Raw genomic sequence first — 55,886 nt, forward strand, 5'->3', positions numbered from 1 at the left:
TCGCAGACCTCTGCGCCCGCTTCCCTCTCTATCCAAACCTGTAACCCCAGGCACGCTGTCCCAGCATGGGACAGCAACCCAAACACCAAAAATCAACAGCTTACAGAGACAGATTCACAAAACGTTAACTTTCAGCCAACCTGTTCGCAGCCCGTCCACCCCCCGACACCACGGAGTTTGAGGAGCGAAAATGGTTGTACGCATTGAAACAGACGGATCCGTCTGGACCGTGATCCACGCACGTCCCGAGGCGCGCAACGCCATGGACCCGGACAGCGCCAAGGCGCTTTATGACGCCTTTCGGGCCTTTGATGCGGACCCTTCCGCACGGGTGGCGGTGTTCTGGGGCAGTGGCGGGGCCTTTTGCGCCGGTTGGGATTTGAAACATGCAGCCTCGCTCGCCGGGGCGGAGGCGCTTGATCCCTTTGACTTTCCCAAGGATGACGCGCCGAGCATGGCGGCGATGGGCCCCAGCCGTCTGGAGATGTCCAAACCGGTGATTGCCGCCATTTCCGGGCCAGCGGTTGCAGGCGGTATGGAACTGGCGCTGTGGTGCGATATCCGGGTGATGGAAGCGACCGCCTATATGGGCGTCTATTGCCGTCGCTGGGGCATCCCGTTGATCGACGGGGGCACAGTGCGGTTGCCGCGCTTGGTCGGAGAGGGCCGGGCGATGGACCTGATCCTGACCGGTCGCCCGGTCCACGCCGAAGAGGCGTTGCGCATTGGCTTGTGTGAATATGTGGTGCCCGAAGGGTCCGCGCGCGCACGCGCAGAGGCGCTTGCGCAGGATATCGCGCGCTTTCCGCAAAGCTGCATGTTGTCGGATCGCCGGTCAGCCCAGATGCAGCACGGCCTGCCCATGCGCGACGCGCTGCGGCAGGAATGGCAGGGCAGCAAGGCCGAGGTTACCAAGGGGATTGAAGGTGCCGCGCGGTTTGCAGGCGGCAAGGGACGCGGCGGCGATTTCAGCGACCTGTGATCCGCCGCCACCGGCCTGTCAGACCAGTCCCGCCAGCTTGGCAAAGGGGTCGGCATCGGCGTCGGTGTTCCAGTTGTATTCGCAGCCATAGGCCGTCTTGGCCGCCTTGTCGTGGCCATAGAGGCTGGCAAGCGCCGCCAGTGCCATGTCGATGCCCGCCGACACGCCTGACGAGGTAAAGAATTTGCCATCCTCGACCCAGCGGGCCTGCCGGACCCAGTTGACCTTTGGTGCCAGCGGCACGGTTTCTAGAAAGTCCAGCTTGTTGGTGGTTGCCCTGCGCCCGTCCAGCAGCCCCGTCATGCCCAGCAGGATCGTGCCCGTACAGACCGCCATAACCCGATCCGCATGGGCCGACACATCCCTGACCCACTGCAAAAGCTCCGGGTCCTTGGCCGCCGTCAGAGCCGTGTCGCCACCCGGGATCAGCAACAGGTCATAATCGGTCGTGTCGGCCAGCGTGGCGTCCACCGCGATGCGCTGGCCGTGGCGGCTTGGCACGAGGTCGCGGTTCTGCGCGACGGTCACGATCTCGATCCCGTAGGCAGGATCGCCCAGCATTTCCATCGGGCCAAAGAAGTCGAGGGTCTGGAACCCCGGAAAAACCAGTGCGGCAAGCGTTGTCATATCCTGTCCTTTGCGTTTGCGGCCCCTGCGCCGTTTGACCCTATCCTACGAGTGCCGTGTTTGGCATAAATGCCAATATGCCCCCTCATTCTGCCAAACCGCCCTTGGGCGATGCGCCCCGCGCCGTTTTGTTTGTTGTCTATCCGGACATCGTTTTGCTGGATTTGTCCGGGCCGTTGCAGGTGTTCACCCACGCGCGCGCGCCCGGCGTGCGTTCCGCGCCCTACCGGACACATGTGGCATCGCGGGCGGGTGGGGCGGTGCCCACCAACACGATCCTGCATGTCGACAGCGATCCGCTGGCGGCGTGGCTGACGCCGGAGCGGGCCGCGTCGGTGCATACGCTTGTGATCGTCGGCGGCGACGGTGTTTTTGACGCGATGGCCGATCCGGTCATGGTCGAACAGGTGGCGCGGCTTGTCCGGCAGGCTGCGCGCGTCTGTTCAGTCTGTTCCGGTGCGCTTTTGCTGGCGGCCACGGGGGTGTTGGACGGCAGGCGGGCCGTCACCCATTGGGAAGATTGCGATGCCCTTGCCACCCGCTTTCCAAAGGTGGCGGTCGAAATGGACCCGATCTTTGTCAAGGATGGTCATGTCTGGACATCGGCGGGCATCACTGCGGGCATCGACATGGCCCTTGCCATTGTCCGCGAGGACCTTGGCCCGCAGGCCGCAATCGACATGGCGCGTTCGCTTGTCACGCCGGTGATCCGGTCGGGCGGGCAATCGCAGTTCAGTGCCGATCTGACCAAACAGCTGAGCGATATCGGTGGCCAGTTCGCCCCGTTGCACGCATGGCTGACCGACAATATGGCGCAGCGGATCACGGTCGATATGATGGCCGAGGTCTGCGCGATGAGCGCCCGCACTTTTGCGCGGAAATACGCGATGACGATGGGCGTGCCCCCGGCGCGGGCGCTGGAGTTGATGCGGGTCGATGCGGCACGCGACCTGTTGGGCACAACCGGGCTGAGCATGAAGGCCATTGCGCTGCGCACCGGGTTTGGGGATCAGGAAAGGATGCGGCGCGCCTTTCACCGCCATTTGAAGACGGCGCCCTCGACCTATCGGGAGCAGTTTCAGGTGTAATGCGCGCCGTGCCGTGCCTGATTGGACGGCACGGCGCGCGCAGCTATTTGACAGCCCATGTCTGAATTGCCCCGCCTTGCCCTGTCTGTACGCCAGCCGTCGGCATGGGCCATCATCGCGGGCCACAAGCCGATCGAGAACCGGACGATGGGGTCGATCCGTGCGGGGCGCATGGGGCTGGGGCGCATTTGCATCCATGCCGCTGCGGGTCTGAAGGCCGAGGAGTTCCGTTATCTTTATTGGCGGTTTGGGCAGCATGGGGTGCAGTGCCCCGCCCCGGCGGACCTGCCACGCGGGGCAATCATTGGCACGGTGGAGGTGACGGGCATCATCACTCAAAGCGACAGTGCGTGGTTCGCGGGACCTGCGGGGTTGACCCTTGCCAACCCGGAACCGGTTGATCCGATCCCTGCGCCGGGCGCGTTGGGATATTTTGAGTGGCACCCCGGTGGCGCGCTTGCGCCGCCCGCAAAATGGATGCGGTCGTGGGGGACGGTCATGCCGGATGCCAGTGGTGGAGACCTCTTTCCTGACGCGCCTATCGCCTTTGCCCGCCCCCCGAAAAAGCCGTGGTCATAAGGTGCGACCGCACCGCTTTCATTTCCGCGCAAAACACTGTATGCGCGCGACATCTGAAGCATGGCGCCCGGACCTCAGCGCCCGCCAAAGAAGATACCGAGGTCAGGGGGAATACGCCCCCTACGCAAATGGCCCCATGAGAGACATGGGCCAACTTAGGAATTAGCATGTTCAACGAGACGAAAAAATCGATGCAGTGGGGCGAGGAAACGCTCACACTGGAAACCGGCAAGGTTGCCCGTCAGGCTGACGGTTCGGTCATTGCCACGCTGGGTGAAACCAGCGTTATGGCGAACGTGACGTTCGCAAAACAGCCCAAGCCCGGTCAGGACTTCTTTCCGCTGACCGTCCACTATCAGGAAAAATACTATGCCGCGGGCAAGATCCCGGGCGGTTTCTTTAAGCGTGAGGCACGGCCCACCGAGAAGGAAACCCTGACCGCGCGTCTGATCGACCGTCCGATCCGGCCCCTGTTTGTCCCCGGCTTCAAGAACGAAGTGCTGGTGATGTGTACGGTTTTGTCCCACGACCTGGTCAATGACCCCGACATCGTCGCGATGATCGCGGCGTCGGCTGCGCTGACCATCTCGGGCGCGCCGTTCATGGGTCCGATTGCCGGTGCGCGCGTGGGCTTTGAGGATGGCGAGTACATCCTGAACCCGACCGTGGACGATATGCAGGACCTGCGCCTGAACCCAGAACAACGTCTGGATCTGGTTGTTGCGGGCACCAAAGACGCCGTGATGATGGTCGAATCCGAAGCCTATGAGCTGACCGAAGCGGAAATGCTGGGCGCTGTGAACTTTGCGCACACGCAAATCCAGCCCGTGATCGACCTGATCATCGCGCTGGCTGAAGATGCCGCGAAAGAGCCGTTTGACTATCAGGCGCCCGACTATTCTGACCTTTATGCCGCCGTGAAAGCCGCAGGCGAAGAGCAGATGCGCGCCGCCTTTGCCATTGGTGACAAGCAAGAGCGCACCGCCGCTGTTGCCGCCGCCCGCGAGGCGATCCTCGCCGCCCTGACCGAAGAGCAGACAGAGGACGCCAACCTTGGCTCCGCCCTGAAAAAGCTCGAAGCGTCCATCCTGCGCGGTGACGTGGTCAAGACCGGCAAGCGGATCGACGGTCGCAAGACGGACGAAATCCGTGACATCGTGTGCCAGACGGGCTTCTTGCCCCGGACGCACGGCTCCGCGCTTTTCACCCGTGGTGAGACGCAGGGCCTTGTGGTCACGACACTGGGCACCGGCGACGATGAGCAGTTCATTGACGCGCTGCACGGCAACTTCAAATCGAACTTCCTGCTGCACTACAACTTCCCGCCCTATTCGGTCGGCGAAGCGGGCCGCGTGGGCCCTCCCGGACGGCGTGAGATCGGTCACGGCAAACTGGCATGGCGCGCACTGCAAGCCGTGCTGCCTGCGCCGACCGATTTCCCCTACACCGTTCGCGTTGTGTCGGAGATCACGGAATCCAACGGTTCCAGTTCCATGGCATCTGTCTGTGGTGGGTCGCTGTCGATGATGGACGCAGGCGTGCCGCTCAAAAACGCGGTGGCCGGTGTCGCTATGGGCCTGATCCTTGAGGACGACGGCGAATACGCCATCCTGTCCGACATCTTGGGTGACGAAGACCACCTTGGCGACATGGACTTCAAAGTGGCGGGCACCGAAAACGGCATCACCTCGTTGCAGATGGACATCAAGATCGCAGGCATCACGCCCGAGATCATGGAGAAAGCACTGGAACAGGCGAAAGCTGGCCGGATGCATATTCTGGGCGAGATGGGCAAATCCATCACCGGCGCTCAGGAATTCTCGGTCCATGCGCCGCGCATCGAGACAATGAACGTGCCCACCGACAAAATCCGCGAAGTGATCGGGTCGGGCGGCAAGGTCATCCGCGAGATCGTCGAAGTGTCGGGCGCCAAGGTCGACATCAACGACGATGGTGTGGTCAAGATCGCATCGCCCAACGGCGACTCGATCAAGAAAGCCTACGACATGATCTATTCGATCGTGGCAGAGCCGGAAGAAGGCGCGATTTACACCGGTACGGTCGTCAAGATCGTGGACTTTGGTGCTTTTGTGAACTTCTTTGGCAAGCGCGACGGTCTGGTGCACGTGTCCCAGATCGAAAACCGCCGCCTGAACCATCCTTCGGACGTTCTGAAGGAAGGTCAGGAAGTGAAGGTCAAACTGCTTGGCTTTGACGACCGCGGCAAGGTCCGCCTGTCGATGAAAGTCGTCGATCAGGAGACCGGCGAAGAGATCAAGAAAGAAGAATCCGCCGAGGGCTAAGGCCCGAACGCGCAAAGGGTCGGGGCGGCGCTGTCGCCCCGACCGGACCCCCGAGGGCGCGATGACACCGATCCAGCATTACATCCTGACGATCGAACCGCCCGACAGCCCGCGATACCAGATGTGCGCACAGACCTTTGCCGATGCAGGTCTGGAGCCGACTTTTATCCAAGGCATCAACGGCCTGACGCCCGAGGCCGAGGCGCTGCATTCGCCGCTGCGCGCGCGGCTGTTCCACAAATATCCGCTCACCGCCGGTGAGGTGGCCTGTACCTTTGGGCATTGGCGCATGTTGCGCCGGTTTCTGGACACGGATGACGCCGTTTGCGCGATCTACGAAGATGACGTGGTTCTGCCTGACCCGGCCCGGTTGATTGACCTGCACAGCAAGGCGTGGGCCGATCCGACCCCGCCATGGGACATTTTGCGGCTGCATGACGTTTACCCGTCCAAGGTGGCCGGGACCGAAGACTGGCAGGGCGAGGTGCTGACCCGATACCATGTGCCCCCGGCAGGATCGGCGGCCTATCTGGTCACGCGCACGGGCGCGCGCCGCATCCTGTCGCGTAAGCATATTTTCCGGCCCTATGACACCGACATTTCGCATTGCTGGGAATTGGGGTTGCGGGTCCGCTGCGTGGTGCCCAACCCGGTGCAGACGCGGCCCGAAGATGAACTGGCATCAAGCCTTGAGACCGCGCGCGACCGGATGCGCAAGCAAAAGTCGCTGTTGCGGTCGATCAAGGGTGAATTGCACGGGCTTTATGCCAAGGCGGCGGGGCGGTTGTTGTCGCGATGACCGATCTGGCTGTGCTTCTGATCAATCTGGATGACAGCCCCGGTCGGTTGGCGGCGGCCCAAACGGCCTTGGGTGTGCAGGGTGTCACCTTTACACGTGTGCCGGGGGTTGATGGTCGCCAGACGCCGCCGCGCGCGGTTGAGGCCTATGATGCGGAGGGTGCGCAGAACTATTTCGGGCGGGACCTAAACGGTGGCGAAGTGGGCGCCTTTCAGAGCCATTTGCGGGCGCTGGCGGCCTTTCTCGACAGTGGCGCGGCGTATGGTCTGATCCTTGAGGATGACATGGACCCGGACGCCAAGGCGATGGGCTTCGTGCAGGGTATTCTGACGTGGCAGAGGGGCCGGTGGCGGGAGGATTGGTATGTCGCCAACCTTGGGGCCAAGCGGCAAAAGATCACCACGCATCTGGCCACGCTGGAACTGGATGGGGCGACGCTGGATGTGCTGCGGGGCCATTACTTTCCGATGCTGGCCACGGCGCTTTTGTGGACCCGTGCGGGGGCACAGGCATTTCTGGATCAGTTCGGCGGTATTGATTGCCCATGGGACCATGCGACCCGGCGCTGGCTGACGGAAACGGACATGGGTTTGACGGTGTCGCCGCCACTGTTTCTGACCACGGGGGCGGACAGCCAGATTGACCCGGCGCGCGGCGCGCGGGGCACCGACGGGCGCAGCCGGTTTTATCGCTGGCGCCGGATAAAGCGGAACTGGGGTGACAGGCTGCGCGCGATGCGGCACAAGGCGCGGCATCGTCCTGACACCTGAAGGTTACGCCCTTGGCTTCCCGTCCCACTGTCCACAGCTTTTACCGCTACAATATCGAGCAACGCCTGTTGGACGCGCAGCGCCGCGTGTTTGACCATTTTGACGTGCCGCTGAACCAGTGGCGCGATGACAAGGCGAACCATGCGGGCTGGATTGACGCGCTGCTCGCGGATGACAGCCTTGACGATATTGTGGTGATTGCGGATATCGACGCCTTTCCGCTGTCGCATGAGGCCTATGCCGGGATGGTGGCCGCCGCTGAACGTGGGGCCATTGCGGGCCTTGCGCAGACAACCAACGACAAACGGCCCGACCGCATTTTTGCCGCGCCGATGTTCATGGCGTTTCGCCGTGATGTGTGGCGGGATTTTGGGGCGCCGTCGCTGGCCCCCTACGAGACCGGCGACGTTGCACAGATTCTGACGGACATCGCCGAGGCGCGCGGTGTCGAGGTGGCGCTGACCTATCCGTCCTTTGCGCTGCGCCCGATCTGGCCGCTGGCGGATCGGGGCGTTTACGGCACCGGGACGTTTTACGGGGATATGGACTTTTTCCACCTCTATCAGGCGCGGCACGTCAACACGGTGGACCTGTTCTGTGCGGTGGCCGACGGGGCGATTGCAGGCCGCCATGATTGGGCGGCCTACCTCGGGATGATCGAGGCTGCGCCCCCCGAAGCCAAGGGGGGGCGCTCTTTGCGGCAGATTATCCGCAAGCTGCGCGGTTAGGTGGGCGCCTTGGTTTTGCGCAGGTAGGGCAGAACCGTCTCGAATTCACCGAACTTGGCTTTGGCGTCCTCATTGGACACGGTGGGCGGGATGATCACGTCTTCGCCCGGGACCCAGTTGGCGGGTGTTGCCACGCCCTTGGCCGACATTTGCAGTCCGTCCAGCGCACGCACCACCTCGGCAAAGTTGCGGCCCACGGTCATCGGGTAGGTCATCGACAGTTTCAACTGCTTGTCCGGGCCAATGATAAAGACCGAGCGCACCGTGGCGCTGTCGGCGGGGGTGCGGCCATCAGGCAAGTACGCCTCGGCGGGGAGCATGTCGAAGGCTTTGGACACCTCCAGCCCGTCATCGGCAATGATCGGGAATCCGGCGGGCGCGCCGCCAACCTTTTCGATGTCGCCTTTCCACTTCTTGTGGTCCTCGACCCCGTCGACGGACACGCCGATCACCTTGGTGCCGCGCTTTTCCCATTCGGGCGCCAGCTGTGCCACGGCACCGAATTCGGTGGTGCACACAGGCGTAAAGTCCTTGGGGTGCGAAAAGAGAATGGCCCAGCTGTCGCCGATCCACTCGTGCAGCGAAAAGGTGCCGTGGTCGGTTGTGACCGTCAGATCGGGTATCGTGTCGTTGATGCGCAAACCCATGGTGTCCTCCGTCAGGAATATTGTCGCTGTGGTATACTTAGGCGACGCAGGCCGTACTTGCATCCCCGTTCTGCCACGGCCAGTGTCACCGGGACATTTGCACATGAGGAGAGCCGCAATGCTTGAGAAACGCGCATTCTACATCAACGGACAGTGGGTTGATCCAATTGCGGGCACAGATCACCACGTGATCGATCCGTCGACCGAAGAACCGTGCGCCGTGATTTCGCTGGGCGGAGCGGCGGATGCAGAGGCGGCCATCGCCGCGGCCAAGGCAGCGTTTCCGGCGTGGATGCAGACCGATCCCGCCGAGCGGATCGCCCTCGTCGAAAAGCTGATCGCCGTCTACGAGGCGCGGGCCGAGGATCTGGCGCAGGCCATGTCGTCCGAGATGGGCGCGCCCATCGACATGTCGCGCAGCCAGCAGGTCGGTGCGGGCACCTGGCACCTCAAGAATTTTGTGCGGGACGCCAAAGGGTTCGATTTCGTGCGCCCCTTGGGGGACCATGCGCCGTCCGACCGGATCATCTACGAACCCGTGGGTGTCGCGGCCCTGATCACGCCGTGGAACTGGCCGATGAATCAGGTGACGCTCAAGGTGGGCGCCGCCGCCATTGCGGGCTGTACCATGGTGCTGAAACCGTCCGAGGAATCGCCGCTCAACGCGATGATCTTTGCCGAGATGATGGACGAAGCGGGCTTTCCTGCCGGCGTGTTCAACCTTGTCAACGGCGACGGGCCGGGCGTGGGCACGGTGCTGTCGGGGCATCCGGATGTGGACATGGTCAGCTTTACCGGGTCGTCCCGTGCGGGCCGCCTGATTTCCAAGAACGCCGCCGACACGCTTAAGCGCGTGCATCTGGAACTGGGCGGCAAGGGCGCCAATGTGATCTTTGACGATGCGGACGAAAAGGCGGTGAAACGCGGCGTTCTGCACATGATGAACAACACCGGCCAAAGCTGTAATGCCCCCTCGCGGATGCTGGTTCAGCGCAGCCGCTATGACGCGGCGGTCGAAGAGGCCGCAGCGGTCGCCGCCAAAGTGTCAGTGGGCCCCGCGACCGAGGATGGCCGCCATATCGGCCCGGTGGTGAACGAGGTACAATGGACCAAGATTCAGGACCTGATCCAGAAGGGCATAGACGAAGGCGCGCGGCTGGTGGCCGGTGGTCCGGGTCGCCCCGAGGGGTTCAACAAAGGCTTTTACGTGCGCCCCACGGTCTTTGCTGACGTCAACAACGACATGACCATCGCCCGCGAGGAAATCTTTGGCCCCGTGTTGTCGATCCTGCCCTTCGACACCGAGGAAGAGGCGGTCGAGATCGCCAATGACACGGTTTATGGCCTAACCAATTACGTGCAGACGCAGGACGGTGCGCGGCTGAACCGGATGGCGCAGGCGCTGCGGTCGGGTATGGTCGAGATGAACGGCACCAGCCGCGCGGCAGGCTCGCCCTTTGGCGGGATGAAGCAGTCGGGCAACGGGCGCGAGGGCGGCATCTGGGGCATCGAGGATTTCCTCGAAGTCAAAGCTGTATCGGGTTGGGCGGCTGAATAGCCGTCAGCGTGCCGGGGGCAGGCTTACCCGCTTGTAAAGGTGCCATGTGGCGTGCCCCAGCACCGGCATGACAAGGAACAATCCCAGAAAGCCGGGGATCATGGCCGCAATGGTGATCGCTGCGATGAAGGCGCCCCAGCTCAGGTAGATCACCGGCGCGTCGGCCACGGCACCGATGGAGCGTGTCAGCGCGGTCATAAAGTCGACATCCCGGTCCAGCAGCATGGGCATCCCCAGCACGCTCATCGCAAAGGTGAGCGTGGCAAAAGCTGCACCCACGGCGGTGCCGAAAGCCAGCATGGTCAGCCCGTCTGCCGTCAGAAAGATGTCGAGCGATGTCGACACATTTGTCATCGGTGACAGGCCCAGAAACAGGGCAAAGATCATGTGACCGAGGAAAAACCAGAACAGAAACAGCACCACGACCATGACGGCCAGCCAAGGCAGCTGCCCGTTCTTTTCGGCCCAGACAACCGACACAACCTCGGAAAAGGGCAGGGCGTGTCCCGCCTGCCGCCTGCGGCTGACCTCGTAGAGGCCCAGTGCCGCAAACGCCCCGATCAGCGGGAAGCCCAGCACCGCGAGGATCAGCCAAAAGGTCGTGCCCGTGGTATAGGTGATCGCGGCCATGATCACGCCCACGACCACGTAGAACCCGGCAAAGAACAGGCCCAGATGCGGTGCAGCGGCAAAGTCGCCCAAGCCCGCGCACAGGCTTGCGGTCAGGTCGGCGAATGTCGGTGCCCTGAGATTGGGCGCGCCATGTGGTCGGTCAGTCATGTGTCAAAGGGTAAAGGGGCGCGCGCGGCCCTGTCAAACGTCCATCAGAACGGGGCAGGGGCGCGGAAGCGCATCATCTTGCCGCTGTCGGGGTGTTTGATCCGCAGTTCTTCGGAATGCAGCATCAGGCGGGGGTGATCCCGCGCCGCGCCTGTCGCATAGAGCGGATCGCCAAGGATCACGTGCCCCAGCGCCAGCATGTGTACGCGCAGTTGATGGCTGCGCCCGGTTTGCGGCATGAGCCGCACGCGGGTCTCTTTGGCGCTGTCGCGCAGCACGCGCCAGTCGGTGATCGCGGCTTTGCCATTCTCGTGGTCGACCCGTTGCCGCGGGCGGTTGGGCCAGTCCACGGTAAGCGGCAGGTCCACGCGCCCCATTTTCGGCGTGAGCCGTCCGTGCACCCGCGCCACGTAGGTCTTGCGCGTTGCGCGCAGTTCGAACTGTTTCGACAGGAACCGCTGTGCGTGGGGCGTCAGGCCAAAGACGATCACACCGGAGGTGTCCCGGTCCAGACGATGCACCAGCAGCGCCTGCGGCCACACCGCCTGCACCCGCGCAATGAGGCAATCGGCGAGGTGTTCGCCCTTGCCCGGCACGCTCAGCAGGCCCGCGGGTTTGTCCACCGCGAGGATTTCGGCGTCGTCGTGCAAGATCACCAGCGGGTCCTGCGGTGGGGTGTAGTCGGTGCTCATGCGCACCGCCTCTCAAATGCGCGCGGCCAGCGCAAGGGCGATCACGTTCCCGCGTGCAGCCGCAGGCTGGCTTTTCAACATGGGCGAAATGTGCAGACCTGCACGGATGAGATACATCCTTGCCCTGCTGTTGGCCCTGCCGACCCTCGCCGCTGCGCAATGCGGTCCTGACGCTGCCTGTGAGATTGATGGCGGGACCTATCACATGATTGATCCCGGTGTTGAAAGCGCACCCGCGCTTGTCTTTTTCCACGGTCACAACGCGACCGGGCAGATGATCTTTCGCGGTGGCATAAGGTCCGAGTTTGCAGAGGCCGGTTACGTCGTGATTGCGCCCAACGGTACACCCATTGAGGGGCGCGACAGCCGCCGCTGGGCGGGGCGCGAAGGCGGGTTGCGCGACGATGTGGCCTTTGTCCGTGATGTGGTGGCCGATGCGCAGACCAAAGCGTCGATCGATCCCGGTCGCATCTATGTGGCGGGCTTTTCTGCGGGCGGGTCCATGGCGTGGTTGATGGCGTGCAAAGCGGCAGAGGAGTTTGCCGCTTTTGTCTCTATCGCGGGGGCGCTACGGGAGCCCAATGACACCACGGATTGCCCGAGCGCGCCGGTGCGCTTCCTGCAAATCCACGGTTTTGCCGACAATCAGGTCCCGTTTGAAGGGCGCGCGATCCGCGACTGGCATCAGGGCAGCCTGTGGGACAGTCTGGCGCTGGCGCGCGCGGCCAACCAGTGCCGCACCCATCCCGACCGGATCGACATGGGCGATCCGTTCCGCTGCCGGGTGTGGGACAACAGCTGCGATGCGGGCACCATCACGTTCTGCGAACATGACGGTGGCCACGGGATGCCGCGGGGCTGGACCACGCTGGCACGCGACTTTTTCGAGGCGGGTTAGACCTTTACCCGGTCCGATTTCGGGTCATAAAGCGGCTTCATCGACGCGTCGGCCCGCACCCGCGTGCCCGCCACGTCAATCTCGTAGGTGGAGGCCAGCACGTCCGCCACCGCCTCGCCCTTGCAGGGCACATAGCCCATACCGACCGCAGCCCCCAGATGGTGCCCATAGCTGCCCGAGGACAGGTAGCCCACGATCTCGCCATCCCGCACAATCGGCTCGTTGTGATAGAGCAGCGGCTCGGGATCGGTCAGCTTGAACTGGATCAGACGGGTTTCCAGCCCCGTTTCCTTTTTCCGCAGCACCGCGTCGCGCCCGATGAAGTCGGGCTTGTCCGTCTTGACCGCAAAGCCCAAGCCCGCCTCAAGCACGTGATCCTCGCAGGTGATGTCGTGGCCAAAATGGCGGAAGCCTTTTTCGGTGCGGCAGGTGTCCATCATGTGCATCCCGCACAGCTTTAGCCCCATGTCCTGTCCGGCCTCGTGCAGCGCTTCGAACACGTGGCCCGCCATGTCGGAGGAGACGTACACCTCCCACCCCAGCTCGCCCACATAGGTCACACGGTGTACACGGGCTTGCCCCATGCCGATCTCGATCTGCTGGGCGGTGCCAAAGGGGTTCACATCGTTGGTGAAATCCGCAGGGCTGACCATTTGCAACAGCTTGCGGGCGTTGGGGCCCATGACGGCCAGCACGCCTTCGCCCGCGGTCACATCGGTGATCACCACGTTGAATTCGCCCTTGTGCCGCTCCATCCACGTCTGGTCCGCCAGCCGTGTGGCGGCGGGGGTCACCACGAGGTAGCAGGTCTCGGTGATGCGGGTGACAGTCACATCCGCCTCGATCCCGCCGCGGTCATTCAGGAACTGGGTGTAGACGATCTTGCCCACGGGCACGTCATATTGCCCGCCGCCTACGTGGTTCATAAAGGCGGTGGCATCCGGCCCCTCGACACGGATTTTGCCAAAGGATGACATGTCGTACATGCCGACGTTTTCGCGGATCGCCTTGTGCTCTTCGGCGACGTTGTCAAAGAACACCTGCCGCTTCCACGTGTATTCGTATTCCGCGTTTTGACCGGGCCGCGCAAACCAGTTGGCGCGTTCCCATCCAGCCAGTTCGCCCATCACCGCACCGTGTTGCAGCAGGTGCTGGTGGAACGGCGTGCGGCGCACGCCCCGCGCAGTGGCCTTTTGCCGGTAGGGGAAGTGATCCGCATAAAGCAGGCCCAGCGTCTCGGTCGAGCGCGCGGCGAGGTAAGTCTTGTTGCCCTGAAACGGCTGCATCCGGGCAATGTCCACGTCGCCAAGGTCAAACGGTTTGGCCCCGTCCTCCATCCACTGCGCCAGCGCCATGCCCGCGCCGCCCGCAGACTGAATGCCGATCGAGTTAAAGCCGCAGGCAACCCAGACGTTGTCCATCTCGGGCGCGAGGCCAAGGTGGTAGGCGTCGTCGGGGGTGAAACTCTCGGGCCCGTTGAAGAACGTGTGAATTCCGGCCTCGGCCAGCATCGGCATCCGGTTTACGGCCGCCTCTAGGATCGGCTCGAAATGGTCGAAATCCTCGGGCAACTGGTCGAACTCGAAATCCTTTGGGATGCCGTTCACGGCCCAAGGCTTGGCGTTTGGTTCGAACGCCCCCAGCAGGATTTTCCCTGCGTCCTCCTTGTAGTAGGCGCATTCGTCGGGCACCCGCAGCACGGGCAGTTGTTGCAATCCGGTGATGGCCTCGGTCACGATGTAGAAATGTTCGCAGGCTTGCAGTGGCACGTTCACGCCCGCCATTTTGCCCACCGCGTGGCCCCACATGCCCGCGCAGTTTACAACGTGGTCGCAGGCGATGTGGCCGCTGGTGCCGTCCTCGCCTTGCCAATCCACGCCGGTGATGCGGCGACCATCCTTGGTCAGGTCGGTGACTGCGGTGCGTTCCTGCACCCGCGCGCCCCGCTGCCGCGCGCCCTTGGCCAGCGCGTGGGCGATGTTGGCGGGGTCGCCTTGGCCGTCCAGCGGCAGGTAGACGCCGCCGGTCACGTCGTCGATGTTCAGGTGTTCGTAGCGCGCCTTGACCTCGGTGGGCGAGATTTCCGCGACCTCGACACCAAAGGCACGGGCCATGGCGGCCTGACGGTGCAGTTCTTCGAGACGCTCATCCGTCAGGGCGGCGGTGATCGAGCCCACGCGTTTGAAACCCGTTGCAACGCCGGTTTCGCCCTCCAGATCGCCATAAAGCTCCTGCGAGTATTTCGCGAGCTTTGTCATGTTCGCCGTCGCGCGCAGCTGTGCGATCAGGCCTGCCGCGTGCCAAGTGGTGCCCGATGTCAGCGCCTTGCGTTCCAACAGCACCACATCCGTCCACCCCAGCTTGGTCAGGTGGTAGGCAACCGAACACCCGATGACGCCGCCACCGATGATGACAACGCGGGCAGATGTGGGCAGGTCGGGCATGACAGGCTCCTTAGACGATGGTGTGGCCCGCGTCGCGCAGACGGCGGGCGATTTCGGCGATATGGGCGGGGCTGACCTCGCAACAGCCACCGACAATGGTGGCCCCTGCATCGACCCATGACATGACGTGATCGGCGTAAAGTTCCGGCGTGAAGTCACGGCGGAGGGTCAGGGCGTCGACGGTTGGTTTGTCGTCCATGAACCCTTCGGTGATCTGCTCGAACCCGTTGGCATAGGCCCCGATGGGCAGCGTGGTGCCCGCGAGACCGGCCAAGGCGGGCGGGATTGCCTCTGGGGTGGAGCAGTTGATCAGGAGTGCGCTTGCGCCGCCCGCCTCGGCCACGGGAACGGCGTCGGACACCGGCTCGCCTGACCGCAGGCGGGTGCCGTCGGTGTCGTCCACGGTCAAGGCCAGCCAAACCGGCAGGCCCAGCGGGACGCTGGCGGCCAGAATGTCACGCGCATGGGCGACCGAGGCGACCGTTTCGCAGATCAGCACATCGCAGGCGGGGGCCAAAAGGCTGGCCACTTCGGCAAACAGCGGCACGGCCTCGGAGGCGTCGGGATGCAGATCGGGCCGGTAGCTGGCCCTGAGCGGGCCAATGGCCCCGGCAATGCGGCCAGACCCGTGTTCGCGCCGCGCCGTGCGCGCCTCGTAAAGCGCGCTTTGATGCAGGGCGGAAAACGCGCCTTCGACCGGCGTGTCCGCCAGCCTGTCGTGGTGGATCGCGTAGCTGTTTGTCGTGGCGATGGTCGCCCCGGCGGCAAAGAAATCCCGGTGGACTTGTGTGACCATGCCGGGATGGTCCAGCATGATCTGCGTGGACCAGAGCGGCGTGGGTTTGTCCCCGGCGCGGTGCACCAGTTCCTGCCCCATTCCCCCGTCGAGAAGCGTGATGTCAGCCATTTCAGTTCCTTCGGACATGGTGGAAACCGATGGTCGGATTCCGTGCCGTTTCCCGTGTCGGAAAAGCGTTACGCCCGCAACCTTTCGTTCTGAGGGTCCCACAAAGGCTGATCGGGCTGCACGGTTGCGGCATAGCGCTTGCCGTACATCTCGATCTCAAGCGATGTGCCCGGCGTGGACAGGTCCGTGCGCACCACGCCAAGGGCGACGGACGCATTGATCCGGTGCCCCCACGCGCCCGACGTGGTCTCGCCCACCACGGTGTCCCCGCTCCAGATCGTGGACATGTAGGGCGCGTCCTGCGCGCCCGCGTCCACCAGCATCGTGACAAACCGTTTCTTCGATCCCTGCTGTTTCTCGTTAAGCAGCGCGGCCTTGCCGGGAAAGTCCTGTGGCTTGTCCAGCTTGACGAACCGGTCCAGCCCGCCTTCGAAAAGGGTGTAGTCGGTGGACAGATCGCCCTTCCACGCGCGGTAGCCCTTTTCGATCCGCATGGAGTTCAGTGCGTACATGCCAAAGGGTTTGGCGCCGCCGCCCACAACCGCGTCGTAGATCGCCGGGATATCATCCACAGCGGCGTGGACTTCCCAACCCAGTTCACCGGCAAAGCTGACCCGCACCAGCATCGCGTCGCAACCGGCAACCTTGGCCGGCTGATGGGTCAGCCAGCCAAGGCTCAGGTCGCCATCGCTGATGCCGGACAGCAGATCGCGGGACTTGGGACCGCTCACGATCAGCGTCGATTGCTCGGTTGTTGTGTCGATCAGTGTCAGCCCGTCGGGCAGGTTGTGGCGCAAAAGCTCTCCGTCATGCCACTGCGCACCTGCCGCCGTGATCAGCGTGAACGTATCCTCAGCGAAACGCAGCACCGACATCTCGGTCAGGATGCGCCCACGGCTGTCCGAGAAATAGGCGAGGTTCAGGCGACCGATCTTGGGCAGCGCACCAGCGATCATGCCGCGCAGCCATTCTGCCGCCCCCGGCCCCTTGAGGTCGAACCGGGAAAAACCGGGCAGGTCCAGCACGCCCACGCTGTCGCGCACGGCCTCGACCTCTTCGCGGATGCGCGGCAGCCATGGCCCTTCGCGGTCCCATGTGTGCGTTGCCTCCTCTGACGTGTCGTCGCCATCCTTGGCGAACCAGTTGGCGCGTTCCCAGCCATTATACGCGCCCATCTGGCCACCTGCCGCGCGGATGCGGTCATCGACCGGCGACAGTTTCTTGTCCCGGCCTGCGGGCCATTCGTGATGCGGGAAGTGCATCGCGTATTCGTGGCCATAGGTCTCAAGCGCCTTGGCCAGCGCATAGTCGTGATCGGCATAATCGGTGTAGCGGCGCGGGTCGGTGGCCCACATGTCCCACTCGGTCTCGCCGTGCATGATCCATTCCGACAGGACCTTGCCCGCGCCGCCACCTTGGGCGATGCCGAAGGTAAAGCAGTGGCCCTCAAATGCGTTTTTCACACCCGGCATCGGCCCGATCAGGGGCAGACCGTCGGGGGCGTAGGGAATGGGTCCGTTGATGTTGCGACCCACCCCGGCGGTGCCAAGCGCGGGCACGCGGGCCATCGCGTCCTCGATATAGAATTCAAGCCGTTCGAGGTCATCGGGGTACAGCTGGAACGAGAAATCCTCGGGCATCGGGTCGTCGGGCGTGATCCAGTGCGCCTTGCAGTTGCGCTCGTAAGGCCCAAGGTTCAGGCCGTTCTTGTCCTGCCGCAGGTAATAGCTGATGTCGACGTCGCGGATGATGGGCAGCTTGTGGCCTTTTTCCTTGGTCCACGCGGCGACTTCGGGGATTTCGTCGGTCAGGAAATACTGGTGCGACATGACCACCATGGGCACGGTGCGCCCGCCAAATGGCTTGAACATCTCGCCCACGCGCTGGGCGTAGTAACCCGCACAGTTGGCGACGTATTCGCAGCGGATGTCGCCCTTGTCCGTCTTTACGATCCATTCGTCGCCGTCGCGTTCGATCCCTGTGGCGGGGCAGAACCGTTCGATCCGCGCGCCCAGATCGCGCGCGCCCTTGGCCATGGCTTGGGTCAGCTGGGCGGGGTCGATGTCACCATCCAGCGGGTCCCACATGCCGCCCGCCAGTTCGTGGGTTTCCATGAACGGGTGGTAGTCCTGCATGTCCTGCGGTGTGAGGATCGGCATTTCGAGCCCCTGATACCGGCCCATGCCCGACACGCGCTCAAACTCCTGCATCCGCTCTTTGGAATGCGCCAGACGCAGCGACCCGGTCACGTGGTAGTTCATCGGATAATCGACATCGTCGGCCAGCGTCCGGTACATTTCCAGCCCGTAGCGCTGCATATTCAAGATCGCCCACGAGTTCGAAAAGTTCGGGCAGTTGCCTGCGGCGTGCCATGTGGACCCGGCGGTCAGTTCGTTCTTTTCCAGCAGCACGCAATCGGTCCAGCCCGCCTTGGCCAGATGGTAGAGGGTCGAGGTTCCAACGGCACCGCCGCCGATGATGACCACGCGTGCCGTTGTCGGAAAGTCGCTCATGTTCAGTTCTCCCGTTGCGGCACGTCGTCCGCGATGTCGTAGTAATCGCCCTTGAAGGCGGTAAAGATGTGCTTGGCTGTTTTCAGGCCGGTGTCGCCGTCGATGGTGCCGCTCATCACTGACACGGCGCCGCCATCATCCTCGTGACGCCAGAACAGGGACGCGCCGCAGCGGTTGCAAAATCCGCGCTCGGCCTTGGGCGATGACGGATACCACGTCAGCGTGTCTGTTCCTGTCAGGGTCAACTGACCCGGTTGCACCTGCGTCGCGGACACGTAGTGGCCGCTGGTCTTGCGGCATTGCAGGCAGTGGCAGGCCACTGAATCGCGCAATGCGCCGCTTAGTGTGAAGGTCACACCGCCGCACAGGCAGCTTCCCGTTTTCATGCCGTCCTCCCCGGTGTTGTGACGGTTCCGAGCAGGACGCCGTAGATGATGAAACACCCGGCCAGCGCGCGTTGTAGCCACATGTTGAACACAGCCCCCAACGCGGCGCGTCCCAGACCGGCGCCCAATGCGGTGAACCCGGCATAGCTGAGCGCGGTCAGCGTCAGCGCGGTTGGCATGATCACCCACATCTGGTCCCAGACCGGCACATCGGGCTGCACGAATTGCGAAAACGCGGCGAGGTAGCCCGCGATGCTCTTGGGGTTGATCGTGGCAATGGCGAGGGCGCGCAGGTAGACGGATCGGCCATTTTGTGCGCCCGCTTCGGGTATCGTCCCGGCCCGCATCCACGCGCGGATGCCCAACCAGATCAGGACCGCCGCGCCCACCACCTTGGCCACCGCAAAGGCTGTTGCCGACGCGGCGATCAGCGCCGTGACACCAAAGGCCGACAGGATCAGGAAGGCGGATGCCTGCATCAGGATCGCAAGAATGCCGGGCAAAGAGCGGCGAAACCCGAGGGTCATGCCGTTGGTGATGCAATTGACGGCGTTGGGGCCCGGCGTCGTGACGAACACGACCCAGAACAGCGCAAAGATGATCCACGCCTCGATGCTCATCAGTAGACGGGCGGTGCGATGACCCAGATCGCCACAGCGGGGCGCGGGTGCGGATTCATCCAGCGAAACGGCTCGCCCCGGATGCGGAAACTGTCGCCCGGTCCAACCGAATAGAGCCGCCCGCTGATTTCGAGGTCCAGCGCGCCGGAAATGACGTAGCCCACTTCCTGCGTGGGGCGGGTCACGGTGTCGGTGATTTCGCTGAATGGCTCGAATGTGGAATGCACCACCTCAAAGTCGTCGGTGAGGTCGGGTGACAGCAGTTCTTCGACCAGACCAGCGGCGCGGGACCCGATGGGGCGGCGGGCGTGCTGGCGTACGATGAACCCTTCTTCTTCTGCCGGGGCGGCGCCGTAGCGGAACAGGGTGGAGACGGCGATATCGAGCGTTGCCGCCATGTGCCGCAGATCGGTGATGGACGGATCGGACATGTCACGCTCGACCTGACTGACCCAGCCCACGGATCGGCCAAGCGCGTCGGCCATGTCCTGCAATGTCAGCCCACGCGCCTTGCGCAGGGCGCGCAGATCAGCGCCAAGCGAATGTGCGGTGGGTGGATGCGATTGCAACATGAGTCGTGAAAAATCCCTATGTCTTTTCATGTCGCCGCAGCGCACATGAAAAAGCAAGAGATTTTTTCACGGATGGTGTATCACCGGGAAAACACATCCGCGAGGATGCGGGCCAGATTGTCGGCGTCATCGGTTGTGAATGCATCGGGTTGGTCGCTGTCGATGTCAAAGACGGCGATCAGGTCACCCGCCGTGTTCCAGACCGGCAGCACCAGTTCGGATCGGGTGGAACTGGCGCAGGCGATGTGGCCGGGAAAGGCGTCGACATCGGCGACCCGTTGCACCTTGCCCGTGCGGGCCGCAGCCCCGCAGACGCCGCGCGAAAAGGGGATATGCAGGCAGCCGTGCCCACCCTGATATGGGCCGATCTTGAGCATTTCGGGGCCGGTGACGCGGTAAAACCCGGTCCAGTCGAAACGCGCATCGCTGTGATGCACCTCGCAGGTGACAGTGGCCATCAGGGCCACCACGTCATCCTCGCCTTCGGTCAGGCTTTGGAGTGTTGTGGCGAGTTCAGCATAGTCGGGCATGTCGTCACTCGCCGTAGGGAACCCAGATGGTTTTGACTTCGGTTGCGGCATCAAGGAACCCGCGGCCTTCGCCCGCCGTTCCCATCCAGTCGCGTGCAGCACCGTTGTTGACCCATGTCCGTTTGAGGTTCATGGCCGCGCCCCGTTCGATCTCGGCTGACAGGTCGGTGCCGGAGAAGGACCAGACCGCGTCCACGTTCATGTGCTTGGCCATATGCGGCGCAAGCTCGCCGTGGTTGCCGGTCAGGACGTTGACGACGCCACCCGGCACGTCCGAGGTTTCCAGCACTTGGTAGAAATCCGTGGCCGCCAGCGGGAACGGGTCCGAGGCCACCAGCACCGCGCGGTTGCCCATGGCGATGGCCGGGGCCATGAGGGACACAAGCCCCAGCAGGGGCGCATCGTCCGGGCAGAACGCGCCGATGATGCCAACCGGTTCGTGCATGGCCAGCGCCACGCCGCGCAACGGCACCCCCTTGGCTGCGCCATCGTATTTGTCGGCCCATGCCGCATAGGTGAAGAGGCGCCGGATCGAAGCCTCAACCTCTTTGGCGCCGCCCTTGCCGCCTTGTAACGCGTCCAGACGGGCCGCGAATTCTGTCGCCCGCGCGGACAGGTTTTCCGCGATGTAGTAGAGGATTTGCGCCCGCAGGTGGCCGGTGGTCTTGCTCCAGCTTGCCGCGCCTTGCGCGGCCTCGACCGCGTTGCGGATGTCCTTGCGGTTGGCAAGGCTCGTTTGCCCCAAGAGCGCGCCGTTCTTGGCGTAGACATTGCGGCTGTAGCCGCCGTCGGGCCGCGCCTGTTTGCCCCCGATATAGAGTTTGGCGGTGCGGTCCAGCAGGTCGGTTGGGCCCGCGTCACCGGCAAAGGCGGCGATGGCTTTGACGGCCTTGGCCTTGCCCGCAGGTTTTGTGTAGGCGCGCAGCCCTTCCCATCCGCCTTCGCGGCCAAAGCCGCTTTCGCGGACACCGCCGAACCCTGCTGCGGCGTCAAAGAGGTTGGTGGCATTCACCCAGACAACGCCAGCCGCCAGTTTGGGCGCGATATCCAGCGCAAGGTTCACATTCTCGGTCCAGACAGTTGCGGCCAGACCGTAGCGCGTGTTGTTGGCCAATTGGACCGCTTCGGCAGGCGTGCGGAAGGTGGTGGAGACAAGGACCGGGCCAAAGATCTCCTCTTGCATCAGCGTGTCGGCGGTGTTGAGCCCGGTGATCAGGGTGGGCGGGTAGTAACATCCCGTCGCAGGCAGCGCGGTCTGCGCCTGATAGGTGTCGCCCGCGCTGTTCTCGCTGACCATGCGGGTGATTGTGTCGAGTTGCACAGGGTCCACGACCGCGCCCACGTCGATGCTTTTGTCCAGCGGGTCGCCAATACGCAGCTTGTCCATGCGCGCGCGCAGCTTGGCATAGAACTGATCCGCAACCGGTTCGTGGACCAACAGGCGGGAACCTGCACAGCAAACCTGCCCCTGATTGAACCAGATGGCGTCCACCAGCCCTTCGACCGCGGAATCAAGGTCGGCGTCGTCAAAGACGATGTAGGGGGACTTGCCGCCCAGTTCGAGCGTCAGTGCCTTGCCCGTGCCTGCCGTCGCCTCGCGGATGCGGCGACCCACGGAGGTGGAGCCGGTAAAGGCGATCTTGTCCACGTCGGCATTCACGATCATCTCGCCCACGGCACCGTCGCCGGTGACGATGTTGACCACGCCCTTGGGCACGCCCGCCTGCTGGCAGATTTCCGCAAAGAGCAGCGCGGTGAGCGACGTGTATTCGGCGGGTTTCAGCACCACCGTGTTGCCCATCGCCAGCGCGGGCGCGATTTTCCAGGCCAGCATGAGCAGGGGGAAATTCCACGGAATGATCTGGCCGCATACGCCGAGGGGTTCGCGGTCGGGCAGTTCGGCCTCCATCAACTGGGCCATGCCTGCGTGATAGTAGAAATGACGCTGGGCAAGGGGGATGTCGATGTCGCGGCTTTCGCGGATGGGTTTGCCGTTGTCGAGCGTCTCAAGCACCGCAAAAAGGCGGCTGTGTTTCTGCAAGAGACGCGCAATGGCATACAGCACGCGGGCGCGCGTGTGGCCGCCCGCCTTGGCCCATTTGGGCTGTGCGGTGCGGGCCGCTTTGACGGCGGCGTCGACGTCGTCTTGCGTGGCTTGGCTGAGCGTGGCGAGCACTTCGCCCGTGGCGGGGTTTTTGCTGTCAAAGCCGTCGGCAGGGTCTGTAAAACTGCCGTCGATGAAATGACCAAACCGCGCGCCCTGATCCACAATCCATGCGAGCGCGTCGCCTGCCGCTTCGGGGGCGGGGCCGTACTCCATGGTTTCGAAGATATCTTTAACGGTCATGTTGTGACTCCTTCGTCTCGCCCCGCGATGTCCCAAGCGTCCGCCTAGCCGATGGCATGGTGGTATCCGGCGGAGTACGCTCCGGTCAGGTGGTGTTCGAGTTGGCGTTCGATATCGCCCAGCAGTGACGACGCCCCAAAGCGGAACAGGTCCGGTTGCAACCAGCGGTCGCCCAGTTCGTCTTTGATCAGCGACAGATAAATCAGCGCGTCCTTGGCCTTGGAAATGCCACCGGCAGGTTTGTAGCCGACGCGGTAGCCGGTCCGCTCATAGTAATCCCGGATGGCGCGGATCATCACAAGGCTGACGGGCAGGGTGGCATTCACGCTTTCCTTGCCGGTGGACGTCTTGATGAAATCGGCCCCGGCCATCATGCAGACCAGCGACGCCCGCGCCACATTGCGCAATGTGCCCAGTTCGCCCGTGGCGAGGATCGCCTTGACGTGGGCATCACCGCAGGCGGCGCGCATGGCCTTCATCTCGTCATACAGCGCTTGCCAGTCGCCGGTCAGCACGTGGCGACGGGAGATGACGATGTCGATCTCCTTGGCACCGGCGGCGACGCTCTCGCGGATTTCCTGTAGCCGAAGCGGGAGGGGCGACAGGCCTGCGGGAAACCCGGTCGATACAGCCGCCACCGGGATACCAGTGCCCTTGAGCGCGGCGACCGCCGCCGGGATCATCTCGTGATATACGCAGACGGCACCTGTGGTCAGGTCCGGAACGCCAAGGGCATCCAGCATCCGTGCATCGACGGGTTGGCGCGCCTTGGCGCACAGCCGTTGCACCCGGCGTTCGGTGTCATCGCCGGACAGGGTTGTCAGGTCGATACAGGCCACAGCGCGCAAAAGCCACGCCGCCTGATGGTCCTTCTTGATCGAGCGGCGGCCGGGCAGGGTCGCGCAGCGCCGTTCGATCGCAGAGGTGTTGGCCTGCACGCGCGCCACCCAGTCAAGGTCGAGCGGGATGCCGGGATTGCGCGGCTCTGTCACTTGCGGCAGCTGCGCGGTTTGGGTTGTCGTCGCTGCGTCCAGCGCGGTTGTGTCTGTCATGGGGCACCCTTTGCGGCAGTGCGGGCAGGCCATGGTGGTGGCATGACGACGGCCCTTTGGCAAGGGTCACGCCACGTGCGCGCTGCACAACCTCTGCACAAATCACACCCGTTTGGCTGCACAAGCCGTTGCGAGGAAAGGCGTCAGATCAAGGCACGGACTGAAGGGGGCAGGAGCATGGACGGATTTTCGAAACGCGGGGTGCCGCTGGCGATGCAGCGGGATGGCTGGTGGCTGAGCGCAGAGACAGAACAGGTGGCGCGCCGCTGGCGGGTGTCCGGTGGCGATGGTGTGCGGCTGGGGCTGCTGGCGGCGCTGATTGCGCTGGCGGACGTCTTGGTGTGGCAAGTGATGCCGGGGCTGAGCCTTGCGCTGTTTGCCTTTGCGGTATTTGTGTCGGGACTGGCCATTGCGTGGCCGCGTCTGGCCACGCGCACGCGCATCGGCGCGGCAAGTGGCCTTGTGCTGTGCCTGCTGCCCCTGGTCGAGTTGGTGCAGCCGCTGTCCATGCTTGTCGCCTTATGTGGGCTTTCGGTCATCACAGCGGTGCTGGCGGGGGTCCGGTCGCATGATCTGGTGCGCGCCGCATTGCGCCTGTGGTGGGTGGCACCGGGCCAGTCGCTGGGCGACGGCGCGCGCGCGATCCGGGGCATCGGCAGTCTCAAGGGGGCACGCTGGGACCTGCGGTCGCTTGTCATGGCATGGGCGCTGCCCGCTGTGGCGACGCTGGTCTTTGCGGCGCTGCTGGCGGGTGCGAACCCGGTGCTGGACCACGTACTGACCGATTTTGCACGCTGGCAACCGTCGACACCGGATATGTGGCGTTTAGGGTTCTGGGGGATCGTTGCGGCAGCTGTCTGGCCCGTGCTGGTGACGTACCGGATGCGCGAGCGGTTGCAATTCCGCCGCCCGCAGCGCGCCACCGTACGCCGTGAGGGGGTCGTAAACGCAGGTTCGGTCGCGCGCTCACTGGTGGCGTTCAATGCGCTCTTTGCTGTGCAGACCGGGATGGACGCGCTGTATCTTTATGGCGACGCGACGCTGCCCGAGGGGATCAGCCCGGCCTCCTACGCGCATCGCGGGGCCTATCCGCTGCTCGCGACGGCCCTGCTGGCGGGTGTGTTCGCCGTGGTGGCGCGCCCGCATCTGGGCCACAGACCCATTGTGCGGATGCTGATGATGCTGTGGCTGGCACAGACGCTGGCGCTGGTCTTTGCCAGCATCTGGCGTCTGGACCTGTACGTCGAGGCGTTTGGCCTGACCCGGCTGCGCCTCGCGGCCTATGTCTGGATGGGTGTCGTTGCGGTGGGCCTGGGCATCACCGCCCAGCAGATTTGGCAGGACCGGCCCGCCGCGTGGATGTTGCTGCGCAGTGGCGCGCTGGGTGCCGTTGTGCTGTATGCCTGTACCTTTGTGAACTTCGACGGGGTCGTGGCGCGCTACAACCTGACACATGACGTGCCCGAAGACCGCGAGATGCTGTGCAAACTGGGCGAAGGGGCAATGCCCGCCATTGTCACCTATTCGGGTCAGACCCCCTTTTGGTACTGCCACAAGCAATTTGCAGAACCCCTGCTGTTTCACCCCACGGACTGGCGCGAATGGGGCTTTCGCAACTGGCGGGTGCGCCGTAGCCTTGCCGCGATGACCCCGACCGAGACACCGCAGCCATGACCAAACGCCAGCTTCTCGTTATTGATGACGACCCGCAAATTCGGGCCGTGCTGCGCATCGCCTTTGATCAGGCGGGATATGCCGCGGCCGAAGCGGGTGACGGTGCCGAAGGTTTGGCCAAGGCGCGGTCGGGACGGTTCGATCTGATCGTGCTGGACATCGGCCTGCCCGAGATGGACGGGCTGGCGCTGTGCCGTGCGCTGCGGGCCAGCGATGACACACCGATCCTGTTTTTGACCGCCCGCGAGGACGAAATCGACCGCGTGCTGGGGTTCGAACTGGGGGGCGACGATTATGTGACCAAACCGTTTTCACCGCGCGAACTGGTGGCCCGTGTTGGTGCAATCCTGAAGCGCGGGGCGCGCGCTTCCGCAAATGCAGCCCTGAAACGCGGCATTCTGCAGGTCGATCCGTCGCGCCATGGCTGCACGGTAAAAGGCGCGCCCGTGACACTGACCGCCCGCGAGATGGAAATCCTCACCCATCTGATGCGCTACCCGGATCAGGTTGCGGCACGACCGGCGCTGACCGATGCACTGTACGGGGCCGGGACAGCGGTCAGCGACCGCACGCTTGACAGTCATCTGCGCAACTTGCGGGCCAAGCTGGCAGAGGCGGGGTGTGCCGATGCAATCGAAACAGTGCACGGCGTCGGTATCCGGATGGGTCCATGCCGCGGGTAAGGCGCAAGTGGCGCCCGCCCTTGGCGCTGATCCTTGGCGGGACATTGGGGGCCGTGTTTCTGATGCCGCTGCTGGGGATGGTGTACCTGCGCCTGTGGGGAAACGTGCTGGGTTGGGGCGAGGCTGCGTGGCTGATCCTCTGGCTCGCTTTTGCGGCGACGTCGGTTCTGGCTGTGCTGCTGTGGCGGCTTGTGCTGCGGCCGGTCACTGCGCTGACGCGGTATGCGCAGGCGAAAAAGCGGGGCGATGACGCGCAGGCCCCGGACCAGTTCGGCACGCCCGAATTGGGGCGGTTGGCCACCAGCGTGATGGCCATGGGCGACAGTCTCAATAGCCGGGCGGAGGGGTTGCGCGCCTATGCAGGTCACGTCACCCACGAGCTTAAATCCCCGCTGACAGCGATCCGCGGCGCGGCAGAGCTGTTGCAGGCCGACCCGTCGCCCGAGGATCGTGCCGCGCTGAGCAGCACCATTTCCGAGGCGGCAGCGCGGATGCAGACCCTGCTTGATGATTTGGCGCGCCATGCCCGTGCATCAGAAAGCGCAGGTCCGGGTGCTGCGCGGCTGACCGACGCGATGGCGTCGCTGGACACGCCTGTGACAGTAACCGTGGCGGAGGATGCGGTTCTGCCCATGGCTGCCGAGGACATCCGCACCGTGCTGACCCAGCTGATCCACAATGCCGCCGAACACGGCGCAACCGAGGTCACGCTGCTGGCCACGCCGCACCGGCTGGCAATCACCGACAACGGGCCGGGGATCAGCGCAGGCAACCGGGACCGCGTGTTTGACCCGTTTTTTACCACCCGCCGCGAAGGCGGGGGCACCGGCATGGGGTTGAGCATCGTGCGCAGCCTTGTCGAAGCGCGCGGCGGGCGTATCCGGCTGGATGAAAGCGCGGGCGGCGCCACATTTGTCATCGCTTTTGACGACTAGGCACTGTTTCGCGGCTTCGTGATTGAGAATCATTCTCAATTTCATTGACTTTGTGAGAATGATTCTCATATTCAGTCTAGGACACCACTCCTCGATATTCAGGAAAGGCTCGGATGACCCAAGATTTTGCTCTGTCGCGTCGCGCCGTTCTGGCGGGAATTGCGGCCCTGACGGCAACGCCGGTCTGGGCCAAGGGGACGCTCAACATCGTTGCGACGACCGGGATGATCGCCGATCTGGCGCGTCACATCGGCGGGGACCGCGTGACAGTGCAGGGGCTGATGGGCGCGGGCGTCGATCCGCACGCCTATCGTCAGACACGCAGCGATATCGTTGCGATGACCCGGTCTGACACGGTTCTTTGGCATGGTCTCTACCTTGAGGCGCAGATGGAAGACGTGCTGGCCGATCTGGGCCGCAAGCGTCCCGTGATTGCCGTGGCCGAGAGTGTGGACAAGGACCTGTTGCTGTCGCACGAGGATTACGCGGGCCGTTACGACCCGCACATCTGGATGGATCCGGATCTGTGGGTACGCTGTGTGCCTGGGGTGGTCGCGGCCCTGTCCGATCTGGCCCCGGACGCGCGGGACCTGTTCGAAGCGAACGCAGCGGCCTTTGTAACCGAAGCGCGCGCGCTCGGCGCTTATGCGCGCGGCGTATTGGAACAGGTGCCCGCAGAACAGCGCGTGCTGCTGACGGCGCATGACGCATTTGGCTATTTCGGCGCGGCCTATGATTTCGAGGTGATGGGCATTCAGGGCATCTCGACCGAGAGCGAGGCCGGGCTGAACCGCATTGGTGCGCTGGTGGATATGCTGGTGGAGCGCCGCCTGCCCGCCGTTTTTGTCGAAACGTCCGTGTCTGACCGCAATGTGCGCGCATTGGTCGAAGGGGCAGCGGCGCAGGGTCACACCACACGCATCGGCGGCGCGCTTTACAGTGACGCGATGGGGCCTGACGGCACCTATGAAGGGACATGGTTCGGCATGATCGACCACAACGTAACAACCATTGCGCGCGCGCTGGGGGCGGATGCGCCTGCCGCGGGTCGGTTGGGCAAATTGACGGGGTCGGCATGAGTGTCGCGCTGGTCTCTGACGCGGCGGGTGCTGCGGACCGTGCCGCGCGCACGGCCAGCCCGCTGTCTGTGCGGGGGCTGACCGTCTCTTATGGCGAGACCCCGGCCCTGTTTTCGGTGGACGTGACGGTGCGTGCGGGTGCGATGACCGCGATTGTTGGGCCGAATGGGGCGGGCAAATCGACGATGCTCAAGGCCGCGCTTGGGGTGATCAAACCGCTGGCCGGTTCGGTTGCCGTCTTTGGTCAGCCGCTGGCCAAGATGCGCGATGCGATTGCCTATGTGCCGCAGCGCGCAAGCGTGGACTGGAATTTTCCGACCCGCGTGATCGACGTGGTGCTGATGGGTCTTTACCGCGATCTGGGCCTGCTGGGCCGCGTGCGGGCCAAGCACCGCGCACGTGCCATGGCCTGTCTGGACCGTGTGGGCATGACCGATTTTGCCACCCGCCAGATCGGACAATTGTCCGGTGGTCAGCAACAACGTGTGTTTCTGGCCCGCGCGTTGGCGCAGGAGGCGGACATTTACCTGCTGGACGAACCGTTTGCCGGGGTCGACGCCGCCACGGAAAAGGCGATTATCGCCGTGCTCAAGGACCTGCGCGATGCGGGCCGCACGGTGCTGGCCGTGCACCACGATCTGACCACGGTGCCAGCCTATTTCGACGACGTGATCCTGCTCAACCGCGAGGTTGTGGCGGCGGGTCCGGTTGACGAGGTGTTCACCGAAGCCCTGTTGCAAACGACCTATGGCGGGCGGTTGGAAACCGCGCGGATACAGGCCGAAACAGTTGCCGGGTAGCGGACGATGCTGGGCGACGCGCTGCTGTTCCAGCTGGGCTACAATGCTTCGCTCGTGACGCTGGGTGCCCTGCTTTTGGGCGTGGCGGCAGGGGTTGCGGGCACTTTCCTTTTTCTACGCAAACGCGCGCTGGTCAGCGATGCGATTTCTCATGCGACGCTGCCCGGTGTTGGTCTGGCGTTTATCGTGATGGTCGCCTTGGGCGGTGACGGGCGGTCACTGCCGGGATTGCTCTTTGGCGCGGCCCTGTCGGCGGGCGCGGGTCTTTTGTGTGTGCAGTGGCTCAGCCGTCGGACGCGGCTGGGCGAGGACGCGGCGATTGGTGCGGTCCTGTCGGTGTTCTTTGGATTTGGCATTGTTCTGCTGACAATTGTCCAGACGATGAACGCCGGACGTCAGGCGGGGCTCGAAGGGTTCTTGCTGGGCTCCACCGCGGGCATGTTGCGTGACGAGGCGCTGTTGTTGGCGGTTTCTGCCGGGTTGGTTCTGGCGCTGGTGATGCTGCTGCGGCGTCCACTGACGCTGGCCGCCTTTGACCCTGGCTTTTCCGAAGTGACGGGGTGGCGGCCGGGTTGGATCGACCTTGCCATGATGGGCATTGTTTTGCTGGTGACGGTTGTCGGCCTCAAGGTTGTGGGGCTGATCCTGATTGTGGCCCTTCTGATCGTCCCGCCAGTGACCGCGCGGTTCTGGACCGAACGCGTGGATGTCGTCGTGATCACAGCCGGGGTGCTGGGTGGGCTTGCCGGTTATCTGGGCGCGGCCATTTCCGCGACAGCGCCTGCGCTGCCGACCGGGCCGATTGTCGTGCTGGTCAGTTTTGCGCTTTTTGGGCTGTCATTGTTGTGCGCGCCGGGGCGCGGTGTTCTGGCCTCGGTGCTGCGGCACCAGCGGTATCAGCGTCGGGTACACGTGCGGCAGGGCCTGCTGGCGCTGGCGTCGGGCCAACCCATCTACGAGCGGCTGACCCACAGGTTGCTGCGCCGCGCAGGCCTGATCCGCGCCGACGGTGTCGCCACAACCGCAGGGCAAGCCGCAGCGGCCAAGGCGCAACTGGACGAGACACGGTGGGCGCTGGTGCGTGCAGATCAGACATTTGCCACCGCAGCAGCGCGGTATGACGGGCTGACGGCAATCGAAGACGTCTTGACCCCGGACCAGATCACGGATGTGGACAGCCGTCTGTCCCGCCCGCAAGCGGTTTCATGATGGGTGCGGAGTTCGTCGCCTTGTCCCTGCCTCCGATCCTGATTGGGATCTGCGTCGCGGTGGCCTGCGCGCTGCCCGGAAATTTTCTGTTGCTGCGTGGCCAAGCGCTGATTGGTGATGCAATCAGCCACGTCGTTCTGCCGGGCATTGTCGTGGCCTTTCTGGTGACCGGGTTGGTGGCCACGGGTCCGATGCTGTTGGGCGCGGCGGGCGCCGCAGTGGTGGCCGTCATCGCCATCGAAGCCATCCGCCGTTTGGGCCGGATCGAGGCGGGGGCCGCGATGGGGGTGGTGTTCACCGCCATGTTTGCGGGCGGCGTTCTGTTGCTGGAACAGTCCGATACCTCAAATGTGCATCTGGATGTCGAACACGCGCTATTCGGCAATCTGGAAAGCCTGATTTGGCTGGACGCCACCGGCTGGGCATCGCTTCTGGACCCTGTTGCGCTGGCTGGAATGCCGGTGGAATTGCCGCGCATGGCGCTGGCCTTGGGCGTTGTCGCGGTGTTCGTGTGGCTGTTCTGGCGACCGCTGGCAATGATGAGCTTTGACGAAGGGTTCGCCCAAGGCCTTGGCCTGCGCACGGGCGCGCTGGGGCTGGCGCTGGTCATCATATCGGCGGTCGCGGCCGTCGCTGCGTTCGATGCGGTGGGGTCGATCATCGTGATTGCGATGTTCATCTGCCCGCCGGCGGCGGCACGGATGATGACCAACAGGCTGGGCGCGCAGGTGGCTTGGTCCGTCGGCTTTGCGGCGCTGTCGGCGGTGTCGGGTTATGTGTTGGCAGGCTACGGCCCATTGTGGATCGGTGCATCCGCATCGGTGAGTGCTGCTGGCATGATCGCAACAATGTCGGGCCTGATCCTCGCCGTGGCGGCGGTGCTCGGACCGCATCGCACGCGCAACAGCTAAGCTACGGCAGGCAGGCCAGATCGGTGCTGTCAAAATGGACGTAGCCGCCGGGGGCCGGTTGCATCTTCTTTGCATCCCAACAGGTCTTGGCCTGATCCAGCGTCAGCTGCGGATGCGCATCGCGGGCGTCGCGCAGGTATTGAAGGTAGTTGTTGCAGGTGGCGATTTCGCGTCGAAAGGCCGGATCGTCCTTGCGCGCCTCCAACATGCGCCACGCGGCTTCGGCATCGGCAAGGGTTGCCCCCGCATTGGCCCGCATCCAATCCATGAAATCCGAATGGCAGGAGAATTTGGGGCCAATGGCCGCCTTGAAATAGCCGCGCACATTCGGCCCGAACGACACGTCTTCGGTGATGACCGTATTGGACGTCAGGTCGGCCTTGGCCCAGTTGAACGCGCCTGCACGCTTGCGTGTCGGGGTCGTGGGAGGCGGATCGCCTGCGAGTTTGGCCAATACGCGGGCGCGCAGCACCGCCTTGGTCCCCGACGCCGGAAGGCCAAGCTGTTCACAAAATGACCTGAGCGCATCGACAGACCAATACCAACGGTCAAAAGCCTGCGCAGTCATGGAAGGATCAACCGGGGGGCGTGTGTGATGCGTCATGGGGCGGCATCTAAGGCCCGGCCCCTGCCGGTCAACTGCCCCGGTATGTCGAATACCCGTAGGGCGACAGCAACAGTGGCACGTGGTAATGCGCATCCTCATCCGCGATGCCGAACCGGATCGGAACCTCATCGAGGAATTTGACCTCGCCGGTCGCAAGCTCTGCCGCCTCCAGATACGCGCCACAGAAAAAGATCAGCTCGTATTGTCCCGCCTTGAACTTGCCCTTGGGCAGGATCGGCGCGTCGGTGCGGCCATCCGCGTTGGTGACGGCCTCTGCGATCTTGCGATGGGAATTGCCCGCCACGCGGTAGAGCGCAATTTTTATGCCCGCTGCAGGCACGCCGCGCGCGGTGTCCAGAACATGGGTCGTCAGATAGCCAGCCGCCATTGCATCCTGCCTTGTTTGCGCTCAGATTGTGCGCATCTCACTCCGATTGCGAAGGGAAGTCCATGGCCGAGGCGCCTCCACGTTATCCGCGCGACTTTCACGGGCATGGCGCAGACCGGCCCGATGCGGCTTGGCCCGGTGGGGCGCGTATCGCGGTCTCTTTCGTACTCAATTACGAAGAAGGTGGCGAAAATTGCCTGTTGCACGGCGATGCCGCGTCAGAGGCGTTCCTGTCCGAGATCGTGGGGGCCGCACCGTGGCCGGGGCAGCGACACTGGAACATGGAATCGATCTATGACTATGGCGCGCGGGCGGGCTTCTGGCGGTTGCACCGCCTGTTCACGCAAACCGACGTGCCTGTCACGGTCTACGGGGTCGCAACGGCACTGGCGCGGTCGCCCGCACAGGTCGAGGCGATGCAGCAGGCCAACTGGGAGATCGCCAGCCACGGGCTGAAATGGATCGACTACAAGGACCATACCACAGCCCAAGAGGCCGCCGATATGGACACGGCCATCGCCCTGCACACACAGGTCACCGGCGCGCGGCCCTTGGGCTGGTACACGGGCCGCTGTTCGGAAAATACGGTCGCCTTGGCGGCAGAGCGCGGGTTCGACTGGATCAGCGACACCTATGATGACGATCTGCCCTATTGGGCCGAAATCGGAGAGCGGGACCAACTGATCCTGCCCTATACGCTTGATTGCAATGACATGCGGTTTGCAACGCCGCAGGGGTTCAATTCAGGCGACCAGTTCTTTGCCTATCTGCGCGACAGTTTTGACGCCCTTTATGCCGAAGGCGCGGCAGGCAGCCCCGCAATGATGAGTATTGGCCTGCATTGCCGCCTGATTGGTCGGCCCGGGCGGGTGCAGGCGCTGCGACGGTTCATTGACTATGTGCAAGGACACGAAGGGGTGTGGTGCGCACGCCGGATCGACATCGCACGGCATTGGGCCGCAACACATCCGCACCAGCACAAGGCGCGCCCCTCGCAGATGGATGAGACGGCATTTGTGGATGCGTTTGGCGGTGTGTTTGAACATTCGCCATGGGTGGCCCAAAGCGCATGGCGGCTGGAGCTTGGTCCCGCGCATGACAGCGTCTGCGGAGTTCATGCGGCGCTCTGCCGGGTGTTCCGCGCGGCGGCGCCCGAGGCGCGTCTGGCTGTGCTGACGGCACACCCGGATCTAGCGGGCAAGCTGGCGGCCGCGCGACGGCTCACGGCGGACAGCACCGCAGAGCAGGCCAGCGCGGGCCTCGACGCGCTGACAGATGCAGAACGCACCCGGTTCGAGGCGCTGAACACGGCCTATACCGGCAAGCATGGCTTTCCCTTCATCATCGCGGTCAAGGATCACCACAAGGACGGCATTCTGCGCGCTTTCGAGCGGCGCATCGGGAATGATACAGAGGCCGAGTTTGCCGAAGCCTGCCGTCAGGTCGAACGCATCGCCCGGTTGCGGCTGGAGGCGATGCTGTGAGCTATGCCTTTCCCCCCGGTGGTCTGCCCGGTCAGGACCAACACCCCGACAGCAGCGCGATTTTTACCCAAGCCTACGCGGTTATCCCCGCGTCGGTCCAACGCGATATCGTGACGTCGTTCCTGCCGGGGTGGGTCGGCACACGGGCGTGGATTCTCGCCCGACCGCTCAGCGGTTTTGCAGAGACCTTTGCCCAATACGCCGTGGAATTGGACCCCGAAGGCGGCAGTGGCGATCCGGAACCTGACATTGACGCGCAGGCGATCCTGTTTGTCGCACGCGGACAGGCGCATCTGACCATCGGGCAGGACCTGCACAAGCTGCGGCCGGGCAGTTTCGCCTATATACCGCCCGGCGCACGGTGGAGCCTGTGGAACCGCGGCGAAGAGACTTGCGGCATCCACTGGGTGCGCAAACGGTTTGTGTCGGGCGCGGACGTGACGATGCCCGAAGCGCTTGTGACACATGAGACGGACGTGCCACCTGCGCCCATGCCCCACAGCGGCGGCAAATGGGCGACACAACGGTTCTTTGACCCGCTGGATCTGCGCTATGACTGCCATGTGAACATCGTGAATTTTCAACCCGGTGGCCGCATTCCGTTTGCCGAAACACATGTGATGGAACACGGGCTCTACGTGCTGGAAGGCACGGCGGAATACCTGCTGAACCGTGACTGGGTCAGCGTAGGTCCGGGCGACTTCATGTGGCTGCGCGCCTTCTGCCCGCAGGCGTGCATTGCCACGGGCGATGGTCCGTTCCGCTATCTGCTTTACAAGGACGTAAACCGGCATGTCCCGCTTTGAGATCACGGCGCAGCCCCTGACCGCAGACGCATTTGCACCGTTTGGCGATGTGATTGACTGCACAGGTGCGCCAGACCGGGTCATCAATGCAGGCCTGTGCGGGCGCTTTCATGACCGCGCGCGACTGGATTTTGGCGACGGGCGTGCGGGGGTCAGCCTGTTTCGCGCCACACCGCGCCGCTTGCCCTACACGCTTGACCTGCTCGAACGTCACCCCGATGGCTCGCAATGCTTTGTGCCCATGTCGGAACACGGGTTCCTCATCACTGTGGCGCCCGACGACAACGGCCAACCGGGCACACCGCTGGCTTTCCTCACCGCGCCGGGCCAAGCGATCAATCTGCTCCGCGGCACATGGCACGGCGTGCTCACGCCACTGCACGCGCCGGGGCTCTTTGTCGTCATCGACCGGATCGGCGACGGCGACAACCTCCAAGAGATGCACCTGCCGCATCCCTATAGTGTTTCTTCTGACTGAAAATACCACGGGGAGAGCGCGAGAGGGGCTGGCCCCTCTCGTACATAATGTCGTGCGCGTCAGCGCTCCGCAGGATCACGTCGGGTCGCGTTCGGCCCACCCGGCAAACACTTTTTCCAGCGCGACCACCACATAATACAGCACGATCCCCATCAACGCCAAAGCGATGAGCACCGCGAACATCAGCGGATAATCCGCGCTGATCTTGCCGCTGTCAAAAAGGTGCCCAAGGCCGCGGCCATGCGGCTCTACGATTTCCATCAGGTTGGTGCCGATAAAGGCCAGCGTCACGGCCACTTTCAGCGCTCCAAAGAATTCGGGCAGCGTCTTGGGCAAGGCAATCTTCCAGAAGATCGTGAATTTCGACGCCCCAAGCGAGGCGAGGATATCGCGGTATTCCGGTTCGAGCGTGCTGAGACCGATGCTGACTGACACCGCGATAGGAAAGAAGGAGATCAAAAACGCAATCAGGATCGTATTCATGTCGTGCTGTCCCACGAACATCAACGCAATGATCGGGACCACGGTTGCCTTGGGGATGGCGTTAAAGCCGACAAGCAGCGGGTAAAGCGCGTCGCGCATGGTTTTGCTCAGCCCCATGACCATGCCCAGCAGGGTACCAAACACCACCGACAGCAACAGGCCCACCACTGTGCGCCACAGCGTTTCCCAGCCATATTCCAGAAACAGCCAGCGGAATTTCCAGAACGCGGGCCAAAGGTCTGATGGCGAGGCCATTTTGTAGTTGGGCCAGTCGTTGACCCAGACCAGCCATTCCCAGAACACACCGAACAGGATCAGCGCAAAAAGGGGCACAGTGACTTGGCGCAGGGTCATGCCGCATCCCTCCCTTGGGCGATGCGGATCTGGTGGCGCAGCACGTTCAGCGCCTCTGCGCTTTCCGGGGTGTAGAGCATTTCGATATCCCGCGCGCCGCTCAGATGGACGTCCATGATGTATTGTGTTTTTGCAGGTCGCCCGGACAATACGATAACCTGATCGGCGAGAAAGATGCTTTCGCGCAGATCATGTGTGATGAGCACGCCGGTGAACGGCTCCTCGGCCTTGACCTTGTGCATGGTCTGCCACAGGTCTTCGCGGGTGAACGCATCCAGCGCCCCAAAAGGTTCATCAAGGATCAGCACTTCGGGTTTGTGCACAATGGACCGGCACAAAGAGGCCCGCTGGCGCATTCCGCCCGACAGTTCCGAGGGGCGCTTGTCCTCGAAACCGGTAAGACCGACGAGGTCGAGCAGGTGGCGCGCGCGGTCTTCGCGCGCTTTGCGGCTCATCCCTGTGTCCACGATCTCCAGCGGTAACATGACGTTCTGCAGGATCGACCGCCATTCCAGCAGCACCGGGTTTTGAAAGGCCATGCCGACGGTGGATTTTGGGCCTTTGACCCGTTCGCCGTGCAGCCAGACCTCGCCTTCGTCCGGTTTCATCAGCCCGGCGATCAGCCGCGTCAATGTGGATTTGCCACAGCCCGAAGGGCCAACAACAGCGGCAAAGCCGCCTTCGGGCACCGTCAGTTCCAGCCCATCCAGCACAGGCAGGGGGCCGCTGACCGTGCGGTAGGCGTGGCGCACGCCCTTGATCTCGATAAGGTTGGTCATGGGCGTGCGCGTCTCGGCTTACTTCAGCATCCGGGCATCTGCCGCAGGCAGATAGGCGTCGGTGAAATAGAGGCTGGCGTCCGGTGTGTTCTGGAATTCATAGGTCTGCGCCAGTTGCGCCAGCGCGGCTTCCATACGTGTCGCATCGACGCCGCCCATACCGGCCTCCGCCACTGCATCCGTGAGCACGTTTGCATCGATGGCCAGTTGCAGGCGGCGCTGTTCCAGTGCCGCATCCGCTGCCGGGTTGCGTTCGATCAGGCTGGCAATGGCCGCTTCTGGATTGGCAATCGCGTCTTTCCAGCCCGCTGCGATGGCCGTCAGGAAGCCGGTCACAATCTCGGGATTTGCCGATGCAAAGTCTGTGTTGACGATGATCGCGTTGCCATAAAGCTCCAGCCCGTAATCCGCCATCAGGATGGTCGAGATGTCATCTTCGGGCACGCCAAGGCGCACAAGGTTCAGAAAGGACGAAAACGAAAAGCCGGTCACCGCTGCCACGTTGCCCTCGGCCAGCATGGGCTCGCGGGTGGGAAAGCCGACAGGTTCGACAGTGATTTTGTCCACGTCGAGGTTGTTGGCGGTGGCAAAGGCGGGGAACTGTGCCCATGCCCCGTCGGGGGGCGGCGCGCCCAGCACGCGGCCTTCGAGGTCCTTGGGCGCGGACACGCCCAGCGATTTGCGGCCCACAATGGCAAAGGGCGGTTTGTCATAAACCATCATCACCGCCGTGACCGGCGCGCCGGGGTTCTGGTCGAGGAACTTGATCAGCGAATTGATGTCGGCAAAGCCCATCGGGAATGCACCGGTCGCCACCTTTGGGATCGCATCCAGCGACCCCTGACCTGCCGAGATTTCCACGTCGAGGCCCGCCGCACCGAAATGACCGTTGTCGATTGCCGCGAAATAGGGCGCGGCGGGTCCTTCGAATTTCCAGTCGAGGGCAAAAGGCACGTCCGTTTCGGCCATTGCCGCGCCGGTCATGGCAACGGTGGCGGCAAAAGCCGCAAGAGTTCGTTTGAGCATTGGTGTCTCCCAGGTATGTTGTCCCGCAGACCTTAGGGCAGCGCGTGCCGAGCGGAACGTGCAGCGCGCCTTTGGTCCGTCTTTCTTGGCGCTGAACTGTGCGCCGTGATGAAAATTTAAGCAAGTGATCCCGGGCTTGTTTGTATCCGTGCTTCGGGGTCATGGTGGACCAGAGCGATTGCGAAGGGGTCACGCCATGAAAGACGACAATTTCCTGCGGGCAAACAACGCGCGGCACATGTGGCATCCCATGGGCCATCCGGGCGAGGCGATGACACACGCGCCGACGATCATCACCGGTGCCAGCGGTTCGGTGATCGAAGATATCGACGGGCACAAAACCGTTGACGCGGTGGGCGGGCTATGGTGTGTAAACCTTGGCTATTCCAACAATGTGGTAAAGGATGCAATCGCCAAGCAGCTCTATGATTTACCATACTATTCCGCTTTCTTTGGCACATCGAACCCGACCGCAATCGAAGCGTCTTATGCGGTGCGCGAATTCTTTGCCGAGGACGGTATGGCGCGGGTCTTTTTCACCTCTGGCGGGTCCGATTCGGTTGAGACATGTCTGCGGCTTGCGCGCCAATATCATCGTCTGCGCGGCGAGCCGGGGCGCACCAAGTTCCTGAGCCTCAAGAAAGGCTATCACGGCACGCATTTCGGCGGTGCATCGGTCAATGGCAACAACCGGTTCCGCATCGCCTATGAGCCGTTGATGCCGGGGTGTTTTCACCTGCCGGCCCCTTACACCTACCGCAATCCGTTTGATGAAGCCGATCCTGCAACGCTTGCCCAAAACATCGCAGCCGCGATGGAGGACGAGATCGCCTTTCAGGGGCCGGGCAGTATTGCCGCCTTCATCATGGAGCCTATTCAGGGCGCGGGCGGGGTGATTGTCCCGCATGAGACGTTTATGCCGCTGATGCGCGAGATCTGCGACCGGCACGGCATTCTGATGATCGCAGACGAGGTGATCACCGGCTTTGGCCGAACCGGCGATTGGAGCGGTTCGCGTCATTGGGCCGTGCAGCCCGACATGATGAGTTGCGCCAAAGGGATCACCTCTGGCTATTTCCCGGTCGGTGCGGCGCTGATGAGCGAGGCGGTGGCGGAGGTGTTTGAAAAGGCCGATGCCGATGGCGCGATTTTCCACGGCTACACCTATTCGGCGCATCCCGTGGGGGCGGCGGCGGTGACCGCGTGCCTGGAAGAGACCCTGCGCCTTGACACCAAGGCGAACGCTGAACCGCGGGGCCAACAACTGTACGAAGGGTGCCTGAAACTGAAAGAGCGCTTTGACGTAGTGGGCGATGTGCGCGGCGGGCACGGCCTGATGACCGGCGTGGAACTGGTCAGCGACCGCGCGACCAAGACGCCGCTGGACATGGACGCCATGAAGCGGGTGCACAAAGCGACCTACGACGCAGGCGCGATGGTGCGGATCGGCGGCAACAACATCATGATGTCCCCGCCGCTGGTGGTCACGAAAGGCGAAGTTGCGCAGGTGTTGGAGGCGTTGGAGGTGGGGTTGGCTGCGGTGTAGGTTGTGTTGGATGACTTGCGGTGAGTATGAGGCCAAAACGCAAGTTGGACAGACCACATCAAACATCCGTTTCGCATCCAATCTCGCGCGTTTGAATGCTGCATTCTCGAAAACTGTGATAAACGCCGGAAATTGGTAAGTCCGCAGCCTCTCTTTCCGCAGCAGGCTACATAGATACTTTAATCAGTTCGACGTCATGCCTTCCGAAATCCACGGTGCTGTTCGTATCTACAAGTCGGACTACCATGAAAATATTGGCTCCTCTGCGGATCATTTCTGATCTGGTGCAATGATCTAAGATACTTGAAATATAAATCTCTCGATAAGCTGGGTTGCTGCGATTGGTTCTGTCTCCTACCAAGTAATTTTGTGGTAGCCATTGCTTGCCATCAGTTACCACCCCTTCGTCGGGGCAATCTAAGCCGGCGTTGAACAAGGACCCAACTCCAAACTGGTGCCCTGCCATGCCAGTCCCGCCCATGTAAAAAAGCCCGGCGGCGACACTTTTGTCCCATGGATCAACCACCAATGCCTTTTGACCAGAAACGATAACGCTGACCGCAGGGTAGTTCTCGTCGGGGCTTGCCCAATGGGATGCTGGTACTCGTAACGAAAAAGGTTTGGCGCGGAGTTCAAAATGCGACACCCATTTTTCGTCAAAGAGCGACGCAACGCGCTTATTGTCCTGATACAATTGAATGCCAAGATTTGGTTTATTAACGTTTTGCCCGATCTTAGGGCGTCCATCGAAGACCCCCGGAGTATCGCGCTCGACAAGGAACAGAATCAGAACGGCGGATATTACCGAAGTCGTTATTCCAACGATCACTGCGTTTGAGAAGTTGACTATTCTCTTTGGCATCGTGGTATCCTTGTTTGTACCAAAGGCTTGGTACAGCCTATGAGCAGTTTCAGTCCAACAGAAAGCAAGCATAGAAACTGCGAACAACCCGCCCACTCAAGCTAATATCCAGACCAGCGAGCCGTTCGTGATGATCTCCGCACGACGTGACCAAATCACCCGGCAATCCCCTGTGACAAAACGCGCCTGCGCGGCCTGTCGCACCCCCGGTGACCCCCGTCGGCACAGAACTATCTCTGTCTCAACACGTGAACACTCACCACCTTTGGCGGAGTTGACCAATGGATACACTCATGCTGTCCCGCATCCAGTTCGGGGCAAACATCTCGTTTCACATCCTGTTCCCGACGATCACCATCGCTCTGGGCTGGGTGCTTTTGTTTTTCAAGCTGCGGTTTAACGCGACCGGGGACGGCAAGTGGATGGAGGCCTATCAATTCTGGGTCAAAGTCTTTGCGCTGAGCTTTGCCATGGGCGTTGTGTCGGGCATCACCATGTCGTTCCAGTTTGGTACGAACTGGCCCGGCTTCATGGAAGCTGTTGGCAACATCGCCGGGCCGCTCTTGGCTTATGAGATCATGACGGCCTTCTTTCTTGAGGCGGTCTTTCTTGGCATTATGCTGTTCGGGTTTTCCCGCGTGCCGGGGTGGCTGCACACGCTGTCCACATTCTTGGTCGCCTTTGGCACCAGCATGTCTGCGTTTTGGATTATCGTGCTCAACAGCTGGATGCACACGCCGCAAGGCTACGAGATGATTGATGGCGTGGCCCATGCCACCAGCTGGTTCGAGATCATCTTTAACCCGTCCATGCCCTATCGCTTTATCCACATGATGCTGGCCTCCGGCCTGACGGTGGCGTTTCTTGTGGCCGGTCTCAGCGCGTTCCGCTGGCTGCTGGGGGACCGCTCGGGCGGCGTACAAGCGACGCTCAAAACCGGCGTGTACCTGGGCGCGCTGCTGATTCCTGTGCAAATCTTCATGGGTGACCTGCACGGTCTGAACACGCTGGAGTACCAGCCGCAGAAAGTCGCGGCAATGGAAGGCAACTGGGACACCCAGTCGAACGTACCGCTGTTGCTGTTCGCGATCCCGGATGAAGAGGCGCGGGAAAACCGTATGGAAATCGGCATTCCCAACGGCGCGTCGCTGATCCTCAAGCACAAAGCGGACGGTGTTGTGCCGGGCCTCAACGACTTCGTGACCGAAGATGGCGAAGTTCTGCACCCGCCTGTCGCACCTGTGTTCTGGTCATTTCGGATTATGGTGGGCACCGGTTTTGCCATGCTGCTGCTCAGTTGGTTCGCCGCGTTCAAGATGATGCGCAAGGGCCGCGGGCCTGCGGCGCTGCCGCGTGTTGCACTCTTTGCGATGGTGCCGATGGCGTTCTCGGGCTGGGTGGCAACGCTGGCGGGCTGGTACACAACCGAGATTGGCCGCCAGCCGTGGCTTGTGCAGGGTGTGCTGACCACGGAACAGGCTGTGGCGGATGTGCCGGCCCCGTTCGTCGGCATCACGCTGGCCGCGTATCTGTCGATCTATGTGCTGCTCCTCGGCGCTTACATCGCGGTGCTGTTCTACCTCGCGCGCAAAGGCGTGTCGGGTGATGTGCCGCGCCCCCGCACCCCGTTGTCGGGGCAAGCGGTGGCCAGCAACGTGCCAGCGGAGTAAGGCGGATGGAAATGTTCGACGACCCGGCGCGGTGGCTGCCGTTCACCTTTGCCGCGCTGATGGGAGTATCCATCCTCGTCTATGTGGTGCTTGACGGTTTCGACCTTGGCGTGGGGGTTTTGTTCCCCTTTGCCACGGACGATGAAAAGGACACCATGGTTGCCTCCATCGGCCCGTTTTGGGACGCAAACGAAACGTGGTTGGTGCTGGCCATCGGCCTGCTGCTGGTGGCGTTTCCCACGGCACATGGGGAAATCCTCACCGCGCTGTACCTGCCCGTGGCGATCATGCTGATTGGTCTGATCCTGCGCGGCGTTGCGTTCGAATTCCGGGTCAAGGCACCAACGCCACACAAGGCGTCTTGGAATGCTGCGTTCCTCGTCGGCTCCCTTATGACGTCGCTCAGTCAGGGTTTCATGCTGGGCAAGTACATCATGGGTCTGGAAAGCACGTTGGGCACGTGGGCCTTTGCGATGATCACGGCTGTGTTCCTGACCGTCGCTTATTCATTCATCGGTGCGTGCTGGCTGATCCTCAAGACCGAAGGGGCGTTGCAGGCCAAAGCGGTGCAATGGGCGCGGGGCGGAATCTTTGGCTTGGCGCTGGGTTTGGGTGCGGTGTCCCTTGCGACACCGTTGGTCAGCGCGCGGATCTTTGACAAGTGGTTCGCATGGCCAGAAATGTTGTGGCTCGCACCGCTGCCGATCCTGTCGGCGCTCACGGTGCTGCTGTTGTGGCGGTCGCTCAGCGGTTTGCCCAATCCCCAAGACAAGGGCGCACGCACCCCGTTTCTTTATTCCATCGTGCTGTTCGTTCTGGCTTTCGGGGGGCTGGCCTATTCATTCTATCCATATGTCGTCCCGGAGAAGATCACGATTTACGAAGCCGCAAGCGCCCCGGAGAGCCTGATGATCATCCTTGTCGGCGCGGTTGTCGTTATCCCCATGATCGGCGGGTACACCGCGCTTGCCTACACCGTGTTCAAGGGCAAGGCAGCCGAATTGCGCTACGACTAGGTCTTCTTCTGACCAAAAATACCACGGGGGAGGCCGCAGGCCGGGGGCAGAGCCCCTTGCGGCCTTTCCCATCCGCGCAACGCTGTCTAATCTGGCCGCCGGGAACCAGAGGACACTTGCCCCATGTATGACCTTGCCGCCCTTGGCGCGTGGATCGAATTCGCCGTGCGCTGGCTGCACGTGATCACGGCCATCGCATGGATCGGGTCATCGTTCTATTTCATCGCGCTGGATTTGGGGCTGCACCGCGACCGCAACCTTGCCTCTGGTGCGGATGGGGAGGAATGGCAGGTCCACGGCGGCGGATTTTACCACATCCAGAAATACCTCGTGGCGCCGACGCACATGCCCGACGGGCTGATCTGGCACAAATGGCAAAGCTACTGGACATGGATCAGCGGGTTTCTCCTGCTTGTTCTGGTCTATTATCTGGGGGCCGAGTTTTACCTGATCGACCCCAATGTGATGGACCTTGCTGTGTGGCAGGCGGTTGCCATATCGCTGGCGTCGCTCGCCTTTGGCTGGGCAGTGTATCACCTGCTGTGCAAGCTCTTTGTCGATGCGGATCAGACTGTGCTGATGGTGGCCCTGTTCGGTTTGCTGGTGGCAATGGCGTGGTTCTACACGCAGGTGTTCACGGGCCGTGCCGCCTTGCTTCATCTGGGTGCGTTCACCGCCACGATTATGTCCGGCAACGTGTTTTTCGTCATTATTCCGAACCAGAAAATCGTCGTTGCGGATCTGATGGCAGGCCGCACTCCTGACGCGATCTATGGCAAGATTGCCAAGCAGCGGTCGACCCACAACAATTACCTCACGCTGCCTGTCATTTTCCTGATGCTCAGCAATCACTATCCGTTGTCCTTTGCCAGCGACTGGAACTGGGTGATTGCGAGCCTCGTCTTTTTGATGGGGGTCACGATCCGTCATTGGTTCAATACGCACCATGCGCGCAAGGGCAACCCGCATTGGACATGGGTCGCCACCGTGTTGATATTCATTGCGATTGTCTGGCTCAGCGTCGCGCCGCCCGCGTCCCAACAGGAGGCGCGCGCGGTGTCCCGGTTTGCCCAAGCCCAAGGTTTCGAAAAGGTGCACAACATCGTGCAGGGCCGTTGCAGCATGTGCCACGCGTCCGAGCCGTTCTGGGACGGGGTGCATTGGGCACCCAAGGGTGTCGTGCTTGAGACCGAAGCGGACCTGACCCGCCATGCCCGTGCCGTCTATCTGCAATCGGGGATCAGCCACGCCATGCCCCCAGCCAATCTCAGCTATATGGAAGACGGCGAACGGGCGGCGATTGTTGCATGGTATAGGGCCGCGACAGCCCCTTGAACGGTGGTCGAATCGCCGCAACCCATGCTAAGTCTTGTGGCATGAACACGCACGCCCCCAACATACGTCCTGTGATCCGACAACTGGATGAGGCCGCGATCAACCGCATCGCTGCGGGTGAGGTGGTCGAACGGCCCGCATCCGCCGTCAAGGAACTGGTGGAAAACGCCATCGACGCGGGCGCGCGGCGGATCGGTATCGACATCGCGGACGGGGGCAAGACGCTGATCCGGGTGACGGATGACGGCTGCGGCATCGCCGACGGCGATCTGGCGCTGGCGCTCAGCCGCCACGCGACGTCCAAGATTGACGGCTCCGACCTGCTCAACATTCACACATTTGGATTTCGCGGAGAGGCGCTGCCCAGCCTTGGGGCCGTGGGCCGTCTGACCATCACCAGCCGCGCGGCGGGCGCGGCAGGGGCGGAAATCACCGTAACAGGTGGTGAGATGGGCCCCGTACGCCCCGCTGCGATCAATACCGGGACAGTCATCACATTGCGCGATCTGTTCTACGCGACGCCCGCGCGGCTCAAATTTCTGCGCACCGACCGGGCCGAGGGGCAGGCGATCGGGGATGTGATCAAACGTCTCGCCATGGCGGAACCCTACGTACGGTTTGAATTGCGCGAGGTATCGGACGCGCCGCGCACGATCTTCAAGGCCGAGGCGCAAAGCGGTGCCCCGACTGAGGCACTGCGTGCCCGGCTGGGGGACGTGATCGGGGCGGATTTCATCGCCAACGCGATCCCCATCGATGCTGCGCGCGAGGGGCTGCACCTGACCGGTTTCGCGGCGCTACCGACTTATTCGCGGGGGGCGGCAGTGACCCAGTTTCTTTATGTCAACGGGCGGCCCGTGCGGGACAAGCTGCTGACCGTTGCCTTGCGCGCCGCCTATTTCGATTTTCTGAGCCGTGACCGTCACCCGGCGGCGGCGCTCTTTGTGGACTGCGATCCGCAGCTTGTGGACGTGAACGTCCATCCCGCCAAATCAGAGGTGCGGTTCCGCGACCCCGGCACTGCCCGTGGTCTGATCGTGTCGGGGCTTCGGCACGCGCTGGCCGATGCGGGGCACCGCGCGTCCACGACGGTGGCGGATGCCACCCTTGGCGCGATGCGCCCGGAGCCGACCGAACCGCGCGTCTACCAGATGGACCGGCCCAGCCTCGGACCAAGGCCCGCGCCCACAGGTTTTGCCGAGTTGGCGCAGGATTTCAGCGCACAGGTCGAACCCGTGGTCGAGGACGATCCGGCGGACCTGCCTCTGGGGGTTGCGCGGGGGCAGGTGCACGAGAACTACATCATCGCGCAAACGGCCACGGGCATGGTGTTGGTCGATCAGCACGCGGCCCATGAACGGCTGGTCTACGAAAAGCTGAAGCGGCAGATGGCGGAAAACGGGGTCCCGGCGCAGGCCCTCTTGATCCCCGAGATCGTGACCTTGTCCGCCGGTGACCGCGCCCGCCTGCTGGACGCTAGTGACGACCTTGCGGGTATGGGCCTGACGCTTGAACCTTTTGGCGGTGATGCGGTTGCGGTGCGTGAGACGCCCGCCATCCTCGGTGAGGTGGACGCCAAGGCGCTGGTGCTTGATGTGGTTGATGAACTGACTGACCAAGGTTCCAGCCAATCCGTGCAGTCCCGGATTGAGGCGATCCTGAGCCGGGTGGCGTGCCACGGTTCCGTTCGCTCGGGCCGCCGGATGCACGCCGAAGAGATGAATGCGCTGCTGCGCGAGATGGAGGCGACGCCGCATTCCGGCCAGTGCAACCATGGTCGCCCCACCTATGTTGAACTCAAGCTGGCCGATATTGAACGGCTGTTTGGCCGAACATGATTCAGATTGGCGACGTAATCCTTGATCCCAGCGACCCGTTGGTGGCGGCGGCTCTGATCGGGGGCGCGATCCTGTTGGTTATTCTGATCCTACTGATCATGGCCTTGCGCGCGGCGGCACGATCCGCGCGCGCAGCAGAGCCCTTGGCGCAACAATTGGGACATCTGGGCCAGCACGTGCAGGGGCTGGCGCAGGGGCAGGAGGGGCTGCGCGCCTCGGTTCAGATGGTGTCGGACACGGCCACCACCGGGCAGGCGCAATTGGCGCAGACCGTCGAACAGCGGCTGGCAAGCGTCCAACAGCAGATGCAAGACCGATTGGCCGACAATGCACTGCGCAGCCAGCGCAGCCTGACCGAAATGCAGGAGCGGATGCGCGAAACGCTGCATGGCTCGTCCAAGCAGACGACGACCAGCCTGACGCAATTGCAGGAACGGCTCGCCGCCATCGACAAGGCGCAAGACAACATCACCAAACTCAGCGGCGATGTGCTCAGCCTGCAAGACATCCTGTCGAACAAGCAAACGCGCGGTGCGTTTGGGGAAATCCAGTTGCGCGACATCGTAAGCAAGGCGCTGCCCAATGACAGCTACGCATGGCAGCCCACCCTGTCGAATGGCAAGCGGGCCGATTGCCTGATCCACTTGCCCAACCCGCCCGGCCCCATCGTCATCGACAGCAAATTCCCGCTGGAGGCGTATGAGGCGCTGCGGCGGGCCGAAACGGATTACGATCTCAAGCAAGCGGTTGCGGCGATGAAGGCGGCGGTGAAAAAACACATCGCCGATATCGCGGCCAAGTACATCATCGAAGGGGAAACGGCGGACGGTGCGCTGATGTTTTTGCCGTCCGAAGCGGTCTACGCTGAATTGCACGCCAACTTCCCCGATCTGGTGCGCGAAGGGTTCGACAAACGGGTCTGGATCGTCTCACCCACCACCTGCATGGCGACGCTGAACACGATGCGTGCGATCCTCAAGGACGCGCGGATGCGCGAGCAGGCCGGTGAAATCCGCAAGATGCTGCGCAACTTGCATCGCGACGTCGAGTTGGTGGTGGAGCGCGCGGGCAAACTTGAGACGCATTTCGATCAGGCGCGGCGCGATGTCGAGGGCATAACCACCGCAGCCGAACGTGCAGGCAAGCGCGCGGCCAAGCTGGACAACTTTGACTTCGAAGAACTGGACCGGGAGGTCGAGGGGCCGGTGCCGATCACCGACCCGTCCCGCGCGGCGGAGTAGGAACGTATGGGCACACCTGCACAACCGCCTGTGTCAGAACTGTTCAGGACTGCGATCACCCGCGCAGAGTGGGCCATAGCCCTGCTGCGGCTGGGCATGTCCAGCGCCCTTGCGGTGTTGCTTGTGCTGCTGCTGGGCGGGTCCGGGATCGACCCCACAGAAATGATGCAGCGGCAGGCAGCTTTTGCGATGGTCACGATGGCCAGCTATTTTCTGCTTGGCCTCGGCTTTGTGGTGTTGATCCGAACGGGCGTGTTCCGGACATGGATGGCGTGGCCGTCGGCACTGGTGGATTGCAGCTTTATCCTTGCGGGGGTGTGGGTGTCGCTGCAAAATCTCGACCTGTCCGGTCATTATATCTGGGCGTTTCCGACCGTTTGGCTGATCCCGATTGTGCTGGCCTCTGGTGCGTTGCGGTTCAATCCCGTGTTGCAGGTGGTGATGGTTCTGCTGTTGGTCACCGGCTTGTTGATCATGTTGCCGATCACCGATGCCGCCCGTGAAACTGACACGTTGAGCCCGCTGGAATTTCTGTTTGGCCTGCCGCCAAATCTGATGCGTTTGGCGATGCTGTTGATTGCAGGGCTGGTGCTGGTTTTTGCGTCGGTCCTGATCCGTCGTCTTCTCTGGCGCTTTATCGCAGAATCTGAGGTGCGGGGCCGGTTGACGCGGTTTCTGCCGGAGCAGTTGGAGGATCGCCTCGCCACGTCGGACATCGAGGCCTTGCGCACAGGCGCGGCACAGCAGATGGGGATCATGTTTGTCGATATCCGTGGCTTCACTGCGCTGTCCGAAGGCCTGCCGCCAGAAGAGGTTTCGACCTTTTTGACCGGGTTTCGCCGGTGCGTCAGCGCGGCAGCCGAGGCCCATCACGGGCTTGTGGACAAGTTCATCGGAGACGGAGCGCTGATTGTCTTTGATGATGCGCAAGGCGGCGCGGCGGACAATGCCATTGCCGCCGCGCAGACGTTGTTGGCGCAGGTGAACGCGTGGCGGCGAGACGTGCATGTCGGCGTGGGCCTGCATTTGGGGCAGGTGTTTGCCGGAGTGGTGGGGGATGACGGCCGACTGGAGTTCACTGTGGTCGGCGACGCGGTCAACGTCGCGTCACGGCTGGAGGCCGCGACCAAGGGTTCGGGCCACGCCGTCTTTGCGTCCGACACGTTGTGGCAATCGGTGTCCCATCCACCCGCCGGGTGGAGCAAGGTGGATGCGCTGGCTTTGCCCGGACGGGCCGAGACGGTAGCGGCGTGGGGGCGCGCATAGCCCAGACCCGAAACGGATGAGCGTCGGGTGTCGGGCTGGCTTCTGCCCGTGCTGGCACAGGTTCAGTGCGCCGATATCGGTGGAGGCAAGCTGGGGCGCGATTGCCGCGCCGCCAGATCAGATCCGGGCGAAACGCTGCGCAATCTTGGGCAACAACCCTTGGAATTGCAGCGGTGCGTCAGTCACGGCCAGACAAATGCAGTCTTCGTGGATGTCGGCCACGGGTGTGTGATGCGTGTCGGAATCAGCCACTTCGACGTCACCGCGGGCGAAGTAATCGTCCTCGTCCTGAAACGCGCCCTGCAAGACCATCGTCATCTCAAGACCATGGTGCCCGTGATCGGGCATCGCCGCACCCGCAGGGATAAAGAGAAGCCGGGCAGAGGCATCCTTGGACGTGGGCAGAATGGCCTGTTTCACGCCCATGCCGACTGCACGCCACTGGACCGCATCCAGATCGCCGCCAACATAGTCTTGCAGCGGACCGGGCAGAACCGATGATCGCACACGCGGCATTCGGATTTCATCCGACGCACCGCCGGCAATCAGCGACATCGTCGCGGCAAGGCTGCCTGCGTCCATGACCACTTCGTTGCTTGCGGTCTGGTCTAGCATCTCACCGCCGACCGCCTCGAACCCTTCGAGCCGCGCGCGACACTCATCGCACAGCGACACGTGCGTCGCGACCATCAGGTTGAACGCTTCTGGCAGACCGCCAGACGCATATCCCATGAGGATACTGTCCGTCAGATGGTGTTTTATGTTCTGTTTCATCACCGTATTCACTTCATCGCGTGGCGCAATCGGTCGAGCGCCAACCTAATCCTGGATTTGATCGTGCCCAAAGGCAGACCCGTTTGCTCGGCGATTTCGCTGTGGGACAGGTCCCCGAAATACGCCTTTTCTATCAATTCCCTCTGGGCTGCGGGCAATTCTGCGATTGCCTGACCCAGTTGTTGGCTTTCCTGTTGCAGTGCCATGACATCGGCCTGATCAGGTTCTTGTTCTGGCCCCCAGCCAAGGTCTTCGGGCTCGGGGCGGCGCTGCTTGCGCAGCACGTCAATCTTGCGGTTGCGCGCGATGGTAAAGATCCAGGTCGCCACGGACGCCCGCGTGGGGTCGAACATGTGGGCCTTGTGCCAGCAGGTCGCCAACACCTCTTGCGCGCACTCTTCTGCCAGCGATGCATCGGCCCCGGATTTCATCAGGAACCCTTTGACCCGCGGGGCAAAGTGTTCGAACAGATCGGCAAAAGCCGACTGATCCTGATCGTCCCGGATGCGGATCATGTGGTCTACCCACAGCATCCGTGCACCGCTGTTGTCTTGCATGTTTGCGGGCCTCTGAACCTCGGTCCGGACGACGTGTCCTGACACAGGGCCTTTTACTTCAATCGTTTCTATTCCCGCCAACATATCTCGTCTACGCGACGCGTTAACAATCGGATCAAAAATAAATGTCTGGCAAATGAGCATCCATTTCCCGCATCCCTCCGTACATATTGCAACTTATCGCACAACAGGACTGCACCACTCATGCCCAAAGACTTTTCGCCCGCCCTGCGCCGCCGTATCGCTGTCATCGGAGGGGGCATTTCGGGCATGGGGGCGGCACATCTTTTGTCGCGCGCTCATCATGTCGCCCTGTTCGAAGCGGAGCCGCGCCTTGGTGGTCATGCGCGCACAATAGTGGCGGGCGAACGGGGCAATCAGCCTGTGGACACCGGGTTTTTGGTGTTCAACTACGCAAACTATCCGCGCATGGCTGCGCTTTTTGCCGAGCTGGATGTGCCGGTGGTCAAGTCGAACATGAGCTTTGGTGCGTCCATCGACGGTGGTCGGCTTGAATACGGGCTGGCCAGCCTTGATGCGCTCTTTGCCCAGCGGCGCAACGCGCTGAACCCGAAATTCCTGCGCATGGTGCGGGACATCCTGCACTTTAACAAAAACGGACTGCGCATCGCGTTGGAGGATCGGACCCGGACAACGGGGCAATTCCTTGAGGCGCTTGGGACCGGCGAATGGTTCCGCGACTATTATCTGCTGCCGCTCAGCGGTGCGATCTGGTCCACGCCCACACAAAAGATCATTGATTTCCCGGCGCACGCCATGATCCAGTTTTTCGAAAACCACGCGTTGCTCAGCCATACCGGCCAGCACCAGTGGTACACGGTCAAGGGCGGGTCGGTGCAATATGTGAGCCGTCTTGAGGCGGCAATGCTGGGGCAGGGCGTGGATATCCGGCTGGGCGCTGCGGTCCAGTCGGTGCGCCGCACCGTGTCAGGGGTCGAGGTCAAGGCCTGGGGCGGTGCGTGGGAGGCCTTTGACGAAGTTGTCTTTGCCACCCATTCCGATGACAGCCTGTCACTTCTGGCTGACCCGACTGAGGTCGAGCAATCGGCTTTGGGCGCGGTCAAGTACCAGCCCAATGACGTGGTCTTGCACTGCGATGACAGCATCATGCCGAAGCGGCGGCAGACGTGGTCCAGCTGGGTCTACACCGAGGACAAGGGCGCGCAGACGGACCGCATCGACCTGACCTATTGGATCAACTCCCTGCAACCCATTCCGATGGACGACCCGCATTTTGTGACGCTGAACACCAAGCGCACGATCCGAGAAGAGATGATTTACGACCAGACCGTGCTGCGCCACCCGGTCTATGATCTGGCCGCTCTGGCAGCGCAGACAACCGTGCGGGACATGAACGGCGCGAACGGAACATGGTTCTGCGGCGCGTGGATGCGGCACGGTTTTCATGAGGATGGGTATTCAAGCGCGGTGGACGTGGCGCAGGCCATTTTGGCGCGCGATGCTGCGTTGCAGGTGGCGGCGGAATGACCGCAACCGTCGATCATATCGCGGGCCAGACCTATCACGGGCGCAAAGGCGATATCGCCAACGCGTTCCGCTATTCGATCGACTATGTGCTGCTTGATGCCGAGGCCGAGCTGCGCACTCCGCGACTGTTCCGGCGCAATGGGCGGGGGCTGACGGGGCTGGATGATCTGGACCACGGCGGCGCGCCGGGGGCCGGACGCGGGGCCGCATGGGTCCGAGACGTCTTGCAAGAGCATCAAGTGACGGGCGTGGCGCAGATCGAGTTGCTGGCGCAGCCCAAAGTGGTGGGCCATGTGTTCAACCCAGTCAGCTTTTGGCTCTGTCGCCGGTCGGACAAGGCATTGGTGGCGGTGATTGCAGAGGTCACAAACACCTTTGGCGACCGCCATAGCTATCTGATCCATCACCCGGACCAGCGGCCCATCGCAGCGGATGACCGGTTGCTGGCACAAAAGATCATGCATGTGTCGCCCTTTCAGCCGGTCGAGGGGGGCTATGAGTTCCGCTTTGACATCACCGATGACCGCATCGGCATCTGGATCGACTACACGCGCGGCAAAGGTGGCGTGATCGCCACGTTGACGGGGCGCCGCTGCCCGCTGAGCAATCGTTCGATCCTGCGCGCCGTCTTGCGCCGTCCGTTTGGCTCGCGCCGCGTGCTGGCGTTGATCCATTGGCAGGCGCTCAAACTGTGGGTCAAGCGGGCGGTTTACCGCCGCCGGCCTGCACCGCCCAGCAGCGAAGTGTCGCGGTGAACAACGCCCGGCCTCATCGCTTGCCCGCCTACGCGGTGTTCGCAGCCCTGCTGAGTGCGGCAGGCCTGCCCATCTATATTCATGCGCCCAAATTTTATGTGGATGAATATGGCGTGTCGCTGGCGGCGCTGGGGGCTGTGCTGTTTGGCCTGCGGCTGCTGGATGTGGTGCAGGACCCCCTGTTCGGTCGTCTCAGCGAGGTGTTGCGCGGGCGGCGAGGGCTGGCTGTGCTTATTGGCTGTACGGTCATGGCGCTGTCGATGCTGGGACTGTTTGCTGTGCCGCCGCTCTTGCCGCCGCTGATCTGGTTCGCCCTGATGCTGACGGGCGTGTTTTCGGCGTTCAGCTTTCTGACAATCAATTTCTATGCCCAAGGTGTGGTCAAGGCGCACGACCTGCCTGGGGACGGACATCTGGGTCTGGCACGCTGGCGCGAGACGGGTGCCTTGCTGGGGGTCTGCGTGGCCGCCATCGCGCCGGTGATGCTGGGTGGGTTCATGGGCGCGCCCTTTGCCGGGTTCGCTGTCGGATTTGCCGTGCTGGCGTTGGCGGCGGTTGTGATGATGTGGAACGAATGGGGCGACGCGGGTCTGCCGCCGTCCATCGGGCTCAAGGCGGTGCTGGGTGACGCGCTGGCACGCCGGCTGCTGCTGATCGCCTTTGTCAACGCGGCTCCGGTTGCGGTCAGCTCCACACTGTTTCTGTTCTTTGTCGAAAGCCGCCTGCAAGCGCCCGGTTTTGAGGGCCCTTTGCTGTTGCTGTTCTTTCTGTCGGCGGCACTCGCTGCCCCGGTCTGGGGTCGGCTCGCCGAGACGTTCGGGGTCAAACCCGTGCTGCTGTCAGCGATGGTGCTGGCCATCGCCGGCTTTGGCGGCGCTATGCTGTTGGGTCCCGGCGACTGGCTCGCCTTTGCGGTCATCTGTACGTTGTCTGGTGCCACGCTGGGCGCTGACCTGACCCTTTTGCCTGCCGTATTTGCGTCGCGCATGGCGCGCATCAGCCCATCTGCCGCCGAAGGGTTCGGGCTGTGGTCATTCGTGTCGAAATTCACACTGGCCTTTGCCGCAGTCACCCTGCTGCCCGCTTTGCAGAACGCAGGGTTCGACAGCGCCGCAGCCACCAATCCACCAGAGGCGCTTGCCCTTCTGACACTGCTTTATGCCGCTGTTCCCTGCGGCCTCAAAGTCGTTGCGATCGCCTTGTTGGCGACCACGAACCTCAAGGAGACCTGATATGGATGCTCTTTTCTTTGCCTTGCTTGGCGCGCTCACCATGGCTGCGCTGTTTTGGTCCCGCTCACGCTATGCCGATTTTCTGGCGCAGCGGCCCGAAGATTACACCGGTGACTCGTCACAGTTCGACCTGCGCACACATCTGAGCGGGCCGATCATCTGCGAAGGCGTGATCTATGGTCCCATGGGCCGCGTCTCCTCTCGCTTTGTCGGGGAGTTTGATTGCCATTGGGAAGGCAATGTCGGCACCATGAACGAAGTGTTCACTTACGATGACGGGTCGGTGCAGGAACGCTGCTGGAACCTGACGCTCGGCAATGACGGTCGGATCAGGGCGCTGGCCAGCGACGTAGTGGGCGAAGGGTCGGGGCAGCAAATGGGCAGTGCGGTGCAACTGAAGTACCGCTATCAATTGCCCGACAGCGCCGGGGGCCACGTGCTGGACACGGTCGACTGGATGTATCTCGCGCCCAATGGAACCATTGTGAACCGGTCGCAGTTCCGAAAGTTCGGGATCAAAGTGGCGGAATTGGTGGCGACGATGCGACCAGCGGAACAGGATTTGAAAGAAGCAGCATGAGTGCAATTGATCTGACAGGTAAGCGGTATTGGTTGGTTGGCGCAGGCGACGGGCTGGGCCGGGCTCTGGCACATCACATGAGCCGCGCGGGCATCGAGGTGATCGTGTCGTCGCGCAGCGAGGACAAGCTGCAAGAGCTCGTCGACGAATTGCCCGGCAAGGCGACGGTTCAGACTGTCGACATAGCGGATGACGCCAGTGTCGAGGCCGCGGCAGAGGCGGTCGGCGACATTGACGGCATCGTGTTGCTGGCCGGTGTGTACTGGCCCTTTTCAGCCAAGGAATGGAACTGCGAACAGGGTGTCGCCATGGCGAATATCAACTTCACCGGCTTCATGCGCGTGCTGGGGCGGGTGATGCCGCAATTCGTGGAAAAGGATGCAGGCCACGTGGTCATCACCTCATCACTGAGCGGGTTCCGGGGGCTGCCGGGGTCTATCGGTTACACCGCGTCCAAGGCCGCAACCATGTCGCTGGCCGAATGCATGTACGCGGATTTGCGCAACACCGGCATCCGGGTGCAGGTCGCCAATCCCGGTTTCATCAAGACGCAGCTGACCGACAAGAACGCATTTGATATGCCGTTTTTGATGGAACCTGACGCGGCTGCGCGCGAGATGTTCGAACTAATGTTGACCGACAATTTTAAGAAAAGTTTTCCGACGGTGTTTTCGCTGTTCTTCCGGGTGGGGCAGTTCCTGCCGGACTGGCTTTATTACCGCATCTTTGGGCGCTGAGCCTGCGCAACCGCATTTGAGCGGGATCAAAGACGGCGCGCGCTGTGCGGCGCATCCTCTGGCTCAGGAGGATTCGTTATGGACACCGAATTGAACAGGGACCTTGTGGCGCAGATCGTGCTGATGGGTCGCGAACTGGACCGCGCCGAAGGCGAGTTGCGCGGCGTCATCGACCGATTGGGCATCGACGAACAAGCGGCTTTGGTCGCCGTCATGTGGGTCGGACGCGGCGCATTCGAGGCCGCAGAGTGGCAAGTGGCGCTGGACACCGCTGCGGCAGAGGCGACGACGCCATGTGCGGATTACATTCTTGGCACGCCGCATTTCACCGACCATCTTGAGGCCGGAATGGAAGCCTTGGGCGAGCAACTGGGCGAGAACGAAGGCGGTTTGATCAACTTTGCCTGACGGACCGCTACAGGGTTCTGCACGCCTGATCGAATTGCACCTTGGCGCGCGCCCAGACACCGGCGTTCAGGTCTGGCAAGCGCAACAGGCTGGGCAGCAATTGCCCGGCATAGTCCTCGGCGCTTTCGACGGGCAGCATGGATGGCAGGTTGTCGATCGCTGTGACATCCAACGGCGGCCTATCATGCACGCGCAGGGCGGGCGCGTCCCACGTGGTTGTTTGATCGTAGACCTTGATCGGGGAAAAGTCGCTGTCGGGATCACAGGCGATATCGCCGATGACGCTGAGCCTGCGCGCATCATGCGGGGCTGAGGCTGGTACAAAAACGGGCGTGCCGGGCCGCGCAAGGATGCAGTTGAAAAAGATGTCATGGGCCAGCACCTCCGGGAAAGGGCCGCCATGGGCCGTCTCTTCCACATCCCAGCGGGTCGTGGGCACGCCCATCGCGGTGCAAAGGTCTGCAGCGCCCGTGCCCACCCGCCCGAGCGCGCCGATGATGAGCGCGGTGGGCCGGTGCGTGCCTGTGGCCACGAGATCGGATTGAAGGTCCGCCAGCAGATGGTTGGCACTGGGGTAACTGCCGACGGCACCGGCCAAAGCACCGCTTTGTTGCGCGGCCCAGCATTTGAGCGCAACCGCAGCACCTGCATAGCCAGCCCAGTAGCCAAAGGCCGCAACCCGTCGCCCGTCCGCATCCACGAGATATTCCAGATCATAGAGTGTACCGCCGCCCGCCTGAAACCGGCGCAGCAGAGCCTGACCTGCGGGCTGGCCCTTGAAGGCGTGGCCAAACATGATGTGGCGGTGGGGCAGGGGCGTGCCGTCATCTGGCAGTTCCTTGAGGCCAAAGACGATGGCGTCGCGCGGCGCATCGGGCCATGCCCCCTCGGTCACGATCTGTGCACCGGCGGCGCGGTAGCGGTCGGTGGGGACGCAGCGGCTGGTGCTGTCCTCGACTGTCACTGTCAGACCTGCGGCGATCAGCTTGGCCGTGCCTTCGGGCGTCAGACCCACGCGGGTTTCGTTGTCGCGCTGTTCGGC

General features: G+C 62.8%; 54 protein-coding genes (1 of these 54 running past the window's edge). 32 read left to right on the top strand and 22 right to left on the bottom strand.

Translation table 11 applies throughout. From position 1 onward, the window contains the following. The first annotated feature begins 190 nt into the window (after positions 1-190). Positions 191-982 (top strand): crotonase/enoyl-CoA hydratase family protein, encoded by a 792-nt coding sequence (locus Q1A85_RS20695; RefSeq protein ID WP_299694217.1) that lies wholly within the window; start codon positions 191-193, stop codon positions 980-982. An 18-nt stretch (positions 983-1,000) separates the two neighbouring features. On the opposite strand, the gene Q1A85_RS20700 is transcribed toward Q1A85_RS20695, so the two are convergent. Then, on the bottom strand, positions 1,001-1,609 hold the full coding sequence (locus Q1A85_RS20700) for a DJ-1/PfpI family protein (RefSeq protein WP_299694220.1): 609 nt from the start codon (positions 1,607-1,609) through the stop codon (positions 1,001-1,003). A 77-nt stretch (positions 1,610-1,686) separates the two neighbouring features. Here Q1A85_RS20700 and Q1A85_RS20705 point away from each other — a divergent pair, with 77 nt between their 5' ends. The 6 genes from Q1A85_RS20705 to Q1A85_RS20730 all read left to right on the top strand — a co-directional run bounded on the left by Q1A85_RS20705 (position 1,687) and on the right by Q1A85_RS20730 (position 7,876). Continuing rightward, positions 1,687-2,697 (top strand): helix-turn-helix domain-containing protein, encoded by a 1,011-nt coding sequence (locus Q1A85_RS20705; protein WP_299694223.1) that lies wholly within the window; start codon positions 1,687-1,689, stop codon positions 2,695-2,697. Between the two features lie 57 nt (positions 2,698-2,754). Then, entirely contained in the window at positions 2,755-3,276 is a 522-nt protein-coding gene (locus Q1A85_RS20710; RefSeq protein WP_299694226.1) for a hypothetical protein, read from the top strand. Positions 3,277-3,443: 167 nt separating this feature from the next. Then, positions 3,444-5,579, top strand: coding sequence for a polyribonucleotide nucleotidyltransferase (pnp, locus tag Q1A85_RS20715; protein ID WP_299694229.1), 2,136 nt, complete (start codon positions 3,444-3,446; stop codon positions 5,577-5,579). 61 nt (positions 5,580-5,640) lie between these two features. After that, positions 5,641-6,378, top strand: a complete 738-nt coding sequence (locus tag Q1A85_RS20720) for a glycosyltransferase family 25 protein (protein WP_299694232.1) — start codon at positions 5,641-5,643, stop codon at positions 6,376-6,378. Continuing rightward, positions 6,375-7,148, top strand: coding sequence for a glycosyltransferase family 25 protein (locus tag Q1A85_RS20725; RefSeq protein ID WP_299694235.1), 774 nt, complete (start codon positions 6,375-6,377; stop codon positions 7,146-7,148). Before Q1A85_RS20720 ends, Q1A85_RS20725 begins: the two co-directional genes overlap by 4 nt. A gap of 11 nt (positions 7,149-7,159) precedes the next feature. Next, on the top strand, positions 7,160-7,876 hold the full coding sequence (locus Q1A85_RS20730; protein ID WP_299694238.1) for a hypothetical protein: 717 nt from the start codon (positions 7,160-7,162) through the stop codon (positions 7,874-7,876). On the opposite strand, the gene Q1A85_RS20735 is transcribed toward Q1A85_RS20730, so the two are convergent. Then, entirely contained in the window at positions 7,873-8,523 is a 651-nt protein-coding gene (locus Q1A85_RS20735) for a peroxiredoxin (protein WP_299694241.1), read from the bottom strand. The genes Q1A85_RS20730 and Q1A85_RS20735 overlap by 4 nt on opposite strands. Before the next feature lie 118 nt (positions 8,524-8,641). Here Q1A85_RS20735 and Q1A85_RS20740 point away from each other — a divergent pair, with 118 nt between their 5' ends. Beyond that, entirely contained in the window at positions 8,642-10,081 is a 1,440-nt protein-coding gene (locus Q1A85_RS20740) for an aldehyde dehydrogenase family protein (RefSeq protein ID WP_299694244.1), read from the top strand. A gap of 3 nt (positions 10,082-10,084) precedes the next feature. On the opposite strand, the gene Q1A85_RS20745 is transcribed toward Q1A85_RS20740, so the two are convergent. Both Q1A85_RS20745 and Q1A85_RS20750 read right to left on the bottom strand, forming a co-directional pair. After that, the gene (locus Q1A85_RS20745; protein ID WP_299694247.1) at positions 10,085-10,861 is read right to left on the bottom strand and encodes a DUF2189 domain-containing protein; all 777 of its coding nucleotides are present in this window, start codon (positions 10,859-10,861) and stop codon (positions 10,085-10,087) included. 44 nt (positions 10,862-10,905) lie between these two features. Next, a complete protein-coding gene (locus Q1A85_RS20750) occupies positions 10,906-11,553 on the bottom strand; it encodes a pseudouridine synthase (RefSeq protein WP_299694250.1) in 648 nt (215 codons plus the stop codon). 106 nt (positions 11,554-11,659) lie between these two features. On the opposite strand from Q1A85_RS20750, the gene Q1A85_RS20755 reads away from it, so the two are divergent. Continuing rightward, positions 11,660-12,451, top strand: a complete 792-nt coding sequence (locus Q1A85_RS20755; RefSeq protein ID WP_299694253.1) for an alpha/beta fold hydrolase — start codon at positions 11,660-11,662, stop codon at positions 12,449-12,451. Here the strand turns inward: Q1A85_RS20755 and Q1A85_RS20760 are convergent. From Q1A85_RS20760 to deoC, 9 genes are all read right to left on the bottom strand, one after another. Further along, on the bottom strand, positions 12,448-14,895 hold the full coding sequence (locus Q1A85_RS20760; protein ID WP_299694256.1) for an FAD-dependent oxidoreductase: 2,448 nt from the start codon (positions 14,893-14,895) through the stop codon (positions 12,448-12,450). The genes Q1A85_RS20755 and Q1A85_RS20760 overlap by 4 nt on opposite strands. A 10-nt stretch (positions 14,896-14,905) precedes the next feature. Next, a complete protein-coding gene (locus tag Q1A85_RS20765; protein WP_299694259.1) occupies positions 14,906-15,802 on the bottom strand; it encodes a homocysteine S-methyltransferase family protein in 897 nt (298 codons plus the stop codon). A 68-nt stretch (positions 15,803-15,870) separates the two neighbouring features. Then, positions 15,871-18,315 (bottom strand): FAD-dependent oxidoreductase, encoded by a 2,445-nt coding sequence (locus Q1A85_RS20770; protein WP_299694262.1) that lies wholly within the window; start codon positions 18,313-18,315, stop codon positions 15,871-15,873. Positions 18,316-18,317: 2 nt separating this feature from the next. Beyond that, positions 18,318-18,701 (bottom strand): GFA family protein, encoded by a 384-nt coding sequence (locus tag Q1A85_RS20775; RefSeq protein WP_299694265.1) that lies wholly within the window; start codon positions 18,699-18,701, stop codon positions 18,318-18,320. Next, complete coding sequence (locus tag Q1A85_RS20780; protein ID WP_299694268.1) at positions 18,698-19,321, bottom strand: LysE family transporter; 624 nt, start codon at positions 19,319-19,321, stop codon at positions 18,698-18,700. Before Q1A85_RS20780 ends, Q1A85_RS20775 begins: the two co-directional genes overlap by 4 nt. Beyond that, positions 19,321-19,893, bottom strand: coding sequence for a helix-turn-helix domain-containing protein (locus Q1A85_RS20785; protein ID WP_299694271.1), 573 nt, complete (start codon positions 19,891-19,893; stop codon positions 19,321-19,323). The genes Q1A85_RS20780 and Q1A85_RS20785 overlap by 1 nt, the downstream gene beginning before the upstream one ends. Before the next feature lie 80 nt (positions 19,894-19,973). Then, the gene (locus Q1A85_RS20790) at positions 19,974-20,423 is read right to left on the bottom strand and encodes a GAF domain-containing protein (protein WP_299694275.1); all 450 of its coding nucleotides are present in this window, start codon (positions 20,421-20,423) and stop codon (positions 19,974-19,976) included. 4 nt (positions 20,424-20,427) lie between these two features. Then, positions 20,428-22,770: an aldehyde dehydrogenase family protein gene (locus tag Q1A85_RS20795; RefSeq protein WP_299694278.1), complete on the bottom strand. Its 2,343-nt coding sequence runs from the start codon at positions 22,768-22,770 to the stop codon at positions 20,428-20,430. A gap of 44 nt (positions 22,771-22,814) precedes the next feature. Next, positions 22,815-23,822, bottom strand: coding sequence for a deoxyribose-phosphate aldolase (deoC, locus tag Q1A85_RS20800; RefSeq protein WP_299694281.1), 1,008 nt, complete (start codon positions 23,820-23,822; stop codon positions 22,815-22,817). Between the two features lie 177 nt (positions 23,823-23,999). On the opposite strand from deoC, the gene Q1A85_RS20805 reads away from it, so the two are divergent. The 7 genes from Q1A85_RS20805 to Q1A85_RS20835 all read left to right on the top strand — a co-directional run bounded on the left by Q1A85_RS20805 (position 24,000) and on the right by Q1A85_RS20835 (position 31,113). Next, a complete protein-coding gene (locus Q1A85_RS20805; RefSeq protein ID WP_299694284.1) occupies positions 24,000-25,496 on the top strand; it encodes a DUF4153 domain-containing protein in 1,497 nt (498 codons plus the stop codon). Then, positions 25,493-26,179, top strand: coding sequence for a response regulator transcription factor (locus Q1A85_RS20810; protein WP_299694287.1), 687 nt, complete (start codon positions 25,493-25,495; stop codon positions 26,177-26,179). Before Q1A85_RS20805 ends, Q1A85_RS20810 begins: the two co-directional genes overlap by 4 nt. After that, positions 26,167-27,114: a HAMP domain-containing sensor histidine kinase gene (locus Q1A85_RS20815; protein WP_299694290.1), complete on the top strand. Its 948-nt coding sequence runs from the start codon at positions 26,167-26,169 to the stop codon at positions 27,112-27,114. Before Q1A85_RS20810 ends, Q1A85_RS20815 begins: the two co-directional genes overlap by 13 nt. 113 nt (positions 27,115-27,227) lie before the next feature. Beyond that, the gene (locus tag Q1A85_RS20820; RefSeq protein WP_299694293.1) at positions 27,228-28,193 is read left to right on the top strand and encodes a zinc ABC transporter substrate-binding protein; all 966 of its coding nucleotides are present in this window, start codon (positions 27,228-27,230) and stop codon (positions 28,191-28,193) included. Beyond that, positions 28,190-28,993, top strand: coding sequence for a metal ABC transporter ATP-binding protein (locus tag Q1A85_RS20825; RefSeq protein WP_299694296.1), 804 nt, complete (start codon positions 28,190-28,192; stop codon positions 28,991-28,993). Before Q1A85_RS20820 ends, Q1A85_RS20825 begins: the two co-directional genes overlap by 4 nt. A gap of 6 nt (positions 28,994-28,999) precedes the next feature. Next, the gene (locus Q1A85_RS20830) at positions 29,000-30,202 is read left to right on the top strand and encodes a metal ABC transporter permease (RefSeq protein ID WP_299694299.1); all 1,203 of its coding nucleotides are present in this window, start codon (positions 29,000-29,002) and stop codon (positions 30,200-30,202) included. Next, the gene (locus tag Q1A85_RS20835; protein ID WP_299694302.1) at positions 30,199-31,113 is read left to right on the top strand and encodes a metal ABC transporter permease; all 915 of its coding nucleotides are present in this window, start codon (positions 30,199-30,201) and stop codon (positions 31,111-31,113) included. The genes Q1A85_RS20830 and Q1A85_RS20835 overlap by 4 nt, the downstream gene beginning before the upstream one ends. Before the next feature lies 1 nt (position 31,114). On the opposite strand, the gene Q1A85_RS20840 is transcribed toward Q1A85_RS20835, so the two are convergent. Then, positions 31,115-31,717, bottom strand: a complete 603-nt coding sequence (locus Q1A85_RS20840; protein ID WP_299694305.1) for a DUF6434 domain-containing protein — start codon at positions 31,715-31,717, stop codon at positions 31,115-31,117. 31 nt (positions 31,718-31,748) lie between these two features. After that, entirely contained in the window at positions 31,749-32,108 is a 360-nt protein-coding gene (gene uraH, locus Q1A85_RS20845; protein WP_299694308.1) for a hydroxyisourate hydrolase, read from the bottom strand. Positions 32,109-32,170: 62 nt separating this feature from the next. Here uraH and puuE point away from each other — a divergent pair, with 62 nt between their 5' ends. The 3 genes from puuE to Q1A85_RS20860 are packed head-to-tail and all read left to right on the top strand — an operon-like array spanning position 32,171 to position 34,876. Beyond that, positions 32,171-33,592, top strand: coding sequence for an allantoinase PuuE (gene puuE / locus Q1A85_RS20850; protein ID WP_299694311.1), 1,422 nt, complete (start codon positions 32,171-32,173; stop codon positions 33,590-33,592). Next, positions 33,589-34,398 carry a bifunctional allantoicase/(S)-ureidoglycine aminohydrolase gene (locus Q1A85_RS20855; RefSeq protein WP_299694314.1) on the top strand — a complete coding sequence of 270 codons (810 nt, stop codon included), beginning with the start codon at positions 33,589-33,591 and terminating at the stop codon, positions 34,396-34,398. Before puuE ends, Q1A85_RS20855 begins: the two co-directional genes overlap by 4 nt. Beyond that, positions 34,385-34,876, top strand: coding sequence for an ureidoglycolate lyase (locus Q1A85_RS20860; RefSeq protein WP_299694316.1), 492 nt, complete (start codon positions 34,385-34,387; stop codon positions 34,874-34,876). Before Q1A85_RS20855 ends, Q1A85_RS20860 begins: the two co-directional genes overlap by 14 nt. Before the next feature lie 75 nt (positions 34,877-34,951). Here the strand turns inward: Q1A85_RS20860 and Q1A85_RS20865 are convergent, their stop codons facing one another. From Q1A85_RS20865 to Q1A85_RS20875, 3 genes are read right to left on the bottom strand one after another with little or no spacing between them, the layout of a single operon-like run. Further along, on the bottom strand, positions 34,952-35,713 hold the full coding sequence (locus tag Q1A85_RS20865) for an ABC transporter permease (RefSeq protein ID WP_299694319.1): 762 nt from the start codon (positions 35,711-35,713) through the stop codon (positions 34,952-34,954). Beyond that, positions 35,710-36,492 (bottom strand): ABC transporter ATP-binding protein, encoded by a 783-nt coding sequence (locus tag Q1A85_RS20870; RefSeq protein WP_299694322.1) that lies wholly within the window; start codon positions 36,490-36,492, stop codon positions 35,710-35,712. The genes Q1A85_RS20865 and Q1A85_RS20870 overlap by 4 nt, the downstream gene beginning before the upstream one ends. A gap of 18 nt (positions 36,493-36,510) precedes the next feature. Beyond that, positions 36,511-37,518: an ABC transporter substrate-binding protein gene (locus tag Q1A85_RS20875; protein ID WP_299694325.1), complete on the bottom strand. Its 1,008-nt coding sequence runs from the start codon at positions 37,516-37,518 to the stop codon at positions 36,511-36,513. Positions 37,519-37,714: 196 nt separating this feature from the next. Between Q1A85_RS20875 and Q1A85_RS20880 the strand changes: the two genes are divergently transcribed. Next, positions 37,715-39,064 carry an aminotransferase class III-fold pyridoxal phosphate-dependent enzyme gene (locus tag Q1A85_RS20880; protein ID WP_299694328.1) on the top strand — a complete coding sequence of 450 codons (1,350 nt, stop codon included), beginning with the start codon at positions 37,715-37,717 and terminating at the stop codon, positions 39,062-39,064. Positions 39,065-39,230: 166 nt separating this feature from the next. Here the strand turns inward: Q1A85_RS20880 and Q1A85_RS20885 are convergent, their stop codons facing one another. After that, positions 39,231-39,926: a hypothetical protein gene (locus Q1A85_RS20885; RefSeq protein WP_299694331.1), complete on the bottom strand. Its 696-nt coding sequence runs from the start codon at positions 39,924-39,926 to the stop codon at positions 39,231-39,233. 281 nt (positions 39,927-40,207) lie between these two features. Here Q1A85_RS20885 and Q1A85_RS20890 point away from each other — a divergent pair, with 281 nt between their 5' ends. The 6 genes from Q1A85_RS20890 to Q1A85_RS20915 all read left to right on the top strand — a co-directional run bounded on the left by Q1A85_RS20890 (position 40,208) and on the right by Q1A85_RS20915 (position 48,292). Beyond that, on the top strand, positions 40,208-41,596 hold the full coding sequence (locus Q1A85_RS20890) for a cytochrome ubiquinol oxidase subunit I (protein WP_299694334.1): 1,389 nt from the start codon (positions 40,208-40,210) through the stop codon (positions 41,594-41,596). Between the two features lie 11 nt (positions 41,597-41,607). After that, the gene (locus tag Q1A85_RS20895) at positions 41,608-42,612 is read left to right on the top strand and encodes a cytochrome d ubiquinol oxidase subunit II (RefSeq protein ID WP_299694337.1); all 1,005 of its coding nucleotides are present in this window, start codon (positions 41,608-41,610) and stop codon (positions 42,610-42,612) included. A 123-nt stretch (positions 42,613-42,735) separates the two neighbouring features. Beyond that, on the top strand, positions 42,736-43,947 hold the full coding sequence (locus Q1A85_RS20900) for a urate hydroxylase PuuD (RefSeq protein WP_299694340.1): 1,212 nt from the start codon (positions 42,736-42,738) through the stop codon (positions 43,945-43,947). Positions 43,948-43,988: 41 nt separating this feature from the next. Then, complete coding sequence (gene mutL / locus Q1A85_RS20905; RefSeq protein WP_299694343.1) at positions 43,989-45,785, top strand: DNA mismatch repair endonuclease MutL; 1,797 nt, start codon at positions 43,989-43,991, stop codon at positions 45,783-45,785. Beyond that, a complete protein-coding gene (gene rmuC, locus Q1A85_RS20910; RefSeq protein WP_299694346.1) occupies positions 45,782-47,026 on the top strand; it encodes a DNA recombination protein RmuC in 1,245 nt (414 codons plus the stop codon). Before mutL ends, rmuC begins: the two co-directional genes overlap by 4 nt. Before the next feature lie 6 nt (positions 47,027-47,032). Continuing rightward, positions 47,033-48,292 (top strand): adenylate/guanylate cyclase domain-containing protein, encoded by a 1,260-nt coding sequence (locus Q1A85_RS20915; protein ID WP_299694348.1) that lies wholly within the window; start codon positions 47,033-47,035, stop codon positions 48,290-48,292. Between the two features lie 117 nt (positions 48,293-48,409). Here the strand turns inward: Q1A85_RS20915 and Q1A85_RS20920 are convergent, their stop codons facing one another. Together Q1A85_RS20920 and Q1A85_RS20925 are read right to left on the bottom strand one after the other, a co-directional pair. Continuing rightward, on the bottom strand, positions 48,410-49,066 hold the full coding sequence (locus Q1A85_RS20920; RefSeq protein WP_299694351.1) for a ChrR family anti-sigma-E factor: 657 nt from the start codon (positions 49,064-49,066) through the stop codon (positions 48,410-48,412). Positions 49,067-49,074: 8 nt separating this feature from the next. Continuing rightward, the gene (locus Q1A85_RS20925) at positions 49,075-49,599 is read right to left on the bottom strand and encodes a sigma-70 family RNA polymerase sigma factor (protein ID WP_299694506.1); all 525 of its coding nucleotides are present in this window, start codon (positions 49,597-49,599) and stop codon (positions 49,075-49,077) included. 228 nt (positions 49,600-49,827) lie between these two features. Between Q1A85_RS20925 and Q1A85_RS20930 the strand changes: the two genes are divergently transcribed. The 6 genes from Q1A85_RS20930 to Q1A85_RS20955 all read left to right on the top strand — a co-directional run bounded on the left by Q1A85_RS20930 (position 49,828) and on the right by Q1A85_RS20955 (position 54,844). Beyond that, positions 49,828-51,132, top strand: coding sequence for an FAD-dependent oxidoreductase (locus Q1A85_RS20930; protein ID WP_299694354.1), 1,305 nt, complete (start codon positions 49,828-49,830; stop codon positions 51,130-51,132). Continuing rightward, positions 51,129-51,887, top strand: a complete 759-nt coding sequence (locus Q1A85_RS20935; protein WP_299694357.1) for a DUF1365 domain-containing protein — start codon at positions 51,129-51,131, stop codon at positions 51,885-51,887. Before Q1A85_RS20930 ends, Q1A85_RS20935 begins: the two co-directional genes overlap by 4 nt. After that, positions 51,884-53,119 carry an MFS transporter gene (locus tag Q1A85_RS20940; RefSeq protein ID WP_299694359.1) on the top strand — a complete coding sequence of 412 codons (1,236 nt, stop codon included), beginning with the start codon at positions 51,884-51,886 and terminating at the stop codon, positions 53,117-53,119. Before Q1A85_RS20935 ends, Q1A85_RS20940 begins: the two co-directional genes overlap by 4 nt. A 1-nt stretch (position 53,120) precedes the next feature. Next, positions 53,121-53,699 (top strand): DUF3833 family protein, encoded by a 579-nt coding sequence (locus tag Q1A85_RS20945; protein ID WP_299694360.1) that lies wholly within the window; start codon positions 53,121-53,123, stop codon positions 53,697-53,699. Then, a complete protein-coding gene (locus tag Q1A85_RS20950; protein ID WP_299694363.1) occupies positions 53,696-54,436 on the top strand; it encodes an SDR family NAD(P)-dependent oxidoreductase in 741 nt (246 codons plus the stop codon). The genes Q1A85_RS20945 and Q1A85_RS20950 overlap by 4 nt, the downstream gene beginning before the upstream one ends. A gap of 78 nt (positions 54,437-54,514) precedes the next feature. Continuing rightward, a complete protein-coding gene (locus Q1A85_RS20955; protein ID WP_299694366.1) occupies positions 54,515-54,844 on the top strand; it encodes a DUF3775 domain-containing protein in 330 nt (109 codons plus the stop codon). Positions 54,845-54,851: 7 nt separating this feature from the next. Here the strand turns inward: Q1A85_RS20955 and Q1A85_RS20960 are convergent, their stop codons facing one another. Then, on the bottom strand, positions 54,852-55,886 hold the 3' portion of the coding sequence (locus Q1A85_RS20960; RefSeq protein ID WP_299694369.1) for a saccharopine dehydrogenase. Its footprint extends 21 nt past the window's final position; the window shows 1,035 of its 1,056 coding nt (coding positions 22-1,056); the start codon falls outside the window, past its right edge; the stop codon is at positions 54,852-54,854.

Origin of the sequence: uncultured Tateyamaria sp. (assembly GCF_947503385.1) — a bacterium.
GTDB lineage: Bacteria > Pseudomonadota > Alphaproteobacteria > Rhodobacterales > Rhodobacteraceae > Tateyamaria.

Excerpts from the sequence above, each read along its gene's own strand:
- Q1A85_RS20920 (WP_299694351.1), bottom strand. The coding sequence starts at position 49,066 with ATGAAACAGAACATAAAACACCATCTGACGGACAGTATCCTCATGGGA.
- Q1A85_RS20720 (WP_299694232.1), top strand. The coding sequence starts at position 5,641 with ATGACACCGATCCAGCATTACATCCTGACGATCGAACCGCCCGACAGC.
- Q1A85_RS20925 (WP_299694506.1), bottom strand. The coding sequence starts at position 49,599 with ATGCTGTGGGTAGACCACATGATCCGCATCCGGGACGATCAGGATCAG.
- Q1A85_RS20790 (WP_299694275.1), bottom strand. The coding sequence starts at position 20,423 with ATGCCCGACTATGCTGAACTCGCCACAACACTCCAAAGCCTGACCGAA.
- Q1A85_RS20945 (WP_299694360.1), top strand. The coding sequence starts at position 53,121 with ATGGATGCTCTTTTCTTTGCCTTGCTTGGCGCGCTCACCATGGCTGCG.
- Q1A85_RS20885 (WP_299694331.1), bottom strand. The coding sequence starts at position 39,926 with ATGCCAAAGAGAATAGTCAACTTCTCAAACGCAGTGATCGTTGGAATA.
- Q1A85_RS20795 (WP_299694278.1), bottom strand. The coding sequence starts at position 22,770 with ATGACCGTTAAAGATATCTTCGAAACCATGGAGTACGGCCCCGCCCCC.
- Q1A85_RS20930 (WP_299694354.1), top strand. The coding sequence starts at position 49,828 with ATGCCCAAAGACTTTTCGCCCGCCCTGCGCCGCCGTATCGCTGTCATC.
- deoC (WP_299694281.1), bottom strand. The coding sequence starts at position 23,822 with ATGACAGACACAACCGCGCTGGACGCAGCGACGACAACCCAAACCGCG.
- Q1A85_RS20935 (WP_299694357.1), top strand. The coding sequence starts at position 51,129 with ATGACCGCAACCGTCGATCATATCGCGGGCCAGACCTATCACGGGCGC.
- Q1A85_RS20950 (WP_299694363.1), top strand. The coding sequence starts at position 53,696 with ATGAGTGCAATTGATCTGACAGGTAAGCGGTATTGGTTGGTTGGCGCA.
- Q1A85_RS20765 (WP_299694259.1), bottom strand. The coding sequence starts at position 15,802 with ATGGCTGACATCACGCTTCTCGACGGGGGAATGGGGCAGGAACTGGTG.
- Q1A85_RS20805 (WP_299694284.1), top strand. The coding sequence starts at position 24,000 with ATGGACGGATTTTCGAAACGCGGGGTGCCGCTGGCGATGCAGCGGGAT.
- Q1A85_RS20825 (WP_299694296.1), top strand. The coding sequence starts at position 28,190 with ATGAGTGTCGCGCTGGTCTCTGACGCGGCGGGTGCTGCGGACCGTGCC.
- Q1A85_RS20740 (WP_299694244.1), top strand. The coding sequence starts at position 8,642 with ATGCTTGAGAAACGCGCATTCTACATCAACGGACAGTGGGTTGATCCA.
- uraH (WP_299694308.1), bottom strand. The coding sequence starts at position 32,108 with ATGGCGGCTGGCTATCTGACGACCCATGTTCTGGACACCGCGCGCGGC.
- pnp (WP_299694229.1), top strand. The coding sequence starts at position 3,444 with ATGTTCAACGAGACGAAAAAATCGATGCAGTGGGGCGAGGAAACGCTC.
- Q1A85_RS20870 (WP_299694322.1), bottom strand. The coding sequence starts at position 36,492 with ATGACCAACCTTATCGAGATCAAGGGCGTGCGCCACGCCTACCGCACG.
- Q1A85_RS20780 (WP_299694268.1), bottom strand. The coding sequence starts at position 19,321 with ATGAGCATCGAGGCGTGGATCATCTTTGCGCTGTTCTGGGTCGTGTTC.
- Q1A85_RS20750 (WP_299694250.1), bottom strand. The coding sequence starts at position 11,553 with ATGAGCACCGACTACACCCCACCGCAGGACCCGCTGGTGATCTTGCAC.
- Q1A85_RS20875 (WP_299694325.1), bottom strand. The coding sequence starts at position 37,518 with ATGCTCAAACGAACTCTTGCGGCTTTTGCCGCCACCGTTGCCATGACC.
- Q1A85_RS20770 (WP_299694262.1), bottom strand. The coding sequence starts at position 18,315 with ATGAGCGACTTTCCGACAACGGCACGCGTGGTCATCATCGGCGGCGGT.
- Q1A85_RS20785 (WP_299694271.1), bottom strand. The coding sequence starts at position 19,893 with ATGTTGCAATCGCATCCACCCACCGCACATTCGCTTGGCGCTGATCTG.
- Q1A85_RS20820 (WP_299694293.1), top strand. The coding sequence starts at position 27,228 with ATGACCCAAGATTTTGCTCTGTCGCGTCGCGCCGTTCTGGCGGGAATT.
- Q1A85_RS20810 (WP_299694287.1), top strand. The coding sequence starts at position 25,493 with ATGACCAAACGCCAGCTTCTCGTTATTGATGACGACCCGCAAATTCGG.
- Q1A85_RS20775 (WP_299694265.1), bottom strand. The coding sequence starts at position 18,701 with ATGAAAACGGGAAGCTGCCTGTGCGGCGGTGTGACCTTCACACTAAGC.
- puuE (WP_299694311.1), top strand. The coding sequence starts at position 32,171 with ATGGCCGAGGCGCCTCCACGTTATCCGCGCGACTTTCACGGGCATGGC.
- Q1A85_RS20725 (WP_299694235.1), top strand. The coding sequence starts at position 6,375 with ATGACCGATCTGGCTGTGCTTCTGATCAATCTGGATGACAGCCCCGGT.
- Q1A85_RS20695 (WP_299694217.1), top strand. The coding sequence starts at position 191 with ATGGTTGTACGCATTGAAACAGACGGATCCGTCTGGACCGTGATCCAC.
- Q1A85_RS20700 (WP_299694220.1), bottom strand. The coding sequence starts at position 1,609 with ATGACAACGCTTGCCGCACTGGTTTTTCCGGGGTTCCAGACCCTCGAC.
- Q1A85_RS20880 (WP_299694328.1), top strand. The coding sequence starts at position 37,715 with ATGAAAGACGACAATTTCCTGCGGGCAAACAACGCGCGGCACATGTGG.
- Q1A85_RS20895 (WP_299694337.1), top strand. The coding sequence starts at position 41,608 with ATGTTCGACGACCCGGCGCGGTGGCTGCCGTTCACCTTTGCCGCGCTG.
- Q1A85_RS20900 (WP_299694340.1), top strand. The coding sequence starts at position 42,736 with ATGTATGACCTTGCCGCCCTTGGCGCGTGGATCGAATTCGCCGTGCGC.
- Q1A85_RS20745 (WP_299694247.1), bottom strand. The coding sequence starts at position 10,861 with ATGACTGACCGACCACATGGCGCGCCCAATCTCAGGGCACCGACATTC.
- Q1A85_RS20735 (WP_299694241.1), bottom strand. The coding sequence starts at position 8,523 with ATGGGTTTGCGCATCAACGACACGATACCCGATCTGACGGTCACAACC.
- Q1A85_RS20760 (WP_299694256.1), bottom strand. The coding sequence starts at position 14,895 with ATGCCCGACCTGCCCACATCTGCCCGCGTTGTCATCATCGGTGGCGGC.
- rmuC (WP_299694346.1), top strand. The coding sequence starts at position 45,782 with ATGATTCAGATTGGCGACGTAATCCTTGATCCCAGCGACCCGTTGGTG.
- mutL (WP_299694343.1), top strand. The coding sequence starts at position 43,989 with ATGAACACGCACGCCCCCAACATACGTCCTGTGATCCGACAACTGGAT.
- Q1A85_RS20830 (WP_299694299.1), top strand. The coding sequence starts at position 29,000 with ATGCTGGGCGACGCGCTGCTGTTCCAGCTGGGCTACAATGCTTCGCTC.
- Q1A85_RS20815 (WP_299694290.1), top strand. The coding sequence starts at position 26,167 with ATGCCGCGGGTAAGGCGCAAGTGGCGCCCGCCCTTGGCGCTGATCCTT.
- Q1A85_RS20865 (WP_299694319.1), bottom strand. The coding sequence starts at position 35,713 with ATGACCCTGCGCCAAGTCACTGTGCCCCTTTTTGCGCTGATCCTGTTC.
- Q1A85_RS20915 (WP_299694348.1), top strand. The coding sequence starts at position 47,033 with ATGGGCACACCTGCACAACCGCCTGTGTCAGAACTGTTCAGGACTGCG.
- Q1A85_RS20755 (WP_299694253.1), top strand. The coding sequence starts at position 11,660 with ATGAGATACATCCTTGCCCTGCTGTTGGCCCTGCCGACCCTCGCCGCT.
- Q1A85_RS20835 (WP_299694302.1), top strand. The coding sequence starts at position 30,199 with ATGATGGGTGCGGAGTTCGTCGCCTTGTCCCTGCCTCCGATCCTGATT.
- Q1A85_RS20705 (WP_299694223.1), top strand. The coding sequence starts at position 1,687 with ATGCCCCCTCATTCTGCCAAACCGCCCTTGGGCGATGCGCCCCGCGCC.
- Q1A85_RS20860 (WP_299694316.1), top strand. The coding sequence starts at position 34,385 with ATGTCCCGCTTTGAGATCACGGCGCAGCCCCTGACCGCAGACGCATTT.
- Q1A85_RS20840 (WP_299694305.1), bottom strand. The coding sequence starts at position 31,717 with ATGACGCATCACACACGCCCCCCGGTTGATCCTTCCATGACTGCGCAG.
- Q1A85_RS20955 (WP_299694366.1), top strand. The coding sequence starts at position 54,515 with ATGGACACCGAATTGAACAGGGACCTTGTGGCGCAGATCGTGCTGATG.
- Q1A85_RS20890 (WP_299694334.1), top strand. The coding sequence starts at position 40,208 with ATGGATACACTCATGCTGTCCCGCATCCAGTTCGGGGCAAACATCTCG.
- Q1A85_RS20710 (WP_299694226.1), top strand. The coding sequence starts at position 2,755 with ATGTCTGAATTGCCCCGCCTTGCCCTGTCTGTACGCCAGCCGTCGGCA.